The 51,686-nt window shown below is 44.7% G+C and carries 51 protein-coding genes and 1 tRNA gene; 23 read left to right on the plus strand and 29 right to left on the minus strand.

The annotated features are described in order from the left end of the window. Positions 1 to 38: 38 nt before the first annotated feature. From rluF to ACTRWI_RS11955, 3 genes are all read right to left on the minus strand, one after another. Entirely contained in the window at positions 39 to 1,163 is a 1,125-nt protein-coding gene (rluF, locus tag ACTRWI_RS11945; protein WP_499131635.1) for a 23S rRNA pseudouridine(2604) synthase RluF, read from the minus strand. A gap of 168 nt (positions 1,164 to 1,331) precedes the next feature. Next, positions 1,332 to 1,913: a DNA endonuclease SmrA gene (gene smrA, locus ACTRWI_RS11950; RefSeq protein ID WP_499131636.1), complete on the minus strand. Its 582-nt coding sequence runs from the start codon at positions 1,911 to 1,913 to the stop codon at positions 1,332 to 1,334. A 167-nt stretch (positions 1,914 to 2,080) separates the two neighbouring features. Then, positions 2,081 to 2,221, minus strand: a complete 141-nt coding sequence (locus ACTRWI_RS11955; protein ID WP_004739790.1) for a DUF3149 domain-containing protein — start codon at positions 2,219 to 2,221, stop codon at positions 2,081 to 2,083. A gap of 255 nt (positions 2,222 to 2,476) precedes the next feature. On the opposite strand from ACTRWI_RS11955, the gene ACTRWI_RS11960 reads away from it, so the two are divergent. Both ACTRWI_RS11960 and ACTRWI_RS11965 read left to right on the plus strand, forming a co-directional pair. Continuing rightward, positions 2,477 to 2,553 (plus strand) — tRNA-Pro (locus ACTRWI_RS11960). 319 nt (positions 2,554 to 2,872) lie between these two features. After that, positions 2,873 to 3,010, plus strand: coding sequence for a hypothetical protein (locus ACTRWI_RS11965; RefSeq protein ID WP_499131639.1), 138 nt, complete (start codon positions 2,873 to 2,875; stop codon positions 3,008 to 3,010). Positions 3,011 to 3,092: 82 nt separating this feature from the next. Here ACTRWI_RS11965 and ACTRWI_RS11970 read toward each other — a convergent pair whose 3' ends face one another. After that, the gene (locus ACTRWI_RS11970; protein ID WP_499131641.1) at positions 3,093 to 3,515 is read right to left on the minus strand and encodes a hypothetical protein; all 423 of its coding nucleotides are present in this window, start codon (positions 3,513 to 3,515) and stop codon (positions 3,093 to 3,095) included. 122 nt (positions 3,516 to 3,637) lie between these two features. Continuing rightward, positions 3,638 to 4,516, minus strand: a complete 879-nt coding sequence (locus ACTRWI_RS11975; protein ID WP_499131643.1) for a TraB/GumN family protein — start codon at positions 4,514 to 4,516, stop codon at positions 3,638 to 3,640. Positions 4,517 to 4,919: 403 nt separating this feature from the next. Between ACTRWI_RS11975 and ACTRWI_RS11980 the strand changes: the two genes are divergently transcribed. Beyond that, on the plus strand, positions 4,920 to 7,571 hold the full coding sequence (locus ACTRWI_RS11980; RefSeq protein ID WP_499131645.1) for a beta-N-acetylhexosaminidase: 2,652 nt from the start codon (positions 4,920 to 4,922) through the stop codon (positions 7,569 to 7,571). A gap of 97 nt (positions 7,572 to 7,668) precedes the next feature. Here the strand turns inward: ACTRWI_RS11980 and ACTRWI_RS11985 are convergent, their stop codons facing one another. Further along, positions 7,669 to 8,109, minus strand: coding sequence for a DUF411 domain-containing protein (locus ACTRWI_RS11985; protein WP_499131647.1), 441 nt, complete (start codon positions 8,107 to 8,109; stop codon positions 7,669 to 7,671). Continuing rightward, a complete protein-coding gene (locus ACTRWI_RS11990) occupies positions 8,099 to 10,849 on the minus strand; it encodes a heavy metal translocating P-type ATPase (RefSeq protein ID WP_499131648.1) in 2,751 nt (916 codons plus the stop codon). The genes ACTRWI_RS11985 and ACTRWI_RS11990 overlap by 11 nt, the downstream gene beginning before the upstream one ends. A 364-nt stretch (positions 10,850 to 11,213) precedes the next feature. On the opposite strand from ACTRWI_RS11990, the gene gltX reads away from it, so the two are divergent. After that, a complete protein-coding gene (gene gltX, locus ACTRWI_RS11995) occupies positions 11,214 to 12,641 on the plus strand; it encodes a glutamate--tRNA ligase (RefSeq protein WP_499131650.1) in 1,428 nt (475 codons plus the stop codon). Between the two features lie 83 nt (positions 12,642 to 12,724). Here gltX and ACTRWI_RS12000 read toward each other — a convergent pair whose 3' ends face one another. The 17 genes from ACTRWI_RS12000 to ACTRWI_RS12080 all read right to left on the minus strand — a co-directional run bounded on the left by ACTRWI_RS12000 (position 12,725) and on the right by ACTRWI_RS12080 (position 28,390). Continuing rightward, positions 12,725 to 13,948, minus strand: coding sequence for a beta-ketoacyl-ACP synthase (locus ACTRWI_RS12000; RefSeq protein WP_499131652.1), 1,224 nt, complete (start codon positions 13,946 to 13,948; stop codon positions 12,725 to 12,727). Continuing rightward, positions 13,945 to 14,670, minus strand: a complete 726-nt coding sequence (locus ACTRWI_RS12005) for a 3-ketoacyl-ACP reductase FabG2 (protein ID WP_499131653.1) — start codon at positions 14,668 to 14,670, stop codon at positions 13,945 to 13,947. Before ACTRWI_RS12005 ends, ACTRWI_RS12000 begins: the two co-directional genes overlap by 4 nt. Beyond that, positions 14,667 to 15,131 (minus strand): hotdog family protein, encoded by a 465-nt coding sequence (locus tag ACTRWI_RS12010; protein WP_499131655.1) that lies wholly within the window; start codon positions 15,129 to 15,131, stop codon positions 14,667 to 14,669. Before ACTRWI_RS12010 ends, ACTRWI_RS12005 begins: the two co-directional genes overlap by 4 nt. Beyond that, positions 15,124 to 16,323, minus strand: coding sequence for a beta-ketoacyl-[acyl-carrier-protein] synthase family protein (locus ACTRWI_RS12015; protein WP_499131656.1), 1,200 nt, complete (start codon positions 16,321 to 16,323; stop codon positions 15,124 to 15,126). The genes ACTRWI_RS12010 and ACTRWI_RS12015 overlap by 8 nt, the downstream gene beginning before the upstream one ends. Before the next feature lie 5 nt (positions 16,324 to 16,328). Further along, the gene (locus ACTRWI_RS12020; RefSeq protein ID WP_499131657.1) at positions 16,329 to 16,952 is read right to left on the minus strand and encodes a DUF3261 domain-containing protein; all 624 of its coding nucleotides are present in this window, start codon (positions 16,950 to 16,952) and stop codon (positions 16,329 to 16,331) included. Beyond that, positions 16,949 to 19,321, minus strand: coding sequence for an MMPL family transporter (locus tag ACTRWI_RS12025; RefSeq protein WP_499131658.1), 2,373 nt, complete (start codon positions 19,319 to 19,321; stop codon positions 16,949 to 16,951). The genes ACTRWI_RS12020 and ACTRWI_RS12025 overlap by 4 nt, the downstream gene beginning before the upstream one ends. Continuing rightward, a complete protein-coding gene (locus ACTRWI_RS12030; RefSeq protein WP_499131659.1) occupies positions 19,293 to 19,973 on the minus strand; it encodes a LolA family protein in 681 nt (226 codons plus the stop codon). Before ACTRWI_RS12030 ends, ACTRWI_RS12025 begins: the two co-directional genes overlap by 29 nt. Continuing rightward, on the minus strand, positions 19,960 to 20,463 hold the full coding sequence (locus tag ACTRWI_RS12035) for an acyl-CoA thioesterase (protein WP_499131661.1): 504 nt from the start codon (positions 20,461 to 20,463) through the stop codon (positions 19,960 to 19,962). Before ACTRWI_RS12035 ends, ACTRWI_RS12030 begins: the two co-directional genes overlap by 14 nt. 55 nt (positions 20,464 to 20,518) lie before the next feature. Further along, complete coding sequence (locus ACTRWI_RS12040) at positions 20,519 to 22,066, minus strand: HAL/PAL/TAL family ammonia-lyase (protein ID WP_499131663.1); 1,548 nt, start codon at positions 22,064 to 22,066, stop codon at positions 20,519 to 20,521. Continuing rightward, positions 22,044 to 23,843, minus strand: coding sequence for a glycosyltransferase family 2 protein (locus ACTRWI_RS12045; protein ID WP_499131664.1), 1,800 nt, complete (start codon positions 23,841 to 23,843; stop codon positions 22,044 to 22,046). Before ACTRWI_RS12045 ends, ACTRWI_RS12040 begins: the two co-directional genes overlap by 23 nt. Continuing rightward, complete coding sequence (locus ACTRWI_RS12050; RefSeq protein WP_499131665.1) at positions 23,836 to 24,198, minus strand: ApeI family dehydratase; 363 nt, start codon at positions 24,196 to 24,198, stop codon at positions 23,836 to 23,838. Before ACTRWI_RS12050 ends, ACTRWI_RS12045 begins: the two co-directional genes overlap by 8 nt. Before the next feature lie 87 nt (positions 24,199 to 24,285). Next, the gene (locus ACTRWI_RS12055) at positions 24,286 to 25,674 is read right to left on the minus strand and encodes an AMP-binding protein (RefSeq protein ID WP_499131667.1); all 1,389 of its coding nucleotides are present in this window, start codon (positions 25,672 to 25,674) and stop codon (positions 24,286 to 24,288) included. 6 nt (positions 25,675 to 25,680) lie between these two features. After that, on the minus strand, positions 25,681 to 26,238 hold the full coding sequence (locus ACTRWI_RS12060) for a COG4648 family protein (RefSeq protein WP_499131669.1): 558 nt from the start codon (positions 26,236 to 26,238) through the stop codon (positions 25,681 to 25,683). Beyond that, a complete protein-coding gene (locus tag ACTRWI_RS12065; protein ID WP_499131670.1) occupies positions 26,238 to 26,495 on the minus strand; it encodes an acyl carrier protein in 258 nt (85 codons plus the stop codon). Before ACTRWI_RS12065 ends, ACTRWI_RS12060 begins: the two co-directional genes overlap by 1 nt. Positions 26,496 to 26,505: 10 nt before the next feature. Then, positions 26,506 to 26,766, minus strand: a complete 261-nt coding sequence (locus tag ACTRWI_RS12070) for a phosphopantetheine-binding protein (RefSeq protein WP_499131672.1) — start codon at positions 26,764 to 26,766, stop codon at positions 26,506 to 26,508. 107 nt (positions 26,767 to 26,873) lie between these two features. Then, positions 26,874 to 27,644 (minus strand): lysophospholipid acyltransferase family protein, encoded by a 771-nt coding sequence (locus tag ACTRWI_RS12075; RefSeq protein WP_499131673.1) that lies wholly within the window; start codon positions 27,642 to 27,644, stop codon positions 26,874 to 26,876. Beyond that, positions 27,644 to 28,390 (minus strand): beta-ketoacyl synthase chain length factor, encoded by a 747-nt coding sequence (locus tag ACTRWI_RS12080; RefSeq protein WP_499131674.1) that lies wholly within the window; start codon positions 28,388 to 28,390, stop codon positions 27,644 to 27,646. The genes ACTRWI_RS12075 and ACTRWI_RS12080 overlap by 1 nt, the downstream gene beginning before the upstream one ends. A gap of 491 nt (positions 28,391 to 28,881) precedes the next feature. Here ACTRWI_RS12080 and ACTRWI_RS12085 point away from each other — a divergent pair, with 491 nt between their 5' ends. The 3 genes from ACTRWI_RS12085 to ACTRWI_RS12095 are packed head-to-tail and all read left to right on the plus strand — an operon-like array spanning position 28,882 to position 31,218. After that, positions 28,882 to 29,349, plus strand: coding sequence for a hypothetical protein (locus ACTRWI_RS12085; RefSeq protein WP_499131676.1), 468 nt, complete (start codon positions 28,882 to 28,884; stop codon positions 29,347 to 29,349). Next, on the plus strand, positions 29,346 to 29,951 hold the full coding sequence (locus tag ACTRWI_RS12090; protein ID WP_499131678.1) for a methyltransferase: 606 nt from the start codon (positions 29,346 to 29,348) through the stop codon (positions 29,949 to 29,951). Before ACTRWI_RS12085 ends, ACTRWI_RS12090 begins: the two co-directional genes overlap by 4 nt. A gap of 25 nt (positions 29,952 to 29,976) precedes the next feature. Then, positions 29,977 to 31,218 carry an NAD(P)/FAD-dependent oxidoreductase gene (locus ACTRWI_RS12095; protein WP_499131679.1) on the plus strand — a complete coding sequence of 414 codons (1,242 nt, stop codon included), beginning with the start codon at positions 29,977 to 29,979 and terminating at the stop codon, positions 31,216 to 31,218. Between the two features lie 123 nt (positions 31,219 to 31,341). Here the strand turns inward: ACTRWI_RS12095 and ACTRWI_RS12100 are convergent, their stop codons facing one another. Then, positions 31,342 to 31,848, minus strand: coding sequence for a hypothetical protein (locus tag ACTRWI_RS12100; protein ID WP_499131681.1), 507 nt, complete (start codon positions 31,846 to 31,848; stop codon positions 31,342 to 31,344). A gap of 139 nt (positions 31,849 to 31,987) precedes the next feature. After that, on the minus strand, positions 31,988 to 33,121 hold the full coding sequence (locus ACTRWI_RS12105; RefSeq protein ID WP_499131682.1) for a flagellar assembly protein FlgT: 1,134 nt from the start codon (positions 33,119 to 33,121) through the stop codon (positions 31,988 to 31,990). 191 nt (positions 33,122 to 33,312) lie between these two features. On the opposite strand from ACTRWI_RS12105, the gene ACTRWI_RS12110 reads away from it, so the two are divergent. Then, on the plus strand, positions 33,313 to 33,948 hold the full coding sequence (locus ACTRWI_RS12110) for a FlgO family outer membrane protein (RefSeq protein ID WP_499131683.1): 636 nt from the start codon (positions 33,313 to 33,315) through the stop codon (positions 33,946 to 33,948). A 9-nt stretch (positions 33,949 to 33,957) separates the two neighbouring features. Further along, a complete protein-coding gene (gene flgP, locus ACTRWI_RS12115) occupies positions 33,958 to 34,389 on the plus strand; it encodes a flagellar assembly lipoprotein FlgP (protein ID WP_499131685.1) in 432 nt (143 codons plus the stop codon). Between the two features lie 250 nt (positions 34,390 to 34,639). Here the strand turns inward: flgP and ACTRWI_RS12120 are convergent, their stop codons facing one another. From ACTRWI_RS12120 to flgA, 3 genes are all read right to left on the minus strand, one after another. Continuing rightward, positions 34,640 to 35,065, minus strand: a complete 426-nt coding sequence (locus ACTRWI_RS12120) for a flagella synthesis protein FlgN (protein ID WP_499131686.1) — start codon at positions 35,063 to 35,065, stop codon at positions 34,640 to 34,642. Between the two features lie 60 nt (positions 35,066 to 35,125). Beyond that, entirely contained in the window at positions 35,126 to 35,443 is a 318-nt protein-coding gene (flgM, locus tag ACTRWI_RS12125) for a flagellar biosynthesis anti-sigma factor FlgM (RefSeq protein ID WP_499131688.1), read from the minus strand. 176 nt (positions 35,444 to 35,619) lie between these two features. Beyond that, positions 35,620 to 36,270, minus strand: a complete 651-nt coding sequence (gene flgA, locus ACTRWI_RS12130) for a flagellar basal body P-ring formation chaperone FlgA (RefSeq protein WP_499131690.1) — start codon at positions 36,268 to 36,270, stop codon at positions 35,620 to 35,622. Positions 36,271 to 36,443: 173 nt separating this feature from the next. On the opposite strand from flgA, the gene ACTRWI_RS12135 reads away from it, so the two are divergent. The 14 genes from ACTRWI_RS12135 to ACTRWI_RS12200 all read left to right on the plus strand — a co-directional run bounded on the left by ACTRWI_RS12135 (position 36,444) and on the right by ACTRWI_RS12200 (position 50,999). Then, positions 36,444 to 37,370, plus strand: a complete 927-nt coding sequence (locus tag ACTRWI_RS12135; protein ID WP_063524370.1) for a chemotaxis protein CheV — start codon at positions 36,444 to 36,446, stop codon at positions 37,368 to 37,370. An 11-nt stretch (positions 37,371 to 37,381) separates the two neighbouring features. Continuing rightward, the gene (locus ACTRWI_RS12140; protein ID WP_499131692.1) at positions 37,382 to 38,209 is read left to right on the plus strand and encodes a protein-glutamate O-methyltransferase; all 828 of its coding nucleotides are present in this window, start codon (positions 37,382 to 37,384) and stop codon (positions 38,207 to 38,209) included. A 255-nt stretch (positions 38,210 to 38,464) separates the two neighbouring features. Continuing rightward, positions 38,465 to 38,860 (plus strand): flagellar basal body rod protein FlgB, encoded by a 396-nt coding sequence (gene flgB, locus ACTRWI_RS12145; protein ID WP_004739719.1) that lies wholly within the window; start codon positions 38,465 to 38,467, stop codon positions 38,858 to 38,860. A 4-nt stretch (positions 38,861 to 38,864) separates the two neighbouring features. Beyond that, complete coding sequence (gene flgC / locus ACTRWI_RS12150; RefSeq protein WP_004739718.1) at positions 38,865 to 39,278, plus strand: flagellar basal body rod protein FlgC; 414 nt, start codon at positions 38,865 to 38,867, stop codon at positions 39,276 to 39,278. A 17-nt stretch (positions 39,279 to 39,295) separates the two neighbouring features. Then, positions 39,296 to 40,009, plus strand: a complete 714-nt coding sequence (flgD, locus tag ACTRWI_RS12155) for a flagellar hook assembly protein FlgD (RefSeq protein WP_499131695.1) — start codon at positions 39,296 to 39,298, stop codon at positions 40,007 to 40,009. A 49-nt stretch (positions 40,010 to 40,058) separates the two neighbouring features. Beyond that, on the plus strand, positions 40,059 to 41,363 hold the full coding sequence (gene flgE / locus ACTRWI_RS12160; RefSeq protein ID WP_499131697.1) for a flagellar hook protein FlgE: 1,305 nt from the start codon (positions 40,059 to 40,061) through the stop codon (positions 41,361 to 41,363). Between the two features lie 251 nt (positions 41,364 to 41,614). Next, entirely contained in the window at positions 41,615 to 42,364 is a 750-nt protein-coding gene (locus ACTRWI_RS12165; RefSeq protein WP_499131699.1) for a flagellar basal body rod protein FlgF, read from the plus strand. A gap of 21 nt (positions 42,365 to 42,385) precedes the next feature. Further along, the gene (gene flgG / locus ACTRWI_RS12170; RefSeq protein ID WP_004739713.1) at positions 42,386 to 43,174 is read left to right on the plus strand and encodes a flagellar basal-body rod protein FlgG; all 789 of its coding nucleotides are present in this window, start codon (positions 42,386 to 42,388) and stop codon (positions 43,172 to 43,174) included. Between the two features lie 89 nt (positions 43,175 to 43,263). After that, positions 43,264 to 44,040 (plus strand): flagellar basal body L-ring protein FlgH, encoded by a 777-nt coding sequence (gene flgH / locus ACTRWI_RS12175; protein ID WP_499131704.1) that lies wholly within the window; start codon positions 43,264 to 43,266, stop codon positions 44,038 to 44,040. 94 nt (positions 44,041 to 44,134) lie between these two features. Further along, positions 44,135 to 45,226, plus strand: a complete 1,092-nt coding sequence (locus ACTRWI_RS12180) for a flagellar basal body P-ring protein FlgI (protein WP_499131706.1) — start codon at positions 44,135 to 44,137, stop codon at positions 45,224 to 45,226. A gap of 10 nt (positions 45,227 to 45,236) precedes the next feature. Further along, positions 45,237 to 46,154, plus strand: coding sequence for a flagellar assembly peptidoglycan hydrolase FlgJ (gene flgJ / locus ACTRWI_RS12185; protein WP_499131708.1), 918 nt, complete (start codon positions 45,237 to 45,239; stop codon positions 46,152 to 46,154). A gap of 210 nt (positions 46,155 to 46,364) precedes the next feature. Next, positions 46,365 to 48,245 (plus strand): flagellar hook-associated protein FlgK, encoded by a 1,881-nt coding sequence (gene flgK, locus ACTRWI_RS12190; protein WP_499131710.1) that lies wholly within the window; start codon positions 46,365 to 46,367, stop codon positions 48,243 to 48,245. Between the two features lie 8 nt (positions 48,246 to 48,253). Further along, positions 48,254 to 49,444 carry a flagellar hook-associated protein FlgL gene (gene flgL, locus ACTRWI_RS12195; protein WP_499131712.1) on the plus strand — a complete coding sequence of 397 codons (1,191 nt, stop codon included), beginning with the start codon at positions 48,254 to 48,256 and terminating at the stop codon, positions 49,442 to 49,444. A 418-nt stretch (positions 49,445 to 49,862) separates the two neighbouring features. Beyond that, positions 49,863 to 50,999: a flagellin gene (locus ACTRWI_RS12200; protein ID WP_499131714.1), complete on the plus strand. Its 1,137-nt coding sequence runs from the start codon at positions 49,863 to 49,865 to the stop codon at positions 50,997 to 50,999. The last annotated feature ends 687 nt before the right edge of the window (positions 51,000 to 51,686 follow it).

Genomic DNA, 51,686 nt, shown 5'->3' on the forward strand with positions numbered 1-51,686 from the left:
ACCACATAGTCGTGGGCGTTTTTGTATACGGAGTCACTCTACTTTTTCAGACCTAGAGTACCACCAACACGTTTTGCTGCTGGCTTATTTGGTCGGTTTGACTCTTGGTGGCGATTAGTTGGCTTGCCACGGCCTGCGCGATTGCGATCTGAACTCTTGTTGTCTGAGTTAGAGCGCTCTGAACGAGAATTCGATTTCCAATTCTCTGTGTTGCCTTTGCTTTGGCCTTTGTTTTCGCTATTCGATGAATTACGACCACGCTTTGAATTCGGCGCATGACGGAATTCATCCGCGTTATTACCACGGTAAGTACGAGTGCGATTCTCTTTTTGATTACGTCGAGCGGTAGAAGCTTGGTTCTCTTCACGGCTATCAAACAGCTTAGCATCTGTCGCCTTGCGGATACGTTGGCCCTTAGCATTAATTTTAGATGCGTCTTCAGTACTAACAGAACCTTCACACATCGCTAGAATTTCTGCGATCTCTTCTTCGCTCAAGTAACGCCACTTGCCATTAGGGATACCGTCCAAAGAGATGTTCATGATACGAACACGACGCAGTTTGAAAACTTCATAACCCAGCGCTTCACACATACGACGAATCTGACGGTTCAGACCTTGCGTTAATGTGATTCGGAATGAGAACTTAGTTTCTTTCTCAACTTTACATGGCAATGTCACCGTATCCAGAATCGGTACACCCGCTGCCATTTTCTGTAAGAATTCACCGGTGATTGGTTTATCGACACGAACCACATACTCTTTTTCGTGGTTGTTACCAGCACGAAGAATCTTATTTACGATGTCACCGTCGTTTGTTAAGAAGATCAAACCATCAGATGGTTTATCCAAACGGCCAATCGGGAAGATGCGCTTATGGTGACCGATGAAATCGACGATGTTTCCGGGAATATCACGTTCGGTGGTGCAGGTAATGCCTGTCGGCTTATTCAAAGCGATATAGATTGGCTTCTCTTTCGAGCGAACCGGTTTGTTGTCGATCTCAACATCATCACCTGGCATTACTTTGGTACCCATTTCTGGGATTTTGCCATTAATAGTAACTCGACCTGCATCAATCAGTTTGTCGGCTTCGCGGCGTGAGCAAAAACCTGTTTCACTGATGTATTTGTTAAGGCGTTTAGCTTGGTGTTCTTGTGACATGATATTCTCTTAGCATTTCACAACGGAAATATAGGGAAACAAAAAAGCAACTACAGAGCAGTTGCTTTACGTTTGAATTCGTTAACTGACAACAATTTTAGCATTTGGTTTGAGTCTAGGCACTAAATATCGATCTTGGGGTGAAAGCTTTATCCAGAATCTCAATGATCAGTTAGTACGTTTCTGATGACGTTCTCTGTTTTCTAACTTTTTCTCGTTGCTCTTTCTGAGCATGACATACACAGCTCCGGTACCACCGTGAAATTGCTGTGCTGAGTGTACACATTGTACATCGTTGATCTGAGTCAGCCAGTTAGTCAGGTAGCTTTTCATCATCGCTGGTGGATTTGAACGTTCTCCTTTCCCATGAACGATAATGACAGTGCGAACATCCATTCTTAAGCATTGGCGTAAAAATGACAGCACTTCGTTGCGAGCATCTTTCAGCGTTTTTCTATGGAGATCGAGTTTCGCCTGAATGGGATACTTACCAAGGCGCAGTTTTTTATATACGCCTTCCTGAACACCATCCTTCTTATAAGCAATAACGTCGTCTGGCTTAACCATCGGAGAATAATCGAGTGATAGGTAATCTTTCTCATCATCAGAGAGCCACATAGCAGCTTCACGTTTAGCAAGCTGAGACTCTGTAACGCGATGTACTTTCTGGTGTTCTGCGGTGTCATGGTCGATACGTTTAACATCGCCCATCATTTGTTGGAATAGATCTAAATCGTCATCATGAGACATAGTGTGTATCTCAAGTTGGGAATAATAGAGTAAGTATACCTAAGTTGGGGTAGGGTTTAAAAATGAAAAAAACCGGAGGAGACAAGAGAAGTCAGCTCCGGTGCAAAGCGTTTTCATATTTACCTGTAGTAATGAGGCTTTAGGCAAATGATTCAAGCTGAGCGACTCTAGTGAGGAGATTTGTCTGTCATAACTTTGTAGATGAAGAAGCCTCCATAAAACATCATGAGACCCAGAGCCCCGAAGATTACTATCATTGAAGATAGTCCCACTGCATTACCAAATAGGAGATCTAGCCAAAAGTCCATGTGTATACCTCAAAGTTATATGACATGGGTTAGTGTATTAATTGGCATTCTCAATTCACTGATCTGGATCAATCCTGTTGCATAAGTTAAATACTTGTTGGTAACTATGTGTTTTTCGTCACATTGAGCTTGTTATTGTATGTCTTTTGCTCGAACGATTCAAAATCGCAATAAATATCATAAAAAGTCCTTGCGGATAAACTCAGAATCCGTATTATACGCTCCATCGACAGGCAATGAGCCAGTTAGATTTCTCGGTGAATAGCGCAGCTTGGTAGCGCATCTGGTTTGGGACCAGAGGGTCGGGGGTTCGAATCCCTCTTCACCGACCATATTAAAGAAAGCCGTAGCAGAGATGCTACGGCTTTTTCGCATTTGAATGTTCTGTTTCGGAGCTAATGGGTGGGGGTGGTACGCCAGTCCGATGAAATGCCAGTCCAATCGAATTCCTCTTCACTGACCACTTTTAGAAAGCCTGCTCAATGAGCAGGCTTTGGTCGTTTGGGGATGTTGGAAATAGGATTAAAACCCAGGCAGGGTTCGTCTGATGTTTTAAAATAAGCTCTTCACCGATTACACATTGAAGAAAGCCGTAGCACTTTTTGTAATAGAAAGGGCTACAGCCAAAATGAACCAGTGAATATCGCCGGAATGTCTGCGATAGATGTGGCAGTTATTCATTTAATCATTAAAGGAATGAAACGTGGTATGTGGTCGCCTGGTGACCCTAATGCGATGCAAAACCCAATCATTGCTCGTTATTCTGAAGCGAGCACTGACATGCTTTAAATAACCGAGTAAGCAGCAAAATAGGGCTATGCGGAAAATGGATCTTACCCGTAGCCCTGTTTTCTATCTGCCAGTAAGCTGATTATTTGACGTCACAAGTAATGTCTTTGATCGGTGTCTCTGAAGTAACAAAACAAACATAAGCTTCTGCTGGGTTATTTGGGCCTATTCGAATGTAACCCGCCTTTACCTCGTCTTCATTAAACGAAGCCGAACTAGAGTTTCCAGTTTGGTTATCGTAAAAGCTGGCTTCAAAATTCCCATTCATTTGGCTGGCGATGCGGTTTCTCGTTGTTGATGTTGTGAATGTAACCGTCGCACATCGCATTGGCGGCTTCTCTGTTATGAGAAATTGCCCACTTTCTTTATCTATCACGCCACCCTTTGTATCTGGTTGAATGTCGACAGCTTGAAATTGTTCTACCGTACAAGTTTCTTTGGCTGACACTACAGTCGGCATAAGGACAGCAAAGGCTAAAGGAAAAGCGAAAAGTACTGGTTTCATTAGAACAACACCATTTATAAAAAGAGCGAAAGATTATAGCACCACTATAGGATTGCTGAATGTAAAATGTCTGTGATTAAGGAAACGCTTCTATAATGAAAAAGTCATGGCATCAACAATAGCTAGTGATCTTCAAACTGACATTGTGCTTTTCGGCTCTGTGATTGTTGATTAACTACAAAGCCTTTCTTTTCTAGCAGTTCTAACAGGTTGTTTTCCCCTATCAGGTGTAAAGTGCCGACGACCAATAAGTAATGTCCTTTCGTATCGAGTTTCCATTCATTGGCAGATAGCTTGGTTGCCCAGTCTACGTTGCGATCCGTTAGGAATGCTTTCTCAAGCTCGGTGGGCATTTCAGACAACTGAGCAAAATCCTCAAGCTTGGACTCATCGCCCGCTTTCCAGCTTTCAATAAGGCAATGCACGACACGATCCGTTTGGTCAAATTCTTCAAGGCTAGTCAACAACCACTCTTTACCTGAATCTTTTTGTCCGGCGATTAGATCTATTTGAAATTGGAGTGGCTCTAAGCTGATAACTGGAACGTCTTGTATGGTTGCCTTATACGCTAACGTTGCGTCTACACCGCTCGCCGAGCCATAGCCAAGATTCTTTAACTGTTGCATTTGTATCAATAGAGATGTCGCCCAAGGTGGAGAGCTCAATAGTTGCTGAGTCGGCATACCTAAAGATTTTGAAATGCTTTTTAGTAACTGCTTTTGTTCAACGCTGAGCACATCAGCGGTGGTGACTGTTGTAGCCGGGTATACGACACCTTCGGATTTCCTGATATCCGTTTCGATGATTAGGCCATCGCTCTCTTTTAGCGTGTCGGTAATCTGCGTGGGAAGTGGATACATGCTTTCATCCCCAACGTGTAAAGAACCTAAAATCGTTAAGGTCAGATCATCTTTTTTGGCTTGCCAATACAGAGGTTCTGCTAAACCTTGCTCAGTCGTAAAGGTAAGAGCGAGTAACGTTAAGTATAAGAATGTGCGCAAAGAGAGCTCCTAGAGGAAGACGTAACTCGTTAAAAATGATTTTGACGGAGTTTTTTAACGGTTTTTTTTTAGAACAATGTCACGTTGTTTGTACGAAAAGTATAACAATACGCTGAAACTCTAAATCCTTTCTGGCTATCAATGACACGATTTTATGAAATCGGTAAAAAAGATTGTGATTCATTTCTCAAATTTTACGTCAAAATTAAAATGACGGAAGTGCCGTTGATTATAAGTGTATGATTTAAATGCAAATAATATGATCAGTATTTTTGGAATTTGAAGCCGATCACTTTATTAACTCAATTTAATTCACGGTAAAAAATAAGCCCGTATAGTTTATCTAACTTTCGAAGCGCTCCATTTTGCTTCTTACTCAATTTTTAATTTATGGGTGAATACGATGTTGAAGAGAAACTTACTATCTGTCGCGGTATTGGCTGGACTAACGGGTTGTGCAGTAACACAAGCACCAGAACAAAAAGTAGTGAATGCACTGGCCGACAATCTTGATGTTCAGTACGAAATTCTAACTAACCATGGTGCGAATGAAGGCTTAGCTTGTCAGGACCTCGGTGCTGAATGGGCGTCATGTAACAAAGTAAACATGACACTAACTAATGAAGGCGAAGCGGTTGATTCGAAAGATTGGAGCATCTACTTCCATAGTATTCGTCTTATTTTAGATGTTGATAATGAGCAATTTAAGATCACTCGTGTCACTGGCGACCTTCACAAGCTAGAGCCTACTGAAAAATTCGACGGCTTTGCGGCTGGTGAAGAAGTGGTTCTTCCGTTAACCAGTGAATATTGGCAACTGTTTGAAACTGACTTTATGCCAGGGGCATTTGTGACTGCGCCAAACGCAGAACCTAAGATGATTGCATCACTGAATAAAGAAGATGTTGCATCGTTCGTAACTGGTCTAGAAGGTAATAACCTTAAGCGTACGCCTGATGATAACAACGTAATGGCAACAGCGGTGACACGTTTTGAAAAGAATGCTGATCTAGCAACTCAAGATGTATCAAAAACGCTATTGCCAACACCAATGTCGGTGGAAGTGGGTGAAGGTTCAGTGAGCATTGCTGGTGGTATTGCTTTACCAAAAGGCGCATTCGACGCTGATCAGCTCGCAGCAATTGAAGAACGTGCAGTTGTGGTAAACGTAGATGTGAGTGGTGACCTTCCTGTAAGTGTTGCCGTTGTTCCTACTCAGTTTACGGGTGATTTAGCAAAATCTGGCGCTTATGAACTAAGCATCTCGGAAGAGGGGATTGCGATTAAAGCCTTTGATAAAACGGGTGCTTTCTACGCAGTTCAGTCTATTTTTGGCCTAATAGACAGTCAGAACGCTAAATCATTACCACAACTGTCAATTAAAGATGCACCGCGCTTTGATTACCGTGGTGTGATGGTGGACGTTGCTCGAAACTTCCACTCAAAAGATGCCATCCTAGCAACGCTAGATCAAATGGCGGCATACAAGATGAATAAGCTGCACCTTCACCTAACGGATGATGAAGGTTGGCGTTTAGAAATCCCAGGTCTACCAGAGCTAACGGATGTAGGGTCTAATCGTTGTTTTGATTTGGATGAACAAAGCTGCTTACTGCCTCAGCTAGGTTCTGGTTCAACAACAGACAACTTTGGCTCTGGTTTCTTTAGTAAAGCGGATTACGTCGAGATCCTAAGTTACGCTAAAGCGCGAAGCATCGAAGTTATCCCTGAAATTGATATGCCAGCACACGCTCGTTCAGCTGTGGTATCAATGGAAGCGCGTTACACTCGTCTAATGGCGGAAGGTAAAGAAGCAGAAGCGAACGAATACCGCTTGATGGACCCACAAGATACATCGAACGTTACCACGGTTCAGTTCTACGATAAGCAAAGCTTCATTAACCCATGTATGGGGTCATCAACTCACTTCGTCGATAAAGTAATCTCTGAAGTGGCAGCTATGCACCAAGAAGCGGGCGTTCCGCTAACGACTTGGCACTTTGGCGGCGATGAAGCGAAAAACATCAAGTTAGGCGCAGGCTTACAAGACATCAATGCGGAAGACAAAGTGGCTTGGAAAGGTAACATCGCTCTGTCTAAGCAAGATAAGCCGTTCCAACAATCGCCACAATGTCAGTCATTGATCGCTGATGGGACTGTAAGCGACTTCGGTCATCTACCAAGCCACTTCGCAGAACAGGTTTCTAAGATTGTTGCTGATAAGGGTATTCCACACTTCCAGGCGTGGCAAGATGGTCTGAAATACAGTGAAGGTCAAGATGCATTTGCGACCGAAAGTACACGCGTGAACTTCTGGGACGTTCTTTACTGGGGCGGCACTTCATCAGTATACGACTGGTCAGCTAAAGGTTATGACGTGATTGTTTCTAACCCAGATTACGTATATATGGATATGCCTTACGAAGTCGATGCTGCAGAGCGTGGTTACTACTGGGCAACGCGTGCAACCGATACTCGTAAGATGTTTGGATTCGCACCAGAAAACATGCCACAAAACGCAGAAACATCATTAGATCGTGATGGTAATGGTTTCTCAGGTAAAGGTGAGGTTGAAGCGAAACCTTTCTATGGTCTGTCAGCTCAACTTTGGTCTGAAACAGTACGTACTGACGAGCAATATGAATACATGGTGTTCCCTCGCGTACTAGCAGCAGCAGAGCGCGCATGGCACCGAGCAGATTGGGAAAACGACTACGAGGTTGGCGTTGAATACTCTCAAGGAACTAACCTAGTGAATAAGCAAGCGCTAAACAGCGACTTCAATCGCTTCGCCAATGTCGTGGGTCAACGTGAGTTGGCTAAGCTAGAAAAAGCAGGCATTGACTACCGACTACCAGTTCCAGGTGCGAAGGTTGTTGACGGTAAGCTAGCGATGAACGTTCAATTTCCTGGTGTAGAGCTTCAATACTCAGCAGATGGTGAAAACTGGCTAACGTATGATGAGCAGCAACGTCCATCGGTCTCTGGTGAAACTTACATCCGCTCTATTTCAGAAAGTGGTGAGAAAGCAAGTCGAGTTATTTCACTGAAATAATCAATAAGCACGGCAAACAGAAAGCTCTCGTTTCATCCTATTCAAGATAATACGGGAGCTTTCTCAGGATTTATTTCTCTCTTAGTGCGCCAGTACTTTAGTTGCCTTTGTAATGACGGTACTCAAACACCTGACCTTTATCATTAAACGCGTACACTGAGTACTCGTCTTTCTTATCGCCATATTCCATACCCGGTGAGCCCATAGGCATCCCCGGAACTGCCAAACCAATCGCATTGCGTGGTGGGTTTTCTAAAAAGGCTTTCACGTCTTCTGCTGGGATGTGTCCTTCAAATACGTAACCATCAATCTCTGCCGTGTGGCAAGATGCCAGCTCAGGTGTAACCCCTAGCTTTTGTTTGATTGGGATCATATCATCGTGGAGTTTCTCTGTTACATCGAAACCAGCATCACGCATGTGTTCTGTCCATTCTGTACAGCAGCCGCAGTATGGTGATTTATGGTTCAGAATATCAGTTGCGAGAGCTTGTCCTGAAATCGCAGCGAGTGCAGTAAGAGTCATAATTTTACGAATCATGGCTAACCTCATGAATATGGTTATTGTTGGTATTAGAGTGGGTCGGTTTGAACAGTCTCAGTCTATTGGCATTACTTACCACAGTAATGGATGACATCGCCATTGCTGCGCCTGCCAGCACAGGGCTGAGTAGAAATCCGAAAAACGGGTAGAGCACACCAGCCGCGATAGGAATGCCCAGCGAGTTGTAGATGAAAGCACCAAAGAGGTTTTGCTTCATGTTTCTCACCGTTGCTTGGGACAGTTCTATCGCATTACTAACAGAGAGGGGGGACGAGTTGAGGAGCGTCATTTGTGCACTCTCGATCGCCACATCACTGCCACTGCCCATTGCAATACCTATATCGGCCTGAGCCAGTGCTGGAGCGTCGTTTATACCGTCTCCAACCATTGCTACACTCTTATATTGTTGTTGAAGCTGAACAATATGTTGCGCTTTCTGCTCTGGAAGCACTTCAGAGGTAACCTCATCGATACCGACGCTTTTGCCAATCGCTTGAGCAACCGAGTCGTTGTCGCCAGTGAGTAGCACTGTGTGAATTCCGGCGGATTTTAGTTGAGCAATAGCTTGTTTACTATCTATTTTTAACGCGTCTGAAATGCCAAAGATGCCTTCCATTTTTTGGTCGATGACGACGAAGATTGGCGTCCATGTTTGTTTACGGCAAAGTTCAATAAAGTCACTACCTATTTGAGTATCAATACCGAGTTGGGTGAGGTATTTCAGAGAGCCGACTTGAACGTCTTTTCCGCTAATGTTGGCTTGCACGCCAAGGCCTCGGCGGTTTTCAAAGTCGCTGTGTGGGAGTGCTGAAACTCCTAAGTTCTCGGCATACTGGCAAACGGCTTTGGCAAGCGGGTGCTCTGAACCAACTTCAACCGAATAGGCGTAAGCCAGCAGTTCTTGTTCTGATAGGTTGTGATAAAAAGCCTGTTGAACGCTTGGTTTACCTTGGGTTAGGGTACCCGTTTTATCAAATACCACAGCATCGATTTTGCTGGCTGACTGCAACACATCCGCATCTTTGATTAGAATGCCAAACTCTGCAGCTTTGCCGACACCGACTGTAATAGAGAGTGGCGTCGCAAGGCCTAGAGCACACGGACAAGCGATGATCAGCACAGTCGTTGAGACGACAAGCATGTAACTCGCACTTGGTTGTGGGCCAACAAAAAACCACACTAGGGCAGCAACGGCTGCGATCGCGACAACAACAGGAACGAAAACAGCAGAGATAGAGTCGGCAAGCTTGGCAATTGCAGGTTTACTGCTTTGTGCTTGGCGAACCATCTGGATGATGCGAGCCAACATAGTGCTTGAGCCAATTCCTGTCGCTTCAATAATTAAGCTACCATCACCATTGATGGTACCTGCTGAAACACTATCATTAACTGATTTTACGTTGGGAAGCGGCTCACCAGTTAGCATGGATTCATCGATGTAAGATTCACCTGATACCACAACACCATCAACCGGCACTTTCTCACCCGGTTTGACGCGTATCTGCATACCCACTTGGATAGCCTCTACAGCAATGAGCTGCTCTTTGCCATCGACGATAACCATCGCTTTTTGAGGCTGTAAATTAATCAGTGCCTGTAGCGACTTTGTCGTGCGAGCTTTGGCTTTGGCTTCGATATAATGACCCAAAGAAATAAGGCCAATGATCATCGCACTCGCCTCAAAGTAGACATAGCGAGAGGCTTCAGGGAACCATGATGGAATGAGCACAACCAACATTGAGTAGAACCATGCTGCACCTGTACCCAAAGCTACTAGCGTGTCCATTGTCGCGCGTTTATGCATCAAGGATTGCCATGCGTTAGTGAAGAAGCTCCGCCCAGAGGTGGCTAGTAGCACTAGGCAGATCACACCAATGAATCCCCAAGCCAGTTGTTCATTATGTGTTGCAATGGTCATGCTGCCACCGAAGACGCCCCATGCCATTAATGGTCCGCCAAGTAGTAGCGCACTCACTGAGTTTTTCAGGAAGGTTTGTTGAGTGCGAAGTTGTTGCTCTTGCTGTTTTTGTTGTTGTGTTGCCGCATCATCAACAAACTCAGCGCCATACCCCGCGGCTTTCACCGATTCGATGAGCTTGTTTTCAATAAGATCACGTGTTTTTGAGGTGAAAACCAAGGCCGTTTGCTCGGCAAGGTTGATCTGAGCTTGATCGACGAACTCGTTCTTTATCAGTGCTTTTTCGACTGAAGAAACGCAACTCGCGCACGTCATCCCCTTAAGAACAAGATGATAAGTATATTGACTTGCAACGGGTTCAGTTAACGTTGTTTTTGTAGGTGCTGGTTCTTTATCTTCTTCTAAATCTGAACTTGATGACTGGTCACGAGATTCAGCGTAGGGGGTAGCGTGATAACCGACACTTTCGACTAGCTCAATAATCTCAGATTCAGAAAGCAGGGTAACCAGTGATAATTCCTGTTTGCTGACTTCTAGGTTTGAGGCTTGCTCAGTTTGTTCAAGTGCTTGAGTCAGTTTACTCACGCACTTGCCACATCTGAGGCCGGATAGTGAAAGGTGCAGCTTGTTACCCATGCTGTAGCCAAGTGTCGCTAACTGTTCATCGAGTTGAACGTAACTAAATGGAGTCGAAATATCGATATAGGTCGGCGATATATCATTAATCGTCGTATTGTCGAGGTCGCCAAACAGTGTGCGGACCTTCTTCGCACATCCCATGCAGTATAGGCCGTTGAGCGCGGTTATATAGTGGTTCATATCGATACTCCAATTCTCATCTACGCCTAACATAAACCTTCCCGTAAGGGTAAGGTCAAACATAAATTCAAGAATTTGATCTTGGTGGAGTGCTAGCTGGTGGTTTTAGTCTGGAATGGAATAGGGAAATTAATAATGTACGACTAGAATCTACCAGTTAAAGCTATAGATTTACGATCTTTAAGGGCGTAATTGCTCTTTCAATAACGGCTTTCGTACAACAACAGCACATTAATCATTCACTACTGATTGTAGATTTAAGCGGTGGTGATAAAATAGCGCCCAAAATTTAGTGATGGTTGACTATTGCAAGCCTTGTAATAGGCTCCACTAAAAGAATCACCTACATAATCAAGGTATTTAAATGACGGTTAAAACTCGTTTTGCTCCTAGCCCAACTGGCTATCTTCACGTTGGTGGTGCACGTACTGCACTTTACTCTTGGCTATTCGCTAAAAACCAAGGCGGTGAATTCGTTCTACGTATCGAAGACACAGACCTTGAGCGTAACTCTCAAGAAGCGGTTGATGCAATTCTAGAAGGCATGCAATGGATGGGTATGGAATGGGACGAAGGTCCTTATTACCAATCTAAGCGTTTTGACCGTTACAACGAAATGGTTGATAAGCTTCTAGCTGAAGACAAAGCATACAAATGCTACGCGTCTAAAGAGCTGCTTGATGAAATTCGTGCAGAGCAAGAAGCAAACAAAGAGATGGCTCGTTACGATGCGAACCACCCTAAAATTATTGCAGCTAACGAAGCGGCACAAGAAGGCGATGCGTGCGTTATCCGTTTCCGCAACCCTAAACAAGGCAGTGTAGTCTTTGATGACCAAATTCGTGGTCGTATTGAAATTTCTAACAGCCAACTTGATGACCTAATCATTCGTCGTACAGACGGTGCTCCTACTTACAACTTCGTAGTAGTCGTGGATGACTGGGACATGGGCATCACGCACGTTGTTCGTGGTGAAGACCACATCAACAACACACCTCGTCAAATCAACATCTACGAAGCATTAGGCGCGCCAGTTCCAACTTTCGCTCACTGTGCAATGATCCTAGGTGATGACGGTGCGAAACTGTCTAAGCGTCACGGCGCTGTATCAGTAATGCAATACCGCGACGAAGGTTACCTACCTAACGCACTAAACAACTACCTTGTTCGTTTAGGTTGGTCTCACGGTGACCAAGAGATCTTCTCTCAAGAAGAGATGATTGAGTTTTTCAGCCTGAACGCAATCAGCAAGTCTGCATCTGCATTCAACACTGAAAAGCTACTTTGGTTGAACAACCATTACATCAAAACTTCTGAGCCTGAGTACGTTGCAAAATACCTGCAATGGCATCTAGATGCACAGAAGATCGATACAACAAACGGCCCAGCTATCACTGAAGTGATCAAGCTAGTAGGCGAGCGTTGTAATACGCTTATCGAACTTGCTGAGCAATCTCGTTACTTCTACGAAGACTTCTCTGAGTTTGAAGCTGGCGCTGCCAAGAAGCACCTACGTGGTGTTGCTAAAGGCCCATTAGAGCTTGCTCTTGCTAAGGTTGAAGCACTCGAAGAGTTCACAACGGCAAACATCAAAGACGGTGTGATTGCAGCAGTATGTGAAGAGCTAGAGATCGGCATGGGTAAAATCGGTATGCCACTTCGCGTAGCAGTAACAGGCGGCGGCCAGTCTCCTTCTGTTGATGCAGTGATGGAGCTTGTTGGTAAAGAGCGCGTAATAGCTCGCATCAAGATGGCTCTTGAGTTCATCACAGAGCGTGAAGCTAACGCTTAATTGAGCGATTGCTAGATTCAAAAAAGGGTCAGTAACTTGGTTACTGGCCCTTTTTATTTGTTTGGAGTTTTATCTAGCTAAGCTTAGATTTTCTTGAAGATGATAGAAGTATTGATACCACCAAAGGCAAAGTTATTGCTCATCAGATATTCAACATCCAGTTCGCGACCTGAGCCCGTGATGTAATCGAGTTTGCCGCACTGTTCATCGATATTCTCTAGGTTTAGGGTTGGGCAGAACCAACCACTGTGCATCATCTCAAGGCTTAACCATGCTTCAATTGCACCACATGCGCCAAGCGTATGCCCAAAGTAACTCTTAAGAGAGCTAATAGGCACTTCACCAAAGATATTCGCTGTTGCATTACTCTCTGCAATGTCGCCTTTTTCAGTCGCAGTACCGTGAGCAGAAACATAGCCAATCTTTTCAGCTGGAAGTTGTGCGTCTCTCAATGCTTTTTCCATACAGATTTGCATGGTTTCCATTTGAGGTTGAGTGACGTGAGCAGCATCGCAGTTGCTAGCGAAACCAATGATTTCGGCATAGATTTTTGCGCCGCGAGCGACTGCATGTTCGTATTCTTCAAGGATTAGGGTTCCAGCGCCTTCGCCGATAACTAAGCCATCACGCTCGCTGTCGTACGGGCTAGGAGATTTCTTGGGTGTGTCGTTTTTTAAACTGGTGGCGAAAAGGGTATCGAAAACGGCAGACTCAGTTGGGCATAGCTCTTCACCACCGCCAGCAACCATTACGGTTTGGTAACCATGTTTGATCGCCTCATAGGCATAACCAATGGCTTGGCTCCCTGAAGTGCATGCGCTGCTTGTGGGAATCACGCGGCCACGCAGTCCAAAGAACAAACCTACGTTTACCGCGGCTGTGTGTGGCATCATTTGAACGTAAGTGGTTGCTGTGATTGCTCGTGTCGACTTCTCATTAAGCATCACACCAAATGCACCAATCGCATCGGTACTGCCAGTTGAAGAGCCGTAAGCAATACCCGTTTCGCCATTGGTCAGTACATCATGGCCAATCAAGCCAGCTTGCTCAAGAGCGTTCTCGGTAGCTACGGTTGCTAGGCGGGATACACGACCCATGCCACGAACTTGCTTGCGTTTGTAGTGCTTGGGCAGTTGGAAATCGTCAATCGGCGCAGCGAGTTTGGTGTTGAGGCCATCATACTGCTCAAAGCTTGGCATGTACTGAGTCGCGTTCTCGTACGCTTTTAGTTTTGGTTCGATTTCTTGCCAGTTGTTGCCAAAGGCTGTAACACCTGACATTCCCGTTACGACTACACGGCGGGTCATACTAAACCTCCGTTTACTGAAATCACTTGGCGAGTTACGTAGCCTGCAATATCAGACATTAGGTAGCTCACTAAGCCTGCGACTTCTTCCGGTTCGCCCATGCGGCGTAGTGGAACTTGTGGTAGCGCGTGTTCTTTCACATGTTCATCAACCATACCGGTGTCAATTAAGCCTGGAGCGACACAGTTTACAGTGATCTTGCGTTTTGCGAGTTCTAGAGCAAGAGACTTAGTCGCACCAATCACACCCCCTTTTGCTGCTGCATAGTTAGTTTGACCACGGTTCCCCATAATGCCTGATACAGACGCTAGAGTGACGATACGGCCACCTTTACGCTTTTGAACCATAGGCATGACACAAGGGTGAAGTACGTTGTAGAAGCTATCTAGGTTGGTATGGATAACGCCATCCCACTCTTCTTCTGTCATTGCAGGGAATGCAGTGTCGCGAGTAATGCCTGCGTTGTTTACTACGCCGTAGTAAGCGCCATGCTCAGAAATATCAGACTCTAGCTTTTCACGACATTCGCTGCGGTTGCTGATATCAAATTGGATAAGACGTCCAGCGCCACCTTGCTCGGTGATCGATTGTAGAGTTTCTTCAGCACCTTGCTTGTCACCCATGTAATGAACGGCGATTTCAAATCCGTCTTTCGCGAGTTGAATAGCGATTGCTTTACCAATGCCTTTGCTGGCACCAGTGACTAAAACCTGACGGGTCATGATGGGCTCCTAGTTTTCATTTCTTGTAATTTTTGCTCGGTTGGCACGTAAACATTGAGTTGGCATTGAGCTACCAACTCGCCTTGCTCTTCGACTCTTGCGGTAAATACGGCCATACCACTGTCTTCCATAAGCTGTTCGGCATAGATATCAAGGGTCTGACCTTGAGTAAACTCATCACACAGCGATTTATAGCGACGAGAGCCAAGCAGGAAACCGATAGGGGGAGTGGTGCCGTTTTTCAGCGCATGGTATCCAGACCACGCCGCTACAGACTGTGCCATAAACTCTATGCCAACATAAGCTGGGACCGTTTGAGATTCGGTATTAAAGAACAGATTATGGTCACCAATATCGACCTGGCAGTGGATCGACAACGCCTCTACGCTGATAGCACGATCGATTAATATCATCGGATCATCGTGAGGGAGAAGTTGGTCTATAGAAGGGATATCAATCATTTACTACACCAAAAATCAGGCTAATGTTGTTACCACCAAAAGCAAAAGAGTTGCTTAAGATGTTCTTTACTTTAAGTTTCTGGGAACAGTTTACCAAATCAACCTCAACATCTTCAGCTTTGTCCTGACATTTTTGTAAGGGAAGCGGTAAGTTGTATTTCAAAATATGCCAAGCAATTGCAGCCTCAATCGCACTTGCTGCGCCTAGAGTATGCCCGGTTAACGGCTTGGTAGAACTTACGGGAACCTTGTTTGCGAAAATACGATGGATGGCTTTACTTTCCATCGAGTCATTGAGAGGCGTTGCTGTACCGTGTGCATTGATATAACCGATGTCTTCTGCATTTAACTGTGCAGAATATAGGGCTTTTTTCATCGCTTGTTCAGCGCCATTTCCTTCAGGGTGAGGCGCTGAAATGTGGTGTGCATCAGAGCTATCACCACAGCCTAATAAGGCAACTTGGGGTGTGTTTTGAGTAGAATGAACACCCTTGATTTTGGTTTTACTGAGTAACATAAATGCGGCTGCTTCACCAATATTGATGCCATCTCGAGATTCGCTAAATGGCTTACAATGTTTGGTTGAAAGGGCTTCAAGACTATGGAAACCATTGAGTGTCAGCTTACATAGCGTATCTACACCACCGACTAATACGGCATCAGCCATGCCTGAGTCTAACAAGCGTTGGGCAGTCAGAAACACGCGGCCGCTGGATGAGCAAGCCGTAGAGATGACATAGTTTGGGCCCGTTAATGCGCAATATTGGCTAATGAACTCAGAAATGTCACCAAGCTCTTGTTTTGAGTAATGGTAACCTTCTGGAAACTCACCGTTTGTCAGTTTTTGTTTGAAGGCCGCTTCACCATCGGAGATCCCAGAGGTGCTGGTGCCTATAACAACAGCAATACGGTCTGCGCCAAATAGTGCCTTGGCAAGTTCGATAGAATCTTTGATTTGGTTGAGAGCTGATAACGCCAGTTGATTGTTGCGAGTGGCATACTTATCGAGAGCGGATGGAACCTTTGGTAGCTCATCTGCGATTTTGCCAACGACAGTGTGTTTGCCGTCGTTCAGCATATCGCTCACTTCAACCATGTTTGGTTTACGTTCGCCTTTTAGGCAGCCATGAATGTCAGTAATACTTGAGCCTAGCGCTGAGTGGAAACCACAGTCTTGGATATAAATAGGCATAGTGTTTAGCTCTTACTTGGGGTATCGACAACCGTTGAATTTAACGTTTGTATAGTAATGGTGTAGCCTTGGGTCAAATGTTTGAAAATAATGTTGCCTGCCGTTTTGTGTGTATTCGGTTCGGCTTGATAATCAATTCGGATGATTGCCTGATTCTTGTTATCAAACACTGTGCGGCTGTTATCTGTATCGACCAAATGCCAGCCAATACCTTGTAGCGGTTGGGTCCATGCTTCTGCAGGCCACAAGGTGAGCATCAAATTAAATAGTACCTGTTCGGGCTGCGGTAGGGTAGCACCGAGGCCAGATAGCACCTGTGTTTCAATGGCTTGGCTTTGATACTGTAGCGATAAGATGCGTGTACCCCAAGAGGAGAAGCCGGCTAAAACGACCTTATCGGGCGTGACTTCAACTTGCACGGGTAACTGCTGGGTATCCTCTTGCCAGGTTGCGCTAATTAACTGACTTGCTGTGAATGAATACCCAAGTTCTTCGGGTAGAGGCAAGGCGAGTTCTGTGTCTTGGTTGATGGGGACGCTCGCACCTGTCGGTTGTTGAGAAACCAGCGAACAGGCATTGAGTAGGAAGCTAAATACGACAGCGAGTGCTATCTTGCTCGTTTTGTTCATCTTAATGCCTCACGAGGTTTGTTCTTTTCTGTGGCTTGCTCATTGTTGATGGCGAGTGGGGAAAGCAGCCACGCTATAAAAATTCCGGTTAACACGGTAATCCCGAAGCTGTGAATGGCATGAGTCTGACTGAGTGAAAGTAAGCCGAATGACAGCAGCGTTGTGAGGCCAGATAAAGTGATTGCTAATAGGGTGCTCAGCGACTTTTTCTGCTCCGCAAAGAACAAGGTGTAGTCGATACCAATGCCTAAAATCAGAATCAAACCAAGCAGATTAAATAGGTTCAATGTTGAGCTTAACACGCCAGTCACCGCTAACCCCGCGACACCTGCAATTAGAGATGGCAGAAGCATGAATAGGCTTTGTTTTACGCCATAGCGCCAACCTAGCACCATGCCAGTAGCAGCGAATGCAATCAATAACAGCTCAGTAATTTTGACGCGGTACTCAGCAAAAAGAGAGGAGATTTCATCTGCTTTATTGAGGTATTTCAAACCTTTCTGCTGAGCGAAGTCTGACTCTAACCACTGTGAGAACAGCTTAGTGTTAGTGACGTCTTTGATCATGATAACCGAAGCTGCTAGGTGATTGATTGGTTGTAACCAAAGCGGGCGAATCGGCTCAGATACAGGAGACGATAGAAACTCATTGAGCGTGACCGGACTGTATTTAGGAAGCTCAGGGAAACTTGGCCAGCCAAGCGTACTTTGCAATGTGGTACTTTGACCATCATAAAGTTGCTTAACTAGCTGATAGTTATGGTGTTGTTCTTTCTCGCTTGGCAGGTGTTGATTGACGCTGCGATAGCCTGAGATAGTTTGCTGAGCGACTAAGTTATCAAGATTAGAACTGATCAATGTTAACTTATTGAGCAGCGCTTGGTTACTTTCTGCAGTAACCAACAGCATATCCTGAGCACTACCTAAACCAGATATCTCAGAGATGGCTTGCTCCTGTTGTTTTAGCTCGTTAGGCATTGCTTGAAGTTGTCTGATATCGTCGTCGTAGCGAACCTGAGTTATTGACGCCAAACTTAAGGCGGTCACTATCAATGGCAAGCCGATTCTAAATCTGGGATGGCTCCACAAGTTTAACCAGATGTGCCAAAGGCATCTCAAAGGAAGCGCTCGCTCTTGGCCCGGTTTAGAGGCCAGCACTGGGTACCAAAACACCACGCTAGCGTAGGCGGCGATAAGCCCGATGGACGAGAATAGCGCAAGTTGCTGTAGGCCAGGGAAGGGCGCAACCAGCAGTCCTAAGTATCCAATTAAGCTAGTGATTAAACCTAAGGTGATGGCAATTAAGATGTGCTTAAGTCCTTTATCGCTCTGCCATCGGCTTCCTGCGGCCAAACGGTCAGTGAGATAATGAAACGAGTAATCAATGGATACGCCAATCAAGCTTGCGCCAAACACCAAGCTGAATAGGTGGACCTTGCCAAAGATAGCGATGGTGCTCGCCAGTGCGACCAATAAACCCGTGCTAATTGAGAGCAACGACAAGGCAAGTGGGAGTGCGCTACGAAACGTTAACCACACCAATAAAATTACACCCGCTAATGACCCTAAGCCAATAGTGCTGATTTCAGACTTCGCACTTTGGGTGCCATAATTTGCGTAGAAAACTACGCCAGTGTGCTGAACTTTAACGTCAAATTGCTTCTCAATGTCTCGCTCTAAAGTATCTAACGCAGGAAGCTGTTCTTGAATCGCCAAGCTATATGGTGAGCCTGCCAGCGTTGCGGTAACGAGGATATGTGATTGCTCTTGAGATTGAGCGGTGAGATAGCCATCTTTAAGCCCAAAGTTACTCGAGCGGGTGCCAACCTCGCTTATATAGTCACGAAATAACAGGAATGGGTCTAAGATTAGCTCGGTCGCTGTCACGCCTGAAAAAGGGTTGTACAAGGATTGAATTACATACTGAGCACGTGACTCTGGTGCGTGTGTCAGAGTCTCTTTTTGTTGCTCTGTTAGTAGCTGAGCTCGATGACGGAAGTAGAAGTCATTCCATTGGCTTTGTGTGCTCGAGTTGATTTTACCATGCACGTGTTTGAAGAGTACTGAGCCACCTGAAAACGAGTCGTGATTGAGTGCTTTTTCAAAGGCTTTGGTTGCCGCGATGGTGTTCTTGATGTCTGATCCACTCAAGATAAATACCACTTGCTCACTCATCGAGTTGGAAATCTGCTGGAAAGCTTGTTCAACTATAGGATCTTGCTGATTTTCAGGCAGCAATTTCATGATGTTGCTTTCGATAGGCACTGAAGAAGAAAAAGCGAACTGTTTAATCAACAGTCCGCTGAAAAGTGCCACAATCACTAGCCAGACAAGGGCGAGCTTAGAGCTGAAATTGTTGCGCTTCGGCATCTGACAATACTTCCGGTTGATGGCTTAGCTGACTGAATTCGATCACCGTGCTATCTCCGCGAATCTCCTTTAACTCGATACGCTCAATATCACTGTTGCCTTGCAGTGTGATGGCCTCAAATACTGCATTCATTGGTGCGCTTTTGGGCTTCAGAGTCAGTGTCCAAAATCCCGTGTTTTGGTCTGAGCTTTGCGCAGTTGTAGGTTGGAATGACAGTGAGAATTGGTCTTGAAGTTTTTGTGGATCACCGTGGAACACAGATAGGAAAATATGGCTGAAATAAAACGCCATTGGGTTTTCTTTATCAGTGATGATCTTTGCGGGTTGGTCTGCAAACTTTTGGCTCAACTTGTTGTCAGTCAGTACCAATGTTACCGGAAACGGCGTGGTTTGCGTCCAGAGTAAACCACTTGATTTGTCTAATAGGAATGTACCTTGCGACGTCAGAGGCTGGGCGAACATCTCCATACTGCGCGTTTGAGTAAACTCGCCACGAACAATACTATTTTCGCTGAGTACCGTCTGAAGTTCTGAAATAGAGCTGACAGCAGCGGTGTTCTCTTTGGCGTAAACAAGGCCATTCGTCATCATCGCAGTAAGACCAAGTAGCAAGATATTGATGTGTTTGCGGCTGCGTTTAAACAGATTCATGATTTACCTGCTGTGAGCTAGAGGCCTGAGATTTAGGTTCAGTTGCTAGAGGTAAGCAACCAAACTGGTGCCAGTGTTCCACTTTTTCAGTAAACACTTTCGGTGAAGCGAAGCACATTTCTTGCTCTTCAATGGTTACCGCAACCTGCATTGTGTGTGCTCGAGTCATGCGAGCACCGGTTAGGGCATCATGAATTTCATAATCGACGCGCAGGCGGTTTTCCCACTCGGTGAGCTTCGCCGTTACTTTAATTTTGTGATTAAACGGTATCGCTTTGATGTATTTTACGCGGGTATCGATGATAGGCCACATGTAGCCTGAATCCTTCATCTCATGGTAGTTGTACTCAATCTTATCCATCATGATGCGTCTTACTTCTTCGAAAAATCGGAAGTAGTTGCCATGATATATCACACCCATTGGGTCGGCATCTTGGAATGAGGTGACAATTGTCACCTCAGATTGTAACGGATGAAGGATTTCAGACATAAATCGCTCTCAACAATATGCGTAAAGGGTTGGCTACTTTATGAGGTCAATGACTCTATAAATAAAGAGACCAGTGCTGATTTTGAATACGAGAAATAAAGTGGCGCAGATCGCCTTCAAGCGGGCGGTCCTCGACAATAAACTCGAACTCTTTCAGTACTTCGTCGCGAATGTGCTTGAGGTTTTCACTCATGTGGTGCTCATCAAGCTCATTGTGGCGTTTACGAAGTTCGAGTGCTTGTGTTCCGGCTAGAAGTGACGCTGCCGCCACTTGTTCGGTTAGCTCTAGAACGCGTAAACAGTCACGAGCTGCGATGGTGCCCATGCTCACTTTGTCTTGGTTGTGACACTCAGTTGAACGAGAGAAAACGCTAGCAGGCATCGTGTGTTTCAATGCTTCAGCAGTCCAAGCTGACACGCCGATCTGTACCGCTTTGAAGCCGTGGTTAATTGGTTTACGTTCGCCTTCAGCACCCGTTAGGTTGAATGGCAAGCCGTTGTTGAACTTGTAATCCATCAGCTGCGCCATTTGGCGATCAAGTAGATCCGCAAGGTTGGCTACGGCAGTTTTTAGCGTATCCATTGCCATTGCGATATGACCACCATAGAAGTGTCCACCGTGCAGTACGCGTTCATTATCACCATCGATAATTGGGTTGTCGTTGGCACTGTTTAGTTCGTTCTCGATCATCTGGCGAAGCCATGGTAGAGAGTCCTGAACCACACCGATAACATGTGGCGCACAGCGCAAAGAGTAACGATCTTGTAGGCGGTCACTGTTACGTGGTGGGCGATCTGCTTGTAGATCATCACGCAGCCATGCCGCAACTTGTTGTTGACCTGGATGAGGTTTCACAGCAAACAGCGCTTCATCGAAGTGGAATTCATTGCCGTGCATACCGACCGATACCATCGCCGTGATTTTAGTTGATAGTTGAGCTAGGTATTCCGCACGCTTATAAGCGATACAAGCTAATGCCGTCATTACAGATGTACCATTCATCAATGCCAAGCCCTCTTTTGGCTTGAGCTTGATAGGGCTAATGCCTAGCTCTTTGTAGACATCACTGGTTGGTCGCACTTCACCTTTGTAGATAACATCACGCTCACCAATCAGCGCGGCTGCTAGGTAAGACAGAGGTGTTAAGTCGCCACTGGCACCCACTGAGCCTTCTTGAGGAATAAGTGGTGAGATATCTTGGTTGATTAGGGTAACGATCTGGTTAAGCAGCTTATGAGTCACACCAGATACACCTTGTGATAGAGAACACAGGCGCGTAGCGAGTACAGCACGAGATTGCTCATGAGACAGTGTTTCACCTAAACCACAACCGTGGAAGCGCGTCAGGTGCAGAGGGAGTTCATCGACAAGGTTTGGCGGAATCGCAACGGTACAAGAGTCACCGTAACCAGTTGTTACGCCGTAAATCACGCCTTCTTCCTTAAGTAGGCGCTCTAGAAATGCAACACCGCGGTCGATTTTTGAAGTGAACTCGTCGCTGGTGTTCATCGAGGCTTTTGCGCCCTGTGAGATAGCGACAACGTCCTCGATAGTGAGGCGTTCGGCACCAAAGGTGATGCTATTTGGATTCTTTTTCGTCATGGTGCTTGCTCAATGCCCAAAAATTAAAAAAGTTGTACCACTGAAGCGGTGCTTTCAGTGTGTAGTGCTGAAGTCGATCTGCGTATTGTTGAACGACTTGCTTTAAAGATTGTTCGCGTGTCTTTCTAGGTAGTTCGATTCTGTCGCTAAAATGCTCGAAATAGACGTTAAAATGCGGTTTTTCTTGTGAATCGTCACGTAACCCAAATAGCAAAAATACGGGTGCTTTGAGTACAGAGGCTAACATAAATGGTCCTTGAGGGAACGGAGCTTCCTTACCTAAGAACTCTGCCCATACTGAACGGCTCTCTTTGCTGGTGGAAGTTCTATCACCAACAATCACGATCCACTCACCTTGCTCCAACTTTTGCTGCAACAAGATAGCTGTATCAGGCCCCATTGAAGTCACTTGAATCAAGTTTAAGTCAGATTGCGGGTTCACCGCTTTCATAACAGAGTTAAAACGCTCTGCGTGTTCTGTAAAAACCAAAGCATTTATTTTGATGTTCGAGTGTCTGCGACCTAAAGCGCGACACAATTCAATGTTACCTAGGTGAGAGCCTAAAATTAGCACACCTTGCTGGTTTGCCACCATGTTTTCGAATTGGTCTTGACCATGGATGGTAAGATTATCCACTGAAAAATCGCCTTTCCATGCCGCGAGTTTGTCGAGCATGGTATGCCCAAACGAAAGCAGATGGTTGTAGCTGGTTAGCTCTACGGGTAACTCTATATTTTGCTGTTCCGTATAGGCTTTCAACTGAAACAAGTATTGCTCAGAAGCGTTTCGTGCGCGCTTGCCAGTTAAGTGGTAGTAACGCATTACACCACGCAGAACAAGGTTGAATACACCACGACCTAATAAGGTATAAATGGCCAATAATAGCTTGATGCCTAATACTGTGCCGCGCTCTTGGGTTCGAGACCAGTGCGGCTGCTCTGACGTTTGCAGTTCTGAACCAGCTGATGGACCTAGGTTACTTTCAGTAGCGTTAGATTTGAAATAGCGAGCAATCAGTTTTGGTGCTCTTGGCAGCATGCCGAAGAACAAGCGTGTATGCATCCAACTGATTTTGACGTTATCCCACAATGCATCGAAATGGGATATGCCATTTTCAGGATAAATAACCCGAGTTTCAACGAAGTTGATATCGCAGCCTTCCCAGTACAGACGAACCAAAATCTCGATATCGAAGTCCATTCGAGACCCAACATCGTATTTGCACAGTACTGCTTGTGTTTGGTCGACAGGGTACGCTCTAAAGCCACACATGCTGTCTTTGATCGATAGGGAAAGGGTTTCTATCCATACCCAAATATGTGTCGCGTAGCGTCCGTAGAGTCTTGCTTTGGGTACACTTTCATCGTAGACAGGCTGGCCTGATATCAAACGTTGTGGATTAGCTTGTGAGGCTTGCATCAATGCTGGTAAGGCTTCAAGGTCGTGTTGTCCGTCAGCATCAATTTGAATGGCATGGCTAAAGCCGAGTTGTTGTGCTTTTTTGATTCCGGCTTTTACCGCACCGCCTTTACCTTGGTTCTGCTCAAGTGTTACCAAGGTTACGTGTGAGTGCTCTGCTAGGGGAGTGAGAAACTGCTTTGTAGTGAACTCACTACCATCGTCAACGATGATGATCGGTAACTCAAAATGATGGAGTGATGACACCACCGCAGGCATGGTTGCGCCATGATTAAAGCACGGGATAAGGAAACAAGCCTTGTAGCTGCTTTCCTTTGTTTGGTGTTGAGAAGTAGCCTCGACGGGAGTGCTATTCACTTTTCTCTCCCAGCTTCATTTTGCCTGATGAGTGGGTTTGCTCACCGTTATTTGAGGTGTAGCTGAAGCTCAACTTGCTTTTGTCAGAATCCCATTTGAGTGATAGTTGGATTGTGGCCTCAGGCAAGATAGGCTCTTGGAACTTGATGACTTCCATGCCTTTAAAGCAACTAGGGACACCTAATTCTTGGACTGCGTAGTGAAGTGCCCAATCAATTTGCGTGACGCCTGGTAGAATAGGGAAGCTCTTGAAGTGTCCCTTAAAATCGGTAATATCTCCGCTAACATTAAGTGTCAGGATCGATTCATTTTCTAAAGTGTCTACCGCAATGACGGTTGGTTTTCTCTTGTCCATAGGGCGTGTTTAGAATCCTTGGGTAAATGTTGTTATTTTGACAAAAGTATAAAAAGATAATCTCAGTATAAAATACGATCACGGTTACTATGATTTTATTAGCTGCTCTATGTGAGACGTTAACCGCTTACCTTGGCTGTTGAGAGGAATCTCATCAACAATACGAAATTTTCTTGGGATAGCGATTGGCTCTAACCACTTTCTGAGTTCTGTGCGTAGCATCAACCAGAATTTACCTTTACTCATTGTCAATAGAGTAGCGTGGCCTTCATCTGATAATACCAAAACCGAGGCTAGGATGAGGCGCTCTGGCTCTTCAAATGGAATCACCACACACTCGTTTATCCAAGGTAGTTGCTCAAGGCGCTTTTCTACTTCAACCAGTGATACTCGTTTCTCTTCAATCTTAATCACCCGGTCCGTTCGACCTTTCAATATGAATTGATTATCTGAGACCATTTCGCACTCGTCGGCGGTTTGATACCAGTTGTTCTTATCGATATACGGCGACAATAACTTAATGCAATTCTCACTGTTGAGACTAGCCTCAATACAATCAAAAAGCTGCCAAGGTGTTTGAGCGCTTTCTTGTTGGCGGAAGGCGATGCCACCGGTCTCTGTGCTGCCAAATACCTCTATTGGTAAATGCCCTAGCAAATCACGCGACTGATGAGCCGACTCGGTAGGCAGTGGACCACCTGAAGAGAAGACTACTGCAAGTTGTACCTTGTTGGTCTCATGCTTTAATCGCTTCAGTAGTGCAGGGCTGCTGATCAGCACACAGTTTTTATTGGCATGAGACAGAATTTGTTCAGGGTATTCTAGGTTATTACGAGTAAACGGAATACCAGAGCAGAGTGGCCATATGACTCTAAAGAGCAAACCATAGATATGTTGATGCGAAACCGTGCTTTGAACTTGGTTGCCTTTGAGCAGCGTGCCCCAGTTTTTGTGTAACTGTTCGGTCTCAATATCTAGGAGCTCTAGCGTTTTATTTATCGCTTTTGGCGTACCGCTTGAACCTGAAGTGAACAGGGTCAAATGGGTGGCTGCCAAATCAATGGCCGGTAAACTATTGGACTGAGGTGTTTCTACTTCAGTGCTTGAATTCAATAAGGCTTGAATATTACGAACGTCAGCCACCTCAACTACGTCAATTGAATCATCAACTAACAAGCAATCAAAATGTTCACTTAGCTCGGCAACTGCACAAGGTTGATAGTTGCCTGGTAAAATAATGTGTTTGTTAGCAGCTGCAGATGCTAAGAACGCCACTGAGAACAGATAGCTGTCTTGAGTACAAATCGCGACTCGTTGAACAGCCGATGAGCTCAATTGCCATACGAGTTTCGATAAGTCGTCGTTAAAGGTTTGCCACGTAATCTCGCTATTGTCATCAAAGCAGACAATATATTCGGGTTCTCGGTTTTGAGTGAGAAGCTCAGACAGTGAGGTGTAAGGTACGGTTTGGATCATAACAATTTAACTCTGACGAATGCGTTGTCTCACTATCCACTCCCCAGCAAAGAGCACCCCAGCAAACACATAGCTGAGTAAGCCATTATATAAGGTCCATACTTCTAATGGTTGGAAGCAGGTATAAAGGGCGATAGAGCCATTGATAACAAAGAACAAGCACCAGACTTTGGTGACTTTTCTTGTGTAATCAATGCCACTTTGTGGAAGCTCAGGTTCTTGAAGGCGAGCAAGACGTTCTATGATCGTTTGTGGTTGCCACAGGCTTGAAGCAAAGACAGCCAGCATACAAATATTAACGATAACAGGATAATAGGTTAGCCAGCCATGCTGCTTAAAGACTAAACCTAATGTCAGCAGAACAATACCAGCACTTCCACTGCTCCAAGCTAGGTGTTTTAGCTCTTTAATTTTAGCCTGACCGCCAGTAAAAATGCGCACAGCAAAGATGACGGCTAAGGCGACCCCCACGGTTTGTAGACCAAACTTGTTGAGTCCAAAGTAAACCGCTATTGGGTAAGTGAAAAGTATGATTGCCGACAGCAAAGTCAGCAGAGGACGCATTATGCGTCCTTCAATAGTTCAACCACAGACTCTACAACGTCATTAACGGTGCGCACTGCTTTGAACTCTTCAGGCTTGATCTTGTTACCTGTTACGTTCTGTAGGTGAACGACCAAATCAACCGCATCAATGCTGTCTAGGTCTAGATCAAGATAGAGATGAGCTTCCGGAGTGATATCTTCAGCATCAAGCTCGAACAGCTCAATCAGCGCATCTTTAACCTGCTTGTATACTTCTTGTTGGTTAGCTTGTGTCATAAAGATCTGTCTAGTTGCTCGTTTGAGATGAGATGTAGTTTGCTAGATTTGCAACCGATGCAAAATGCTCGCGAGTGTTTGAATCGTCAGCATCAATAACGATGTTGTACTTCTTCTTGATAGCAAGGCCAAGCTCTAGTGCATCAATAGAATCTAGCCCTAATCCATCACCAAACAGTGGAGCTTCCGTTTCAATCTCATCAATGCTCATGTCTTCAAGATTTAGTGCGTCGATGATCAGTTGTTTCAGTTCGTTGTGTAATGTTTCCACTTTGACCTACTTAATGCTTTGTCTAAATGCTGCTCTAAGGGGGGGCGATTCTACATTATATGAGGTATTTTCGAAATGCCGATATCGCCTGTGATGTTATTGATACGCTAGATGTTGTCTTCGGAAGGGAAAATTGTTTGTGCAAGATGATGATTAAGGCGCCTTGCTGCCGAAGTTAAATTATTTGAGCTTTCAATAAATGGTGCGACTTCTATTTTACCTTTCACCGCGACATGAAAAAAGGGCTTCGTCACAGGAACTTGAAACCATTTTTTTTCTTTCGTTAAGAATGTCGGAGAAACCGTAATATGAATCACCCGTAAATCAGTTTGTGTTCGGGTTGCGATTTGCGCTGCACCACGTTGTAAGGATGGTTCAATTCCGGTCATAGTGCGAGTTCCTTCGGGAAAAACTAGTAGCACATTACCGCGCGAAAAGCGCTCTTCACAGCGTTCTAAAAGATCGTCAGGTGCTTGGTTAGGAATATAACCAGCGGCTTTGACGATCCTTTTCATAAATGGGTTTTCCCAAATCGCTGCTTTAACGAGGCAATCACACTGAGGAAGTTGAGAGGCAATTAGCACGTAGTCTATCAAGCTTGGGTGATTGGCGACGATGATGCAGTTGCGATCTTCTCGCAGTAGTTCTGCGCCATCAATTCGATAATCTATTGCACCTGTGAATTTCATGATCTGGCAGAAGGCATTGAATGAGAAGCGAATCAATCGTTGAGCCCGGAGCTCTCGCTGAATGGTGTTAGGAGTGAAGAGTGCGATAGATGGCAAGATCAAGAAGCTGAGAATTAGGCCTCCCAAGCCGAAGATGGTAAAGCAGAGGCCTGTCGCGAATATTCGCCAATACTGGTCGACCTTGCTCATTATAGTTCTCCGGCTTTCGCGTTGTTTATCCAAGTCCAATCTTGATGCTTACCTGTTACGGTCCAGCTCTGTGAACCTAGAAGGATGTTTTGTAGTGCCAGCAAGCCTTGTGGTAAAGGAGTGGCTGAGTTTTCGTTAGTTATTGCTCTTAATACTGAGTAATCACTTCCGGAGGTGAGTACTAAACCCAGCGCATAGTCGGCATAACTCTGAGCTTCGAACTCTTGATAGAGCTCAGGCAAAGGTTGGTCGAAATCGATAACTAACACACGGTGCGATGGATATTGATTTAGGTAAAGATAGGCTTCAATCAAAGCGTTGTGGAAAGTATCTTGTCCGGCCGCGATAGAGGTCAGAGGGATTGGTGCTTTCGCTGCGATGGTAGTTAACCCTGCTGCTGTGTTATGCACGGATTGTGAAAATGCCATTGGCGAGGCATCGTCACCTTCCAATATCGACTGGATCAAGGTTGCGGTTCGGTGCATTTCACCATGTCGACTGGCAAAAACCAAATAATCAATCGAGTTGTCTTTTAAGAGTGTCAATGCAGTTTGAACAGCCAATTTACTTTGTAGGCTCATTCGGCGGCGCATCATCGGTGGGATCGCTTTAAATTCAGTTGAGCCATCTTGCGGCCAATCTAAATTAGTGCTCCAGGCTTGCCACTCGGCATCAGAATTGAGACCAGCTGAGTTTGCAGACCATTTCTCAATATTAAACGACATTAATTGGGATTGATTTGACATAGGGTATTGATTTGCTTTGGGTCTAACTAAATACTACGCGTGCTTATAAATAAACACAGGTAAGGACTTTAAATGAAATTACAAAAATAGCTGTTTCAATGTTATTCATATTTGTTCTTACAGGGTGTGGACGTGTCAGCCTGTAATGAATGTTGAGGATACTCCAGTTGCACATAATCTTCAAAGTAAACAGGTGAAATCAGCTATTTATGAATCTGCTGAAAATCGAGGCTGGTGAGTTTCTAAAATTAAACCTGGCTTGATCCGTGCTGAATTGTATGTTCGTTCACATCACGCTGTGGTTGATATTCCGTATAACGACAAATTTTACTCTATTCTTTAAGTTGAATCAGAGAATTTGAAGTATGACGATGTTGAAATACACCGTAGTTACAACCACTGGGTTAATAACTTAAACGTTGATATTAAACGTAAGCTTGCACAAATGTCTGCTGAGTAACCCTCTATTATTTTTAGTTAGGTTTTTCGTGTTGGAATATACATTAGATCCATTCAATGTATTAGAAGCAAAAACAGAAGCACAGAAACTATCTTTTGCTCCTATTGTTTTTCATACTGCTCGTACACTTGGTGATTTAGGTATTTTAAAAGCGCTCGACGATGCGGGGAGCGATGGCTTATCAGCTGAGACTATTTCAGAAATAACAGGTGTCTCTGAATATGGTGTGAAAGTGTTACTGGATATGGCGCTTAGCGCTCATATTGTTGCTTGGGAAAAACCTAACTATAAGATAGCCAACCTCGGTTTCTATCTGTTGCATGGCGGCATGACTAACGCAAACATGGATTTCACAGCCGATGTTTGTTATGCCGCGATGATGCATCTCACTGAAGCAATTGAGGAGGGCACTCCTGCTGGTTTGAAGGAGCTAGGGAATTGGGAGACAATCTACCAAGGCTTGTCTCAATTGCCTGAAAAAGCGAAGAGAGCTGTTTGAAGTTTGACCACTTCTACTCTGAACGCTCATTCCCAGTTTTGCTTGATAAGGTTTTCAGCAAGAAACCTAAATCGCTGGTGGATATTGGCGGCAATACAGGTAAGTGGGCAATGCAGTGTTGCAACCATGGCTCTGATGTTGAAGTCTCGATTGTTGACTTGCCACAGCAGTTAGAAATGGCAATGGCTAACGCTAAGCAACATGGCCATCAAAACAGAGTGACGCCTTTCCCTGCAAACATGCTAGATAAGCAACAAGCGTTGCTAACTGGCGCGGATGTTTGGTGGATGAGTCAGTTCCTTGATTGCTTCTCGCCAATGGAAATTCTTAGCATCTTAAAGCGTGTCCGCTCTCAGATGTCAGAAGAAGCGACCGTTTTTATCTTTGAATTGTTTTGGGATGCACAGAAATATGATTCGGCTTCTTATAGCCTAAACGCGACTTCGCTTTACTTTACGTGCCTGGTAAACGGCAACAGTCGTTTTTACCGCAGTGAAGATTTCTTAGATATAGTTGAAGAAGCTGGCTTTGAAGTGGTGACTCGCACCGATGATATCGGTCTTGGTCATACGCTTCTTGAATTGAAAGCTAGCGCGCAATAACACATAACCAACATGGCTTAAATTAATGAAAAAACTGTCTACTCAAGTAGTGATCATCGGAGCTGGGCCATCAGGGTCAATTGCCGCTTCTTTATTACATAAAAAAGGCATCGATGTTCGAGTAATCGAAAAGAGCGTATTCCCTCGTTTCTCAATTGGTGAAAGCCTATTACCCGCTTGCATGGAAGTGATTGAACAAGCTGGCATGACGGATGCGGTGACCAAGGCCAATTTCCAGTACAAAGATGGCGCAGCATTTCGTAAACATGGTGTGTACACCGCGTTCAATTTTGAAGATAAGTTCTCTACTGGGCCGGGAACCACGTTTCAGGTTCAACGTGGTGCTTTTGATAAGGTGCTTGCAGATACTGCTGAGGCACAAGGTGTCACTATTGATTACCAGCATGAGTTGACGGGCATTAATTTTACCGACGACAGCACTATTTTAGATGTTCAAGTGCTTGATGGAGAAAGCTATCAGCTAGAAGCACAGTACGTTTTGGATGGCAGTGGTTTTGGTCGAGTACTGCCGAAGATGCTTGATCTGGAAGAGCAATCATCACTTCCACCTCGTAAAGCGATTTTCACACATATAAACGATCATATTGCAGAGGTGGATACTGAACTAGATTATGACCGAAACAAAATTCTAATCTCTGTGCACCCAACTTACCCAGATGTTTGGTATTGGTTGATCCCGTTTAGCAACGGTGTTTCTTCATTTGGTGTAGTAGGCGAACCTAAGTTCTTTGAATCTTACCCTGAGGATAAGATTACCGCGATTAAGCAGTTGGCAATGGAAGAGCCGGGGTTGGCCGAAATACTTGCAAACGCTGAGTACCCAAACCCTGCGGGTGAAATCGGTGGTTATTCTGCTAACGTGAAGCATCTTGCAACTGACAAATACGCACTACTGGGTAATGCTGGTGAGTTTCTTGATCCTGTGTTCTCATCAGGTGTTACGATTGCGATGAAGTCGGCACAGTTTGCGGTTGAGTGTGTGGAAAAGCAGCTTAACGGCGAGAAGGTCGATTGGGAGCGTGAGTATGCCGATCCATTGATGGTCGGTGTAAACACCTTCAGAACGTATGTTGAGGGGTGGTATTCCGGTACTTTGCAGGATGTGATTTTCTATCAAGATCCTAACTCTAAGATTAAACAAATGGTGTGCTCGATTTTAGCGGGCTACGCATGGGATCAAACCAATCCTTATGTTAAAGACTCAAAACGCCGCTTAACGACGCTGGCAGAGATCTGCCGAAGCTAGGTCATCTACTTGGTACGTGACAATATTCCAAAGCGCTAAGATGACGATTCTAGAAATAAAAACAGCCGCACTTGCGGCTGTTTTTGTATTCGTTCATAGGGATTGGTTTTGTCCATTCTGTGGTTACTTGAGGTCGATGCTGTTTAAGCGTCCCATGAATATGAGTAAATCAATCACATCTTTGTGAGCATTAAGTAGTGCGCGCTTAGTTTGGCTGTAAGCGGCCAGTCTACCGTGCTTTCTTATAGAGCAGACCTTGGTTTTGTATTTGTAATCGCCGTTATCAGAGAACACACGCCATTTCGCGATATAACACTCATCACGATGTTCAGGGTCACTTTGTGTAGGGTTTGGTTTGAATACAATCTTAGGCTCTAAACTATGTGGCAGGCGCGTCATTAGGTAGGGCTCCTTTAGAACCTTCTTCCAAAACTTACCCCAAAGCTCTTTACCCAGCTCGTCTCTTAATTTGATGGTTTTTTTAAGCGCTTTCTCTTCACCCATGCGCACAAAACCAACAGACCGATGCAGTACCGTGTCTTCTGGTGTGTGGATGTGGATCTTAAAAGCGGTCTTACCTTTCGAAATAAAGCGATAGCCGGTAGCACCAATTAGATTATTCTGACTCATAGCTTGCTAAATGATGATTATGTTATTAGTAAGATTACGACAAATACGTAGAAACCGAAACTAATACCCATGAAAAAATTGAAGCCTTAGCAGGGGGGCTAAGGCTTTATTAGAAACTATGAGTTTAGAGTGCGGCTAACTACATGATTTTCTGCATCACATCACCAATTTGAATGCTTCCCGCTAGGCTTGGCTGATCAATCGTAAGTTCTGCTTCGTTCTCGTAGACGCGAGAAACGGTCAGTGTGATATCGCTTTGCGAGACTTTATTGCGCGGTAGACCTCGTTGGTCGATAAATGAACCTGTGTGCCATAGCTGCAGTTTGTCACCTTGTTGTACGCCATGCATTCGGCCCAAATCAATGGTCACTGTATTACCGAATACGGCCGCAACTTCTGGAAGCGTGATCTTACAAGAGACTTCAGATTCTAAGTCCAACATGATATTACGGCTCACACGAAGCATCATACTGCCGTAGGTCGATGTCCAAAAACGAGCACTACGAGTGTCAACTTCACTGGTTTTAGCAAATGGCCACTTTGCTACCTCACGATAGCTACGTGTGTAGATCTGGTGTCCCGTCTTACCATCGAAGACTTGCATCTCTAACGCAAACTGACGGTTGATGATGTCATCTTTTAAAAGCTTAGATTCGATGGTTGCCGTTAAGTCAGTAATCTCACCACCGATTATGTATTGTGCGCCAGTATCCTGCGCGATCATCTTGATGACCTCTGGTCGGCGTTTATCGATTTCGTAGTTGGTAGTGCCAACAGAAACGAAGCTGCGAGACTCTTTGGCTAGCTGTTTATCAACCACATGGCTGAAGTCGTCACCGATGTTGTAGATTCTGCCCATTACGGCTTGTTGTGGAGAGGTGACATCGATATTACCCACCAAGAAGGTTTTCTTGTATTGTCTTTCATGGCAAGCATTTGCCGAAGGGTAGATGTCGATCCTTGCGGTGATCATTAAATTGCCACCGCGCTTCTTCTCTTTATCAACCAAGATGTAGCGTACTTCGTGGTTAGTAAATTGGTATTCCTTTTTCTTGCCATCTAAATAAGGCGTTAGGTTCGCAATACTGCCGATGTCTGCCCCTGAGAACTGGATAGCCTTATACACCGCGTCTTCCAGAGCGTGGATCCTTGCCGTTTCTTCTGACGATACGATGGTTGCTATACCGGTAACTTCATACCATGAGGCATGAGCACTGAAACTTGTGATTATCAGTGAACCTATTGAAAATAAGTAAGAAATTATTTTTTTCATCTATTCGTTACCAGTTGGGTATAAATATTGCTTAATAAATAACTATAAGCTTGAAGCTGACTTGAGTGCGTTTTTCTTAATCTGAATCATTAATGAGAAGCAAAGACTGTTCCAACATTGTAATCCATTGAAACGAATAATGGTGAGAACATATTAGAACAGGTCGCACTATAACTATCTGGAGATTGATAATGAAAAAATGGCTCATAGTAATGAGTGTCATGTTACTGACATCATGCGCTTATTCGCCGATCTATAACGGTAAGACTGAGTACCCAGGCAGTCAGTTTATGCTGATGGACAGCCCTCGCCACACAATGGATTTCTTCGTAGAAAGCATGACCGAAGACTTGATCGTGTCGAATACCAGTATCTCAGCAAGAACGCCTATTGCGATCACCTCGTTTGTTGACCTGCAACACATGGACACAACAAACTGGCTTGGCAACTCGGTATCAGAAGGTTTCATTCACCAGTTTCAGCGTCGTGGCTTCAAGGTGGTTGATTTTAAAACTACGGGTTCTATTCAGGTAACTCATCAAGGTGACTTTGCGATAAGCCGTGACTGGAAAGATTTAGCTCAAGAGCAAGACGTTCAATACGTGCTAACAGGTACTATGCTGCGCCAAGAGGGTGGTGTACTCGTGAATGCTCGAGTTGTGGGCATGCAAACTCGTATTGTCGTGGCTTCAGCACAAGGCTTCTTACCGGCAGACCGTATTGGTCGTGACCTTGATACTCTGAACAGTATTCGAACTCAAGATGGTGTGATCATTCGTTCTGACCCAACGATCACCCAGCCCTACACTGTTATTCTTCGCCCTTAGGAGTTCGAGATGAAGAAGTTAATGTTTGTAGTTGCCGCTTTATTGCTTGTTGGCTGTCAGCCACTACAGAGCATGAGACCAAACGATTTCTTAGTTGCCGTTGGCTACGCGAGTATCAGTGAACAAAAAGGTCGCAACGACGAAGAGAAACGTATCCGTGCGATGAGAGCCTCTAAGATTGATGCTTATCGCGAACTTGCGGAACAAGTTTATGGTATGCGAGTCAGCGGCCGTGCTGAACTTGAAGATCAACGCCTTGGTACAGAGCGCACATCAGGTGCGGTTGATGGTGTTATCCGCGGTGCAGAAGTCGTGCGTAGCTACCCAGTAGGCGATAGCTACGTGACCGAGCTTCAGTTGGATATTCGCAAGATGGATCAACTACGTAACTACGGTGAAGTTCAAGCGGTACCAGAGAAGAGACAGCAAACACTGTTCTAGTATCTGTGAAGAAATGAATGATATTGGTTGCCAGTCGTTTTCCAGATGGCGTATCGGCAACTAGATTTTCATATGAATGAGAAAGCGGCAAGTATGAAAATACTTGCCGCTTTATTGTATATCGTGGTTATGGGTGTACTTTCGGGAGCGTGTCTTTTGATTGGAGTCGGAATATAGATAGTCTGAGATACAAAACAGATACAGAAACAAGTAGGAAAGGACTAATAGTGTTGTTGAAGCGGTACCTTGACTAGGCTTTTACGTTGGTTCCCAGCGTTGAAATAGTGTGCGTTTGACCGCCGGCGTTGTAAGTCATGCCAATCTTGCCGTGGCTTTGTTGCATCATGTTGCTGAGTTTTTTGAAGCTGAGGTGTGCTCGATTTAGGGCTTCGCCATTCACCAGGTTCGCTTGATGACAATCGTGCACAATAGACTTGATGGTTGAGACTAACTGAGCAAGTTCCGGATTCTCGGTCAGTTCTGAGATATTGCTATGGGCAGCGATGCGTTGATCGGTTGCTCTTAGCTGTTCGACAAGGACCACTTTTTCCTTGGCAATTCGCTCAATATCCGTTGACTGTCGGCTCGTAATAGCGGTTTTCTCTGAACTTAATAATTCAGATAAGGCTTTGGCATTTTGAAGTTGGAAATTAACTAAATCTGCTAGTGCCGCCATAACGTAAACCTATCAATAACCTCGTGTGCTTTAAGTTAACCACTCAAATGAAGGGAGTGCTTAAAGACCTTTTAATTCGTTTTCGAACTTGATCATATTGTCGGCCAGCTTTTCTGGGTCAACTGTATATGAACCGTTCGCTATCGCTTCTTTGATTGCTGCAACTTTTACCGAATCAAAGCTTGGATTTGCTGCCATGTCTTGGTGAAGTTGACCTATTGCTTTGCCTTGTTGGCTAAGTGACACCGCGTCTTTGCTCGCCGGTGATTTAGTTGATACATCAGAACGTGATGACTCAGGACTAGAATCAGAGCGGACTGCTGATCGGTTGGTGGTCGTTAGGGTTTGCCCTGAACGAATGTTATCAATGCCTGCCATAGTTAAGCCTTTTTCTTCAAAAATGGGAACCTGTACAGTCAATATCGACCAAGGGTTCAATTACTTTAGCAATTTTTCGCTCTTTAGTCGAAAAGGGACGAAACACTGAAGCAACGTATTTCAGTACTAGAGCGAGAGCAAAATGCTAACGGTACCGCCAATTGAGAAGTAGAAAGTTAAAAGTAAACCGTGACTTCAGACATGTTGGTAACAATACCTTCGATTATACGCTGCGATTTATCATTTTTCACTCTTACTTGATCACCCATAGAGCCATCAGTTAGCGCTGTGCCTTTAGTGGTAATGGTCATGCCACCTTTTACCGCCTGTATGATAACCTTCTCGTTTCGACATACGACACAAATATCACCTCTTTCGACAACGTCACCCGGCCTTAGGGTCTTTTTTACCTTGGCTCCGATAACTTGCTCTGGAGCAGTGAAGCCTTGGCGACGAAATTTGTTAAGAGAAATCATCGCAGTGGTTACGTCGTATTGTCCGACGACTTCGCCTCTTACGAGTGCGCGTGTGGTCGTGACGAGGGGCACTGACATAGAGAGTCTTACTGGTACATAAACTCGCCACTCATCAGGAACACATTGAACTAAAACCGTAATACTGCTGCGGGTGTTAGTGGTGGTTGAGGCACTGGTATCCAAAGGAATAGGGCAGTCTGTCGCTTTGATTCTTGAATCAATATTTGCTGAATTTACAAGGAGTTCGCCACCTAGAGGTTGTTCAACCGTATCAAGGATGTGCTGCTCTGCCGCAGACTGAATCATCTCAATTTGTTCTGGGGTCGCAGCATGTACAAAAAAACTAAACAATATTGATAAAATGCCGATAAACTTAGCGACAGTTTTAAAAGTAGCTCTACACATTGCTATGGAAAGAGGTGGCAAATTTGTTTTATAATACGTCATTCCGTTTCTCTGGTGGTTCGTAGCCTGCAGTAGACTAACACTTTTTATACAAAAAAGTTTGATATGGAGATGAGCTCATGACGGGTATTCTTGATTCGGTGAATCAGCGTACGCAACTCGTCGGTCAAAACCGATTAGAATTACTAACCTTTCGCCTAATGGGGCGCCAGCGTTACGGCATTAATGTCTTCAAAGTAAAGGAAGTGCTTCAATGCCCTAAGTTGACGAAGATGCCAAATTTAAACCCACTGGTTAAAGGTGTCGCACACATTCGTGGTCAAACGATCTCTGTGATTGACTTGAGCTTAGCGATTGGTGGCCGTCCGACAACGGATGTTGAAAAGTGTTTTGTAGTTATCTCTGAGTTTAACCGAACCATCCAAGGTTTCTTGGTCAGTTCCGTTGAGCGCATTATTAACATGCACTGGGAATCGATTCTCCCGCCGCCAGATGGCGCTGGTAAAGCGAACTACTTAACAGCGGTAACTAACATCGACAATGAATTAGTTGAAATTCTTGATGTTGAAAAAATCCTAGCTGAAATTTCGCCTGTTGATGAAACGATGGACAGCAAGATCGCTGAAGAAATCGCAGAAGTAGAACAAGAAAAAGAACTCGTTCGCCGTATCTTGATTGCTGATGACTCAACTGTTGCACGTAAACAGGTTCAACGCGCTATTGAGTCGATTGGTTTTGAAGTGATTGCCGTTAAAGATGGCAAAGAAGCCTACGAAAAACTGATGCAGATGTCAGCAGAGGGCTGCATTTACGATCAGATCTCATTGGTGATCTCGGATATCGAAATGCCAGAGATGGATGGCTATACGCTGACTGCTGAGATTCGCCGTCACGCTGAGCTAAAAGATTTATACGTAATTTTACACTCATCATTGAGTGGTGTATTTAACCAAGCCATGGTTGAGCGTGTGGGAGCGAACTCCTTCATTGCTAAATTCAACCCTGATGAGCTTGGTGCAGCCGTTAAAGCTGCTTTAACTAACTAAAAGAGACATTAATGACTGCTATAACAATAAGTGATCAAGAGTATCGCGATTTCAGCCGTTTCTTAGAATCTCAATGTGGCATTGTATTAGGTGACAGCAAACAGTACTTAGTGCGCAGCCGCCTAAGCCCATTAGTGGCAAAGTTTAACCTAGCTTCGCTGTCTGATTTATTGAGAGATGTCGTGACGGGCCGAAACCGTGAGTTGAGAGTGGCAGCAGTGGATGCTATGACGACGAACGAGACACTTTGGTTCCGAGATACTTACCCGTTTGCTGTGCTTGCGGATAAACTTCTACCGGAGATAGCGGCAAATAAACGTCCTATTAAGATTTGGTCTGCGGCAAGTTCTTCAGGCCAAGAACCATACTCAATGGCAATGACGGTGCTTGAAACTCAAGCTCGTAAGCCAGGTATGTTGCCAAATGTATCGATCACCGCAACGGATATCTCTGCAAGCATGTTAGATATGTGCCGCACTGGCGCGTATGACAATCTTGCTTTAGGTCGTGGTCTTTCTCCAGAGCGTCGCCGTACTTTCTTTGAGGATGCAAGCGATGGCCGCATGAAAGTGAAAGACAACGTTAAGCGCATGGTGAACTTCCGTCCTCAAAACCTGATGGACAGTTACGCTCTGCTAGGTAAATTCGACATTATTTTCTGTCGTAATGTACTGATTTATTTCTCTCCAGAGATGAAATCTAAAGTGCTTAACCAAATGGCGAACAGCCTGAACCCGGGGGGATATTTGCTTCTGGGTGCGTCTGAGTCGTTAACTGGTTTAACCGACCGCTTTGAAATGGTTCGTTGTAACCCAGGTATCATATACAAATTGAAGTGATTGCCGCCACCTAAATAAGGTGTGACGTTACTAAACAATTTCAAAACCCAGCCAAGTGCTGGGTTTTCTTTTTCCTGCTTAGCCTATATCTTTAAGTCAGAGTGACATTCCAATTTACTCTATTTTTTGGCTTGTATATTACAAGTTTACCCACGAGTAACCTGTGAAAGCATAAATAGACCACTTTGTTTTAAAAGTTGGTATATATATTGCTTTAATTATTTCACAACAGTCAGTTCTTGAGTTGAGGTTTAGATGGCTATTTCTTTTGACAATGCTTTGGGCATTCACCAGCACACTGTTGGTGTACGTGAGCGTAACGCTGAGGTGCTTTCCACCAATATCGCGCAAGCAAACACGCCTGGGTATAAAGCAAAGGGATTAGACTTTAAGAAATCACTGCAAGCGGCAAGTTCTGGGGCAAGCATTGGTCTTAGCCGCACAGACGGTCGGCACATTTCTGCCGAAACGACGGTGAATGGGGAAACGAAGTATCGAATTCCTACCCAGCCTGATACAGGAGATGGCAACACGGTTGATTTGGATTTGGAAAGAAACCTTTTCATGCAAAACCAAATTAGGCATCAAGCCTCTCTCGACTTCCTAGGAAGTAAGTTCAAGAATTTAACTAAAGCGATTAAAGGGGAATAATTAGATGAGCTTATTTAATGTATTCAATGTGACTGGTTCTGCGATGAGTGCTGAATCTGTTCGTCTAAATACGACCTCAAGCAACCTTGCAAACGCAGACAGTGTAAGTAGTTCTGCTAAAGAAACTTACAAAGCCCGCCACGCAGTGTTCGGCGCTGAGTTAAATCGAGCACGCAATAGTGACCACACTGTGCCTGTGAAAGTATTAGGTATCGTAGAAAGCGATAAGCCGCTGAGCGCGGAGTACAACCCAGACCACCCATTAGCGAACAACGAAGGCTACATCTACAAGTCAAACGTGAACGTTATGGAAGAGATGGCAAACATGATTTCGGCATCACGTGCGTACCAAACGAACGTACAGGTTGCTGACTCGAGTAAACAAATGCTGCTGCGTACGCTGCAGATGGGTCAATAAGGATAAGGAGGTAGCACATGGCTGGAATCAACAACAATGTTGGTCAAAGCGGCTTGTCCTATGTTGACCAGCTGAAGAGTCTTCAAGATGGCGCTAAGAAGCCCGACGAAACAACAGGTAAGCAGGATCTTAAGCAAGAAGATTTCTTATCTTTGTTGACTAAGCAATTAGCACAGCAAGACCCTTTTAAGCCGGTTAGCAATGACCAGATGATTGCGCAAATGGCTTCATTTGCGACCGTGGATGGCATCGGCAAAATGAATTCACAGTTTGAAAGCTTGAACTCATCGATGACCTCTAACCAAGCACTGCAGGCCTCCTCTTTGGTTGGTCGTGATGTACTGGTTCCTGGTGCGGCAGGTGTAAAGCAAGGTGATGGCGGTATGGCGGCAATGGTTAAGCTTCCTCAAGCGATGGACAACGTTATGGTCCGTGTTGAGAATGAAGTGGGCCAGTTAGTTCGCACTTTTGATATCGGCTCTAAACCTGCAGGCGATACACGTGTTGAATGGGACGGAAAAGACGAAAACGGTAACCCATTGCCGGCTGGTAAATACAACGTGAAAGCGTCAGGTTTACTGGATGGCGAGAACACAGAGTTCCAAGTTTCCAGCTATGCGAACGTGAACAGTGTGCTTCTTGGTAAGGGTGATGGCAACGTACTACTCAATCTGGCTGGTTTTACATCGCCAGTACGACTTGCTGAAGTACTAGAAGTTGGTAAAGCGTAGCTCCTGAGTGAGTGAACATGCTAGCTAGATAGATTAGGAGAATATTGGAATGTCATATGTAGCTTTAAGCGGCCTATCCGCTGCACAATTAGACCTGAATACAACCAGTAACAACATTGCGAACGCAAACACATTTGGCTTTAAAGAGTCTCGTGCTGAGTTTGGTGATGTTTACTCAAACTCGTTGTTCACAAACGCAAAAACGACGTCAGGTGGTGGTGCGCAAGCTAGCCAAGTGGCGCAACAGTTCCACGAAGGTTCAAGTATTTATACAAATAACCCAATGGATCTACGCGTAAGTGGTACAGGTTTCTTTGCGGTAGCGAAAGACCGTATGGTGCCGGAGATCAACGAACTAACTCGTAATGGTGCATTTCACCTAAATAAAGACAACTACATGGTTACGGCTAACGATGAGTTTCTTTTAGGTTACGATGTTGATCCAAACTCGGGTGAGGTTCTTTCTTATGCGCCAAAGCCTCTCGACATTCCAGCTGAATTTGGTAAACCAAAACAGACAGAAAACATTGAAGTAGGGGTTAACCTTCCTGCAAACGGTGATCTTAAAGATCCAGCTGCATTTAACTTCAAAGATGCTGATACCTATAACCGTGCAACGTCTTCGACGGTATACGATTCTATGGGTCAGTCTTACAAGTTAACGACTTACTACCTCAAAGATCAAACGCAACCAAACACTTGGCAGACTTACTATACTGTGTCTGATGAGACTGGCGAGAAGCCACTCAACATCACTGGTGGTGATGCAACGAATGCTCAAGGTCATGTTGGTCACACAATGAAGTTCAACAATGACGGTACGTTAGCAAGCCTAAACAGTGGTCAACCGATTAACTCGGAACCTCTAGGTGCAGGCGCTAACCCTGTCGATCTGAATGGTGCAGATCCAACACAAGTGCTTAAGTTTGGTCTAGATTCTTCAACCCAGTTTGCGGCTCCGTTTGAATTAACTAAGTTTGATGAAGATGGTGCTACAACAGGTTTCTTAACCAAAGTCGATTTCGATGAGTACGGCAGTGTTCTAGGTACTTACTCAAATGGTGAAAACGTGATGCTTGGTCGTGTAGGCCTAGTTCGCGTACCAAACGAGCAAGGTCTGGATAAGAAAGGCGGTACTCAGTGGGATTCTACTAACGACTCGGGTGACAAAATCTGGGGTGAATCTAACAAAGGTTCATTTGGTAGCATCAACAATGGCTCTCTGGAGCAGTCGAACATCGATATGACTCAAGAATTGGTTGATTTGATTTCTGCTCAACGTAACTTCCAAGCGAACTCTCGTTCTCTAGAAGTACACAACCAACTACAACAGAATATTCTTCAGATTCGTTAATCGTTTCAAACGTTTGAATCATCTGCGAATACCCAATTCAATGTTATTGAATTGGGTATTGTCGTTTGATTTTTTATTTGCCGCCCTTATTGCCGCCCGGTAATGCTACAGGCAACAATTCTTCCTCAATGATCCTTTTGTGATCACCTTTCTTGTTTGTTTTTTATTTAAATTGTTGATAAATAACAGTTAAAAATATTGGCACAATGTTTGCTTTATTAGCCCCAGAAGATGATTTTTGGAGCAAAATTATGGATCGCGCACTGTTTCTTGCCATGAGTGGCGCTAAGCAAAATATGCAAGCTTTGCAGCTACGTGCAAACAACCTTGCCAACGTAAGTACAACGGGTTTCCGTGCTGATTTAGCACAAGCGCGTTCAATGCAAGCGTATGGCGAAGGTATGCCTACTCGTGTTTTCAGCATGACAGAGCGTCCTGGACATAATTTTGCACAGGGAAGTGTAATTACCACTGGCCGTGATCTTGATGTCACTATCCAAGGTGATGGTTGGATTTCGGTTATGGATAATACTGGACGTGAAGGTTTAACACGTAACGGTAACCTAAAGGTTGACCAAAACGGTTTGTTGACCAATGCAAGCGGTCATTTGGTATTGGGCGAAAACGATGCGCCAATCACACTACCTATCCCAATCAGTAAAGTCGAAATTGGTACAGACGGTACGATCTCAGTCATTCCTCAAGGCGCTCCAGCTGAGGAACTAGAGGTCGTTGATCGTATTAAACTTGTACGTCCAGACAATCAAATTTTGTTTAAAGATACGAATGGTCTATTCCGTTCGAAAAACCCAGATCAGGCATACGAAGCAGATGCAGAGGTAACGTTGCTAAAAGGTGCTATCGAAGGCAGTAATGTAAATGCCGTAGGTGAAATGACCAGCCTAATTGACTTACAACGTCAGTTTGAAATGCAGGTCAAGATGATGAGCACAGCAGAGGAAATGGACAAGTCGTCTGATTCACTGCTTCGTATGAGCTAATAGAATTTAAAGGAAATTGCTATGCATCCAGCATTATGGGTAAGTAAAACAGGTTTAGACGCCCAACAAACCAATATTTCAACGATTTCAAATAACCTTGCCAACGCCTCGACCATTGGTTTTAAAAAGAGCCGTGCGGTATTTGAAGATCTGTTCTACCAGAACATCAACCAGCCTGGCGGTCAGTCGTCTCAGAATACTGAGTTACCAAGTGGTTTGATGCTAGGTGCGGGTTCTAAAGTGGTTGCGACTCAAAAGGTTCACACACACGGTAACGCGCAGACTACGTCTAACAGCCTCGACATGATGATCGAAGGTGACGGTTTCTTCCAAGTTGAAATGCCAGACGGAGAAACAGGTTACAGCCGCAATGGTCAGTTCACATTGAACGGTGACGGCGCAATCGTGACCTCGGGTCAAGGTTACCCGCTACAACCAGAAATCGTTATACCTGAAGATGCAATCTCAGTGACAGTAGGTAACGACGGTGAAGTTTCGGTTCGTCTCCGTGGTGAGCAGAACAACGTCGTGGTAGGCCAAATCACCATTACTGATTTTGTAAATCCAGGTGGTTTAGAACCAGTAGGTCAAAACCTTTACTTGCCGACAGGGGCGAGTGGTGACCCACAAGAAGGTGTACCTGGCTTCGATGGCCTAGGTAATATCCGCCAGTCGATGCTAGAAACATCGAACGTAAACGTAACTGAAGAGCTTGTGAATATGATCGAAGCTCAACGTGTTTATGAAATGAACTCGAAAGTTATCTCGTCGGTAGACAAGATGATGAGCTTTGTTAACCAACAGCTGTAATTGGTTAATTCACCGCTTACTTGTTTCGTATTAATTGACGTGTTCGTCACAGCTTACTATTCACCACGACTTGCTGAGAGTATATCACCATGAAACGTATTTTTTGTTTAGCCCTGTTTTTATCTATGAGCGGTTGTTCTGTATTGGATCCAATTGAGATGCCAGCAGAAAAGAACGCGACCAGAGTGGTTGATGCGGTAGAAGGTGATAAATCGGCTCAAGAAAGTTCGGGCATTGTTGATACGCTTCGCGGTCGAACGGATCCTGTTGCAGGTGATCCTGCATGGGCGCCAATCAATCCAAAACAGAAGCCAGAGCATTATGCAGCGGCAACTGGCTCACTATTCAACGTAAACCATATTGGCAGTATGTACGATGATTCAAAGCCTCGCGGTATAGGTGACATCATTACTGTGGCATTGGATGAAAATACTCGTGCGACGAAAAAAGCCAATGCAGATATGTCTAAGTCGAATGACTCATCAATGCAGCCTTTGGCTGTTGGTGGTCAAGAGTTAACAATAGACAAGTACAACTTCTCGTACGACCTAAGTAACACCAATACTTTCGCAGGTGATGCATCCGCTAATCAGAGCAACAGCATCAGTGGTTACATTACTGTGGAAGTAATTGAAGTACTCGCTAACGGCAACCTAGTGGTGCGTGGTGAAAAATGGATGACATTGAACACCGGTGATGAGTACATCCGCCTAAGTGGCACTATCCGTCCGGACGATATTGATTTCGATAATACCATCGCTTCAAACCGTGTTTCTAATGCACGAATCCAGTACTCAGGTACTGGAGTGCAACAAGATATGCAAGAGCCTGGATTCTTGGCACGATTCTTTAATGTATCTCTGTAGAGCTTGAGAGGGCGTCGACATACTGACAGCCCGCGTTACGCAACAACACCTAGCTAAGTCATTATTAATTAAAGCAATACAGACAGGTTACTCAATGAAAAAACTGACACTTGTACTATTCGGCATGCTATTTCTTGCCACCAGTGCCCATGCTGCGCGTATTAAAGACGTGGCAAAAGTGGCGGGTGTTCGTAGTAACCAACTGGTCGGTTATGGTTTGGTCACGGGTTTGCCGGGTACCGGTGAGACAACTCCCTTTACCGATCAAACATTTAACGCGATGCTGCAAAATTTTGGCATTCAATTGCCGCCTGGCATTAAGCCAAAAACCAAAAACGTAGCGGCAGTAATTGTTACCGCTGAACTGCCGGCTTTCTCTAAGCAAGGTCAGGAAGTTGACGTAACCGTATCTTCAATTGGCTCAGCAAAAAGCCTGCGTGGTGGTACCTTGCTACAAACCTTCCTAAAAGGTCTGGATGGTCAGGTGTACGCCGTGGCGCAAGGTAACTTAGTGGTCAGTGGCTTTAGTGCTCAGGGTAACGATGGTTCTAAGATTGTCGGCAATAACCCTAACGTCGGTATCATCTCTAGTGGTGCAACGGTAGAGCAAGAGATCCCAACGCCATTCGGCCGTGGTGACTACATCACATTCAACCTAATCCAATCCGATTTCACAACAGCGCAGCGCATGGCTGATGCGGTTAATAATTTCTTAGGTCCGCAAATGGCGTCTGCGGTTGATGCGACGTCTGTAAAAGTGCGTGCACCTCGAGAAATCAGTCAACGTGTGGCTTTCTTATCGGCGATCGAAAACATTGAATTTGATCCAGCTGAAGGCTCTGCGAAAATCATCGTTAACTCTCGTACAGGTACCATTGTGGTTGGTAAGCACGTGCGCCTAAAAGCGGCTGCTGTAACACACGGTGGTATGACAGTCGCGATTAAAGAAAACTTAAATGTAAGCCAGCCGAATGCATTCTCTGGCGGTCAAACGGTAGTGGTCCCAGATTCTGATATCGAAGTCACTGAAGCCGATGGCAAGATGTTCAAGTTCGAACCTGGTCTAACATTGGACGATTTGGTTAGAGCGGTTAACGAAGTCGGCGCAGCACCTTCTGATTTAATGGCAATCCTTCAAGCACTGAAACAAGCGGGTGCGATTGAAGGTCAGCTGATCATTATCTAAGGAATAGAGCATGATTAAGAATAACAACGACATCGGCTTTATTCATGACATCGGTAGCCTAGACCGTCTTCGTCAACAAGCAGTTAACGGTGAAGAGGGCAGTGAGAAAGAAGCATTGACCGCAGCGGCAAAACAGTTTGAAGCGATTTTCACCTCAATGTTGTTTAAGTCGATGCGTGATGCGAACTCTAGCTTTAAATCGGATATGTTGAACAGCCAGAACGAACAGTTCTACCGCCAAATGCAAGATGACCAAATGGCGAGTGAGCTCAGTGCGAATGGTTCGCTAGGCCTTGCGGATATGATTGTGGCACAGTTAAGTGCCGGCCAATCTAACGACGTGACAGAAGATAAGGTGCGTAGCGAAGGCTTTGATACTTCATTGCAAAGACCTCAATTTTCAGGTCGTTCAGAAGAGAGAGCACTAGAAGTTCAGGTTGCATCGGCGATTAAACAGCCGGTCTCTTTCGACTCACCAGAGTCGTTTGTCACTTCAATGAAGCCTTACGCAGAAAAAGCGGCAAGCGCGCTTGGTGTGGATTCATCTCTATTATTGGCTCAAGCGGCACTGGAAACAGGCTGGGGCTCTAAGATGGTTCAGAACTCTCTGGGCAACAGTCATAACCTGTTCAACATCAAAGCAGACAGAAGTTGGAAAGGCGATAAAGTGGCAACTCAAACACTCGAGTTCCATGGTAAAACTGCCGTTAAAGAATCGGCCTCTTTCCGTTCTTACTCTAGTTTTGAAGACAGCTTCAGCGATTATGTGAAGTTCTTGAGTGAAAACCCAAGGTACGAAACGGCGCTGCAGCACCAAGGTAATTCAGAGAATTTCATCAAAGGTATTCATCAAGCAGGCTACGCAACCGACCCTAACTACGTGGATAAGGTATTGCGAGTTAAAGCTAAGATTGATGAAATGAACTAGGTCAAATCTATTGAACATCTAGAGCTTGCCAGTGGCAGGCTCTGTTCTTATCTGCCGCATAAGATTTAATACCACCACACATAGCTATCTCCTTATACTTCAATAAATTAACGCCTTTTAATTCTCTTTTTTATCTGTTGGCATACATATTGCTTTTTAAACTGTTAGTTAATCAGTTTATCCTGATTTTGTTAAGTTTTGGGGGGCATTATGGCGTCGGATCTTCTGAATGTAGGGGCACAAAGTGTTCTTACTGCTCAGAGACAGCTAAACACCACAGGTCATAACATTTCTAACGCCAATACAGAGGGCTATAGCCGCCAATCTGTCATTCAAGGTGTTAATGATCCGCGCCAGTACGGTGGTCAAACCTATGGCATGGGTGTGCATGTGGAAAATGTTCGCCGCTCTTGGGATCAATTTGCCGTCAATGAACTTAACCTATCGACAACTAATGCCGCCAACAAAGGCGATAATCAAGGCAACTTGGATATGCTGTCGAATATGTTGTCTTCGGTGGCTTCGAAGAAGATTCCTGAAAACTTAAATGAATGGTTTGACTCGGTTAAAACCTTAGCCGATACACCGAATGACGTTGGCGCACGAGAGGTCGTACTAGAAAAGGCCGAGCTACTCAGTAAAACACTGAATGAATTTCATGAGACGGTTCGGCAACAGTCTGATTCTACTAATAAAAAATTAGATATGGGTATCGAACGAGTCAACCAACTCGCGATCGAGATTCGAGATGTTCAACGCCTGATGATGCGCACCCCTGGGCCGCACAATGATCTGCGAGATAAGCACGAAAAGCTAATTAATGAGCTTTCTGGTTATACCAAAGTAACAGTAACGCCGCGCTCAAATGCCGAAGGCTTCAATGTCCATATCGGCAACGGTCACACCTTAGTATCAGGTAGTGAGGCAAGCCAGCTAAAAATGGTCGATGGTTTACCTGACGCACACCAGCGTAGATTAGCGATTGTTGAAGGTAAGTCTTTAAAGCCGATCACTAGTAGTGATATTGATGGAAAAATTGGTGCCATGTTAGATATGCGAGATGAACATATCCCAGCGATCATGGATGAGCTTGGTCGCTTGGCAACAGCTTTTTCATATAAGGTTAACTCCTTTCAACAACAAGGTTTAGATCTCAATGGTAACGTGGGTAAGAATTTATTTACGGATGTGAACTCTGAGCTGGTGGCAAAATCTCGTGTTACGACAAGCGGGCAATCCAAAGCGGATGTTGCTGTGTTTATTGATGATACTTCTGGCTTAAAAGGTGGAGAGTACGGTCTTAAATATGATGGTAGTGATTACGTGGTGACCAAGCCAAGTGGCGAAACGGTCAAAGTGAGTACAGATTCAAGCGGCAACGCATTTTATCTTGATGGTATGCGCGTTGAAATTCGTAATCCCCCCGAACTTGGTGAAAAGCTGTTACTGCGTCCAACGCGTAATTTTGCTGCGCAGGTTCATGTGACAACCACAGATCCAAAAGATGTTGCTGCACAAAGCTATGAAGCGTCTACGACGTTTGCCAAGGGCACAGCTGGGTTTAAAATCCTTGAGGCGGGTCAGCTACGTGAATTTGAAGTGATTGTGTCCCCAAAAGGTGAGCAATTTGCAGTGACGGATCCCAAGGGCAACATCTTAATGCAGCCTCAGCCATATCCACCACAAGGGCCGGTGACGATTAACGGTACGACCTTTGAGCTAACAGCGGGAGCTGTGCCGAACGATAAGTTTACGGCAAACCTTGTCCCATCAGAGGGTGACAATGGCAACTTACGTAATTTTCAAGATCTTCAAACCGAAAAAGTTTTGAACGATGGTGAGTCTACGATTTTAGACCTCTACCACAACTTGAATACTAATACGGGTCTGAAGTCTTCAACGGCTAATCGTTTAAGTGAAATTGCGACGTTGGAAAAGCAGTCTGCCCAAGAGCGTATTGCTTCAATCTCGGGGGTTAACCTCGATGAAGAAGCGGCAAACATGATGAAGTTTCAACAAGCTTATATGGCTTCTTCACGCATAATGCAAGCTGCTAACGACACGTTTAATACTATTTTGGCTCTGAGGTAGAATTGTAAATGTTGAATCGTATTTCCAGCTTCCATAATTATCAGGCAGTACAAAATGACTTGCGCCGCCAAGAGAATAAGGTGCATCACAACCAAGCGCAGCTCGCTTCCGGTAAAAAGTTACACTCGCCAAGTGATGACCCTTTAGCGACGCATTATTTACAAAATATTGGCCAACAATCAGAGCAGCTAGAGCAATACGTTGATGCTATTACCCTAGTCAGGAACCGTCTTGAGCACCATGAGGTACTAATCGCCAATTCGGAAGGTTTTGCTGATGAGGCAAAGCGAACCGTAATGGAAATGATCAACGGTGCACTTTCTCCTGAAGACCGTTTAGCGAAGAAGCGTGAAATCCAAGAGTTAGCGAATAACTTCTTGTACTTAGCAAACTCTCAAGACGAGTCTGGCAACTATACATTTGCCGGTACCAAGCCGAAAAGCCAACCTTTCTTTCGTGATAACGAAGGAACGGTGACGTATCAAGGCGATGACTATCAGCGCAAGATGCGTGTTGCAAGCAGTTTTGAAATGGCGATGAATGATCCGGGTAGTAAGTTATTTATGGAAATAGATAACCCATTCGGTGATTACCAGCCTCAATACGAGCTTGAGCCCGCATCTGAGTTATTGCTTGGCCGCGCGACCAACAGCGCTGAAGATGGTTCTACTTATAAAGTAACCTTTGTTGATATGCAGACTGGTAAGTTTGCGTACCAACTTGAAAAAGATGGCGCTGTAGTTGCTGCTGAAGATTTTGACCCTGCGACTGGCATTGTCTACGAAGGGTTAAATATTCAGTTTAAAGGACAAGTCACAAAGGGTGATTCGATCATCTTAGAGCCGAGAGAGACATTCTCGATCTTTGATACGTTCAAAGAAGCGGCAGAGCAGGTAGAAAACCCAGTGTCCGATGCATCGGCAACGGCAAAACTGCACCAAATGACGGAAGAGTTTCATGCTGCGTTTATTCACTTAACGAAAGCAAGAACAGACGTCGGTGCCCGTTTGAGTACATTGGATATTCAAGAGCAACAACATGAAGATTTTAAGTTGTCTTTGGCGAAAGCGAAAAGCAACTTTGAAGATTTGGATTACTCGAAAGCCATCATTGAATTCAATGAAAACTCTCGAGCATTGCAAGCTTCACAGCAAGCGTTTGGCAAAACAAAAGACCTAACCTTGTTTAACTATATTTAGTGATGAATCGGTATTGAGTCGTGAACTACTAAATATCACGGAGTCGATTCTTTGCCTTATGTGCTATGCCATATGTGCGAATGACTTCAAAAATTGCCGATTTTTCGTACGAAGCATAATGTTTCTTGATATAGCGGCAAAAAACGGCAACAAGCGGATGAGGGCAGTTTCATCTTCTAAAAGTAAACAATCATAATCGCGTTTAATTTTCTGTAAATCCTTGATTATAAGTAAATAAAAAAATATTTATAGAAAATTAAACTTGGCATACAACTTGTATCTGTGTTGGTTATAAATGATTAATACAGATCTTAAATCTTGTATAAGATTTATTGAGTAACATACGGTCAGTGCTTATCCATATGAGAGTAAAGCTGGCCGCTTCGCAGAGAGCTTGCGAACTCATAAGGAGAGCAAAATGGCAGTTAATGTAAGTACTAACGTTTCCGCAATGACAGCGCAGCGTTACCTGAATAAAGCGTCTAATGACTTAGCGACTTCTATGGAGCGCCTGTCATCTGGTCACAAGATCAACAGCGCGAAAGATGATGCGGCAGGTCTGCAAATCTCGAACCGTCTAACGGCTCAGTCTCGTGGCCTTGATGTGGCAATGCGTAATGCCAACGACGGTATTTCGATTGCTCAAACGGCAGAAGGTGCGATGAACGAATCGACTAACGTATTACAACGTATGCGTGATCTAGCGATTCAATCATCAAACGGCACTAACTCGCCGGCAGAGCGTACTGCACTGAATGAAGAGTCAATGGCACTTCAAGATGAGCTTAACCGTATCGCGGAAACCACATCGTTTGGTGGTCGTCGCCTACTGAACGGTTCATTCGGTGAAGCTTCATTCCAGATTGGTTCTAACTCTGGTGAAGCAATGATCATGGCTCTGACAAGTATCCGTGCAGATGACTACCGTATGGGTGGTACTACGTTCGATTCAGAAAACGCAAAAGATAAGAACTGGGAAGTGCCGCCAACAGCGAGCGATCTTAAGTTTGAATTCAAAACTAAAGCGGGTGAAGACATTGTTCTAGATATCAACACTAAAACGGGTGACGATATTGAAGAGTTAGCGACTTACATTAATGGTCAATCTGATTTACTTAATGCATCGGTTACTGATGACGGTCGTTTACAGTTATTCGTAGCAGAACCAGACCTAGATGGTGCGATGTCTATCTCTGGTGGCTTGGCATCTGAGCTTGGAATTAAGAGCGAGGGCCGTGCAACATCAGTTCAAGATATCAGTCTAACAAGTGTTGCTGGTTCACAGAACGCTATCAGCGTTATTGATTCTGCATTGAAGTACGTGGATTCACAGCGTGCTGATTTGGGTGCGAAACAGAACCGTCTGAGCCACAGTATTAATAACTTGGCAAACGTTCAAGAGAACGTAGACGCTTCAAATAGCCGAATCAAAGATACGGACTTTGCGAAAGAGACGACGCAAATGACCAAATCACAAATTCTGCAACAAGCAGGTACTTCAATACTTGCTCAAGCAAAACAATTGCCTAACTCTGCAATGTCACTATTGCAATAGTTATTGGTTGAACTTGCTGCTCGTGTTCAGACGTGAGCCATGCAGCAAGGGAAACTGGCAAGCATACTTACTATTGTGTGTTTAGCTCTCTCATCTCTCACCTGCTATCCATTTTTACGGTAAGAATGCAACGGCGAGTCGGAAATGTGTTCATTTCTCGATGATCTCCACACAGGCTCTGACGCGCCAACTAGCCCCGGTTCTCTCAAAGGAAAAGGGGCTTTTTCCTTTCTGCAGATTGTGTTTTATTTTCCCTTCTAACGATCTTTCTTCGTTTTCTCGCTCTGCTAGTTTTAATTTACTCTGACGACTTTGTGAAAAACAGCTCACCTTTTTGCCTACTATTTGCCTACAGCCATGAACTTTGTTGATTGATCATTTCTGTACATAGGCTAACTAAAAAGCTAGTCTGAACGTTTTTTAAACAAACCACATGCTCTCAATAACAAAAATCTGTAGCTATTTTAGAAAGTTTAATATTTTAAGTTGTTGAAAATTAAATGGTTAATGTTTTTTTGTGGTTTTTTTTAAAAGTTTTTCTAAAGCTTCTGATTTTCGAGCCGTTATTAAAAGTAACTTTGAGAGAACTACTTGGTTTTCCGAGACGTCGGAAACCGCTATACCGGAAAATCAATTGGAGAAATCACCATGGCAGTGAATGTAAATACCAACGTTTCAGCGATGACT

This window comes from Pseudoalteromonas sp. G5_S1_14_S5, from assembly GCF_054968605.1.

Bases quoted from the DNA above. Each gene is read 5' to 3' on its own strand.
- ACTRWI_RS11985 (WP_499131647.1), bottom strand. From the start codon at position 8,109: ATGATTCGTAAAATTATGACTCTTACTGCACTCGCTGCGATTTCAGGA.
- ACTRWI_RS11965 (WP_499131639.1), top strand. From the start codon at position 2,873: ATGTCTGCGATAGATGTGGCAGTTATTCATTTAATCATTAAAGGAATG.
- ACTRWI_RS12055 (WP_499131667.1), bottom strand. From the start codon at position 25,674: ATGATCCAAACCGTACCTTACACCTCACTGTCTGAGCTTCTCACTCAA.
- ACTRWI_RS12075 (WP_499131673.1), bottom strand. From the start codon at position 27,644: ATGAGCAAGGTCGACCAGTATTGGCGAATATTCGCGACAGGCCTCTGC.
- ACTRWI_RS12095 (WP_499131679.1), top strand. From the start codon at position 29,977: ATGAAAAAACTGTCTACTCAAGTAGTGATCATCGGAGCTGGGCCATCA.
- flgM (WP_499131688.1), bottom strand. From the start codon at position 35,443: ATGGCAGGCATTGATAACATTCGTTCAGGGCAAACCCTAACGACCACC.
- ACTRWI_RS12050 (WP_499131665.1), bottom strand. From the start codon at position 24,198: ATGGACAAGAGAAAACCAACCGTCATTGCGGTAGACACTTTAGAAAAT.
- ACTRWI_RS12010 (WP_499131655.1), bottom strand. From the start codon at position 15,131: ATGATTGATATCCCTTCTATAGACCAACTTCTCCCTCACGATGATCCG.
- ACTRWI_RS12080 (WP_499131674.1), bottom strand. From the start codon at position 28,390: ATGTCAAATCAATCCCAATTAATGTCGTTTAATATTGAGAAATGGTCT.
- ACTRWI_RS12005 (WP_499131653.1), bottom strand. From the start codon at position 14,670: ATGACCCGTCAGGTTTTAGTCACTGGTGCCAGCAAAGGCATTGGTAAA.
- gltX (WP_499131650.1), top strand. From the start codon at position 11,214: ATGACGGTTAAAACTCGTTTTGCTCCTAGCCCAACTGGCTATCTTCAC.
- ACTRWI_RS12040 (WP_499131663.1), bottom strand. From the start codon at position 22,066: ATGACGAAAAAGAATCCAAATAGCATCACCTTTGGTGCCGAACGCCTC.
- rluF (WP_499131635.1), bottom strand. From the start codon at position 1,163: ATGTCACAAGAACACCAAGCTAAACGCCTTAACAAATACATCAGTGAA.
- ACTRWI_RS12140 (WP_499131692.1), top strand. From the start codon at position 37,382: ATGACTGCTATAACAATAAGTGATCAAGAGTATCGCGATTTCAGCCGT.
- ACTRWI_RS12060 (WP_499131669.1), bottom strand. From the start codon at position 26,238: ATGCGTCCTCTGCTGACTTTGCTGTCGGCAATCATACTTTTCACTTAC.
- ACTRWI_RS12100 (WP_499131681.1), bottom strand. From the start codon at position 31,848: ATGAGTCAGAATAATCTAATTGGTGCTACCGGCTATCGCTTTATTTCG.
- ACTRWI_RS12200 (WP_499131714.1), top strand. From the start codon at position 49,863: ATGGCAGTTAATGTAAGTACTAACGTTTCCGCAATGACAGCGCAGCGT.
- ACTRWI_RS12105 (WP_499131682.1), bottom strand. From the start codon at position 33,121: ATGAAAAAAATAATTTCTTACTTATTTTCAATAGGTTCACTGATAATC.
- flgP (WP_499131685.1), top strand. From the start codon at position 33,958: ATGAAGAAGTTAATGTTTGTAGTTGCCGCTTTATTGCTTGTTGGCTGT.
- flgJ (WP_499131708.1), top strand. From the start codon at position 45,237: ATGATTAAGAATAACAACGACATCGGCTTTATTCATGACATCGGTAGC.
- flgL (WP_499131712.1), top strand. From the start codon at position 48,254: ATGTTGAATCGTATTTCCAGCTTCCATAATTATCAGGCAGTACAAAAT.
- ACTRWI_RS11980 (WP_499131645.1), top strand. From the start codon at position 4,920: ATGTTGAAGAGAAACTTACTATCTGTCGCGGTATTGGCTGGACTAACG.
- flgB (WP_004739719.1), top strand. From the start codon at position 38,465: ATGGCTATTTCTTTTGACAATGCTTTGGGCATTCACCAGCACACTGTT.
- ACTRWI_RS12015 (WP_499131656.1), bottom strand. From the start codon at position 16,323: ATGCCTATTTATATCCAAGACTGTGGTTTCCACTCAGCGCTAGGCTCA.
- flgC (WP_004739718.1), top strand. From the start codon at position 38,865: ATGAGCTTATTTAATGTATTCAATGTGACTGGTTCTGCGATGAGTGCT.
- ACTRWI_RS12025 (WP_499131658.1), bottom strand. From the start codon at position 19,321: ATGCCGAAGCGCAACAATTTCAGCTCTAAGCTCGCCCTTGTCTGGCTA.
- flgE (WP_499131697.1), top strand. From the start codon at position 40,059: ATGTCATATGTAGCTTTAAGCGGCCTATCCGCTGCACAATTAGACCTG.
- ACTRWI_RS12120 (WP_499131686.1), bottom strand. From the start codon at position 35,065: ATGGCGGCACTAGCAGATTTAGTTAATTTCCAACTTCAAAATGCCAAA.
- ACTRWI_RS11970 (WP_499131641.1), bottom strand. From the start codon at position 3,515: ATGAAACCAGTACTTTTCGCTTTTCCTTTAGCCTTTGCTGTCCTTATG.
- ACTRWI_RS12110 (WP_499131683.1), top strand. From the start codon at position 33,313: ATGAAAAAATGGCTCATAGTAATGAGTGTCATGTTACTGACATCATGC.
- ACTRWI_RS12035 (WP_499131661.1), bottom strand. From the start codon at position 20,463: ATGTCTGAAATCCTTCATCCGTTACAATCTGAGGTGACAATTGTCACC.
- ACTRWI_RS12135 (WP_063524370.1), top strand. From the start codon at position 36,444: ATGACGGGTATTCTTGATTCGGTGAATCAGCGTACGCAACTCGTCGGT.
- ACTRWI_RS11990 (WP_499131648.1), bottom strand. From the start codon at position 10,849: ATGAACCACTATATAACCGCGCTCAACGGCCTATACTGCATGGGATGT.
- ACTRWI_RS12020 (WP_499131657.1), bottom strand. From the start codon at position 16,952: ATGAACAAAACGAGCAAGATAGCACTCGCTGTCGTATTTAGCTTCCTA.
- flgK (WP_499131710.1), top strand. From the start codon at position 46,365: ATGGCGTCGGATCTTCTGAATGTAGGGGCACAAAGTGTTCTTACTGCT.
- smrA (WP_499131636.1), bottom strand. From the start codon at position 1,913: ATGTCTCATGATGACGATTTAGATCTATTCCAACAAATGATGGGCGAT.
- flgD (WP_499131695.1), top strand. From the start codon at position 39,296: ATGGCTGGAATCAACAACAATGTTGGTCAAAGCGGCTTGTCCTATGTT.
- ACTRWI_RS11955 (WP_004739790.1), bottom strand. From the start codon at position 2,221: ATGGACTTTTGGCTAGATCTCCTATTTGGTAATGCAGTGGGACTATCT.
- ACTRWI_RS12065 (WP_499131670.1), bottom strand. From the start codon at position 26,495: ATGACACAAGCTAACCAACAAGAAGTATACAAGCAGGTTAAAGATGCG.
- flgG (WP_004739713.1), top strand. From the start codon at position 42,386: ATGCATCCAGCATTATGGGTAAGTAAAACAGGTTTAGACGCCCAACAA.
- ACTRWI_RS12180 (WP_499131706.1), top strand. From the start codon at position 44,135: ATGAAAAAACTGACACTTGTACTATTCGGCATGCTATTTCTTGCCACC.
- ACTRWI_RS12165 (WP_499131699.1), top strand. From the start codon at position 41,615: ATGGATCGCGCACTGTTTCTTGCCATGAGTGGCGCTAAGCAAAATATG.
- ACTRWI_RS12000 (WP_499131652.1), bottom strand. From the start codon at position 13,948: ATGACCCGCCGTGTAGTCGTAACGGGAATGTCAGGTGTTACAGCCTTT.
- ACTRWI_RS12030 (WP_499131659.1), bottom strand. From the start codon at position 19,973: ATGAATCTGTTTAAACGCAGCCGCAAACACATCAATATCTTGCTACTT.
- flgH (WP_499131704.1), top strand. From the start codon at position 43,264: ATGAAACGTATTTTTTGTTTAGCCCTGTTTTTATCTATGAGCGGTTGT.